Annotated in this window: 52 protein-coding genes and 1 pseudogene (1 of these 53 cut by a window edge); 32 read left to right on the forward strand and 21 right to left on the reverse strand. The window is 63.4% G+C overall.

The window, feature by feature from the left end; genetic code table 11:
* The 22 genes from mshM to ACPDZI_RS01365 form a co-directional block, all read left to right on the forward strand.
* Positions 1-70, forward strand: the end of a protein-coding gene (gene mshM / locus ACPDZI_RS01260) for an MSHA fimbrial biogenesis protein MshM (protein ID WP_268031803.1). Its footprint begins 821 nt before the window's first position; only the last 70 of its 891 coding nucleotides appear in the window; its start codon lies off the left edge, out of view; it ends in the stop codon at positions 68-70.
* Positions 67-1,164, forward strand: a complete 1,098-nt coding sequence (gene mshN / locus ACPDZI_RS01265) for an MSHA fimbrial biogenesis protein MshN (protein ID WP_438833870.1) — start codon at positions 67-69, stop codon at positions 1,162-1,164. The genes mshM and mshN overlap by 4 nt, the downstream gene beginning before the upstream one ends.
* A 32-nt stretch (positions 1,165-1,196) precedes the next feature.
* Positions 1,197-2,906: an MSHA fimbrial ATPase MshE gene (gene mshE / locus ACPDZI_RS01270; RefSeq protein WP_429152906.1), complete on the forward strand. Its 1,710-nt coding sequence runs from the start codon at positions 1,197-1,199 to the stop codon at positions 2,904-2,906.
* 53 nt (positions 2,907-2,959) lie between these two features.
* Positions 2,960-4,180 carry an MSHA fimbrial biogenesis protein MshG gene (gene mshG, locus ACPDZI_RS01275; RefSeq protein WP_438833871.1) on the forward strand — a complete coding sequence of 407 codons (1,221 nt, stop codon included), beginning with the start codon at positions 2,960-2,962 and terminating at the stop codon, positions 4,178-4,180.
* A gap of 169 nt (positions 4,181-4,349) precedes the next feature.
* A complete protein-coding gene (locus ACPDZI_RS01280; protein WP_438833872.1) occupies positions 4,350-4,811 on the forward strand; it encodes a hypothetical protein in 462 nt (153 codons plus the stop codon).
* A gap of 77 nt (positions 4,812-4,888) precedes the next feature.
* Positions 4,889-5,560, forward strand: a complete 672-nt coding sequence (gene mshB / locus ACPDZI_RS01285) for an MSHA fimbrial major subunit MshB (protein ID WP_017408812.1) — start codon at positions 4,889-4,891, stop codon at positions 5,558-5,560.
* Positions 5,561-5,574: 14 nt separating this feature from the next.
* Positions 5,575-6,009 carry a prepilin-type N-terminal cleavage/methylation domain-containing protein gene (locus tag ACPDZI_RS01290; RefSeq protein WP_438833873.1) on the forward strand — a complete coding sequence of 145 codons (435 nt, stop codon included), beginning with the start codon at positions 5,575-5,577 and terminating at the stop codon, positions 6,007-6,009.
* A 47-nt stretch (positions 6,010-6,056) separates the two neighbouring features.
* Positions 6,057-6,548, forward strand: a complete 492-nt coding sequence (locus ACPDZI_RS01295) for a type II secretion system protein (RefSeq protein WP_438833874.1) — start codon at positions 6,057-6,059, stop codon at positions 6,546-6,548.
* The gene (locus ACPDZI_RS01300; RefSeq protein WP_076361684.1) at positions 6,535-7,095 is read left to right on the forward strand and encodes a type IV pilus modification PilV family protein; all 561 of its coding nucleotides are present in this window, start codon (positions 6,535-6,537) and stop codon (positions 7,093-7,095) included. The genes ACPDZI_RS01295 and ACPDZI_RS01300 overlap by 14 nt, the downstream gene beginning before the upstream one ends.
* Positions 7,095-7,916 carry an MSHA fimbrial biogenesis protein MshO gene (gene mshO, locus ACPDZI_RS01305; RefSeq protein WP_438833875.1) on the forward strand — a complete coding sequence of 274 codons (822 nt, stop codon included), beginning with the start codon at positions 7,095-7,097 and terminating at the stop codon, positions 7,914-7,916. Before ACPDZI_RS01300 ends, mshO begins: the two co-directional genes overlap by 1 nt.
* On the forward strand, positions 7,906-8,367 hold the full coding sequence (locus ACPDZI_RS01310) for an MSHA biogenesis protein MshP (RefSeq protein WP_438833876.1): 462 nt from the start codon (positions 7,906-7,908) through the stop codon (positions 8,365-8,367). Before mshO ends, ACPDZI_RS01310 begins: the two co-directional genes overlap by 11 nt.
* 2 nt (positions 8,368-8,369) lie before the next feature.
* Complete coding sequence (locus ACPDZI_RS01315; RefSeq protein WP_438834542.1) at positions 8,370-12,080, forward strand: DUF6701 domain-containing protein; 3,711 nt, start codon at positions 8,370-8,372, stop codon at positions 12,078-12,080.
* Between the two features lie 203 nt (positions 12,081-12,283).
* Positions 12,284-13,324 carry a rod shape-determining protein gene (locus tag ACPDZI_RS01320; RefSeq protein ID WP_005308111.1) on the forward strand — a complete coding sequence of 347 codons (1,041 nt, stop codon included), beginning with the start codon at positions 12,284-12,286 and terminating at the stop codon, positions 13,322-13,324.
* Between the two features lie 42 nt (positions 13,325-13,366).
* A complete protein-coding gene (gene mreC / locus ACPDZI_RS01325; protein ID WP_011704376.1) occupies positions 13,367-14,272 on the forward strand; it encodes a rod shape-determining protein MreC in 906 nt (301 codons plus the stop codon).
* Entirely contained in the window at positions 14,272-14,757 is a 486-nt protein-coding gene (gene mreD / locus ACPDZI_RS01330; protein ID WP_005308115.1) for a rod shape-determining protein MreD, read from the forward strand. The genes mreC and mreD overlap by 1 nt, the downstream gene beginning before the upstream one ends.
* Before the next feature lie 51 nt (positions 14,758-14,808).
* A complete protein-coding gene (locus ACPDZI_RS01335) occupies positions 14,809-15,396 on the forward strand; it encodes a Maf family protein (protein ID WP_429045108.1) in 588 nt (195 codons plus the stop codon).
* 186 nt (positions 15,397-15,582) lie between these two features.
* A complete protein-coding gene (gene rng / locus ACPDZI_RS01340; protein ID WP_011704378.1) occupies positions 15,583-17,052 on the forward strand; it encodes a ribonuclease G in 1,470 nt (489 codons plus the stop codon).
* The gene (locus tag ACPDZI_RS01345) at positions 17,053-20,952 is read left to right on the forward strand and encodes a YhdP family protein (RefSeq protein WP_438833877.1); all 3,900 of its coding nucleotides are present in this window, start codon (positions 17,053-17,055) and stop codon (positions 20,950-20,952) included. It abuts the gene before it with no gap.
* Between the two features lie 34 nt (positions 20,953-20,986).
* Positions 20,987-21,307, forward strand: a complete 321-nt coding sequence (locus ACPDZI_RS01350; RefSeq protein WP_429045104.1) for a Dabb family protein — start codon at positions 20,987-20,989, stop codon at positions 21,305-21,307.
* Between the two features lie 28 nt (positions 21,308-21,335).
* Positions 21,336-22,142, forward strand: coding sequence for a carbon-nitrogen hydrolase family protein (locus ACPDZI_RS01355; RefSeq protein WP_118882065.1), 807 nt, complete (start codon positions 21,336-21,338; stop codon positions 22,140-22,142).
* Positions 22,143-22,292: 150 nt separating this feature from the next.
* Positions 22,293-23,741 carry a metalloprotease TldD gene (gene tldD, locus ACPDZI_RS01360; RefSeq protein WP_429045101.1) on the forward strand — a complete coding sequence of 483 codons (1,449 nt, stop codon included), beginning with the start codon at positions 22,293-22,295 and terminating at the stop codon, positions 23,739-23,741.
* Between the two features lie 32 nt (positions 23,742-23,773).
* On the forward strand, positions 23,774-24,634 hold the full coding sequence (locus ACPDZI_RS01365; RefSeq protein ID WP_011704383.1) for an SIS domain-containing protein: 861 nt from the start codon (positions 23,774-23,776) through the stop codon (positions 24,632-24,634).
* 88 nt (positions 24,635-24,722) lie between these two features.
* Here ACPDZI_RS01365 and ACPDZI_RS01370 read toward each other — a convergent pair whose 3' ends face one another.
* The 9 genes from ACPDZI_RS01370 to ACPDZI_RS01410 form a co-directional block, all read right to left on the reverse strand.
* Complete coding sequence (locus ACPDZI_RS01370) at positions 24,723-25,328, reverse strand: DUF2057 family protein (protein WP_429045099.1); 606 nt, start codon at positions 25,326-25,328, stop codon at positions 24,723-24,725.
* A gap of 49 nt (positions 25,329-25,377) precedes the next feature.
* Complete coding sequence (locus tag ACPDZI_RS01375) at positions 25,378-25,557, reverse strand: hypothetical protein (RefSeq protein WP_438833878.1); 180 nt, start codon at positions 25,555-25,557, stop codon at positions 25,378-25,380.
* On the reverse strand, positions 25,554-26,450 hold the full coding sequence (locus ACPDZI_RS01380) for a porin (protein WP_438833879.1): 897 nt from the start codon (positions 26,448-26,450) through the stop codon (positions 25,554-25,556). The genes ACPDZI_RS01375 and ACPDZI_RS01380 overlap by 4 nt, the downstream gene beginning before the upstream one ends.
* A 100-nt stretch (positions 26,451-26,550) precedes the next feature.
* Positions 26,551-28,005: a PTS N-acetylmuramic acid transporter subunit IIBC gene (gene murP / locus ACPDZI_RS01385; protein ID WP_042066887.1), complete on the reverse strand. Its 1,455-nt coding sequence runs from the start codon at positions 28,003-28,005 to the stop codon at positions 26,551-26,553.
* Positions 28,006-28,104: 99 nt separating this feature from the next.
* Complete coding sequence (gene murQ, locus ACPDZI_RS01390; protein ID WP_011704387.1) at positions 28,105-29,001, reverse strand: N-acetylmuramic acid 6-phosphate etherase; 897 nt, start codon at positions 28,999-29,001, stop codon at positions 28,105-28,107.
* A gap of 267 nt (positions 29,002-29,268) precedes the next feature.
* Positions 29,269-29,472: a hypothetical protein gene (locus ACPDZI_RS01395; protein WP_438833880.1), complete on the reverse strand. Its 204-nt coding sequence runs from the start codon at positions 29,470-29,472 to the stop codon at positions 29,269-29,271.
* Between the two features lie 166 nt (positions 29,473-29,638).
* Positions 29,639-29,842 carry a hypothetical protein gene (locus ACPDZI_RS01400; protein WP_005308127.1) on the reverse strand — a complete coding sequence of 68 codons (204 nt, stop codon included), beginning with the start codon at positions 29,840-29,842 and terminating at the stop codon, positions 29,639-29,641.
* Positions 29,843-30,002: 160 nt separating this feature from the next.
* Entirely contained in the window at positions 30,003-30,719 is a 717-nt protein-coding gene (locus tag ACPDZI_RS01405; RefSeq protein ID WP_162516719.1) for a MarC family NAAT transporter, read from the reverse strand.
* Between the two features lie 135 nt (positions 30,720-30,854).
* Positions 30,855-32,171: an MFS transporter gene (locus ACPDZI_RS01410; protein WP_043160913.1), complete on the reverse strand. Its 1,317-nt coding sequence runs from the start codon at positions 32,169-32,171 to the stop codon at positions 30,855-30,857.
* 245 nt (positions 32,172-32,416) lie between these two features.
* Here ACPDZI_RS01410 and ACPDZI_RS01415 point away from each other — a divergent pair, with 245 nt between their 5' ends.
* Positions 32,417-33,091 carry an adenine nucleotide alpha hydrolase gene (locus tag ACPDZI_RS01415; protein WP_194759581.1) on the forward strand — a complete coding sequence of 225 codons (675 nt, stop codon included), beginning with the start codon at positions 32,417-32,419 and terminating at the stop codon, positions 33,089-33,091.
* Here the strand turns inward: ACPDZI_RS01415 and ACPDZI_RS01420 are convergent.
* The 5 genes from ACPDZI_RS01420 to ACPDZI_RS01440 are packed head-to-tail and all read right to left on the reverse strand — an operon-like array spanning position 33,088 to position 39,576.
* A complete protein-coding gene (locus ACPDZI_RS01420; protein WP_016349182.1) occupies positions 33,088-34,218 on the reverse strand; it encodes an HD-GYP domain-containing protein in 1,131 nt (376 codons plus the stop codon). The two genes, ACPDZI_RS01415 and ACPDZI_RS01420, sit on opposite strands and share 4 nt — an antisense overlap.
* A 9-nt stretch (positions 34,219-34,227) precedes the next feature.
* The gene (locus ACPDZI_RS01425) at positions 34,228-36,894 is read right to left on the reverse strand and encodes a response regulator (RefSeq protein ID WP_438833881.1); all 2,667 of its coding nucleotides are present in this window, start codon (positions 36,892-36,894) and stop codon (positions 34,228-34,230) included.
* Positions 36,895-37,965, reverse strand: a complete 1,071-nt coding sequence (locus tag ACPDZI_RS01430) for a SpoIIE family protein phosphatase (protein ID WP_411637153.1) — start codon at positions 37,963-37,965, stop codon at positions 36,895-36,897.
* A gap of 6 nt (positions 37,966-37,971) precedes the next feature.
* Positions 37,972-38,346 carry an anti-anti-sigma factor gene (locus ACPDZI_RS01435; RefSeq protein ID WP_438833882.1) on the reverse strand — a complete coding sequence of 125 codons (375 nt, stop codon included), beginning with the start codon at positions 38,344-38,346 and terminating at the stop codon, positions 37,972-37,974.
* 9 nt (positions 38,347-38,355) lie between these two features.
* Positions 38,356-39,576, reverse strand: coding sequence for a PAS domain S-box protein (locus ACPDZI_RS01440; RefSeq protein ID WP_438833883.1), 1,221 nt, complete (start codon positions 39,574-39,576; stop codon positions 38,356-38,358).
* Between the two features lie 140 nt (positions 39,577-39,716).
* On the opposite strand from ACPDZI_RS01440, the gene ACPDZI_RS01445 reads away from it, so the two are divergent.
* Positions 39,717-40,409: an AraC family transcriptional regulator gene (locus ACPDZI_RS01445; protein ID WP_236662986.1), complete on the forward strand. Its 693-nt coding sequence runs from the start codon at positions 39,717-39,719 to the stop codon at positions 40,407-40,409.
* Here ACPDZI_RS01445 and ACPDZI_RS01450 read toward each other — a convergent pair.
* Entirely contained in the window at positions 40,375-40,794 is a 420-nt protein-coding gene (locus tag ACPDZI_RS01450; protein ID WP_202011776.1) for a nuclear transport factor 2 family protein, read from the reverse strand. The two genes, ACPDZI_RS01445 and ACPDZI_RS01450, sit on opposite strands and share 35 nt — an antisense overlap.
* Positions 40,795-41,009: 215 nt before the next feature.
* Here ACPDZI_RS01450 and aphA point away from each other — a divergent pair, with 215 nt between their 5' ends.
* Complete coding sequence (aphA, locus tag ACPDZI_RS01455; RefSeq protein ID WP_429045084.1) at positions 41,010-41,720, forward strand: acid phosphatase AphA; 711 nt, start codon at positions 41,010-41,012, stop codon at positions 41,718-41,720.
* A 60-nt stretch (positions 41,721-41,780) separates the two neighbouring features.
* On the opposite strand, the gene ypfJ is transcribed toward aphA, so the two are convergent.
* Complete coding sequence (ypfJ, locus tag ACPDZI_RS01460; protein ID WP_438833884.1) at positions 41,781-42,626, reverse strand: KPN_02809 family neutral zinc metallopeptidase; 846 nt, start codon at positions 42,624-42,626, stop codon at positions 41,781-41,783.
* Between the two features lie 101 nt (positions 42,627-42,727).
* Positions 42,728-42,991 carry a hypothetical protein gene (locus ACPDZI_RS01465; RefSeq protein WP_194760372.1) on the reverse strand — a complete coding sequence of 88 codons (264 nt, stop codon included), beginning with the start codon at positions 42,989-42,991 and terminating at the stop codon, positions 42,728-42,730.
* A gap of 172 nt (positions 42,992-43,163) precedes the next feature.
* Between ACPDZI_RS01465 and ACPDZI_RS01470 the strand changes: the two genes are divergently transcribed.
* Positions 43,164-43,985, forward strand: a complete 822-nt coding sequence (locus ACPDZI_RS01470) for an HDOD domain-containing protein (protein WP_168967906.1) — start codon at positions 43,164-43,166, stop codon at positions 43,983-43,985.
* A 117-nt stretch (positions 43,986-44,102) separates the two neighbouring features.
* Positions 44,103-44,624, forward strand: coding sequence for a GNAT family N-acetyltransferase (locus ACPDZI_RS01475; RefSeq protein ID WP_438834543.1), 522 nt, complete (start codon positions 44,103-44,105; stop codon positions 44,622-44,624).
* Positions 44,625-44,750: 126 nt separating this feature from the next.
* Here ACPDZI_RS01475 and ACPDZI_RS01480 read toward each other — a convergent pair whose 3' ends face one another.
* Positions 44,751-44,927 (reverse strand): hypothetical protein, encoded by a 177-nt coding sequence (locus ACPDZI_RS01480; RefSeq protein WP_005340085.1) that lies wholly within the window; start codon positions 44,925-44,927, stop codon positions 44,751-44,753.
* 456 nt (positions 44,928-45,383) lie between these two features.
* Positions 45,384-46,661, reverse strand: a complete 1,278-nt coding sequence (locus tag ACPDZI_RS01485; protein WP_076361663.1) for a cation:proton antiporter — start codon at positions 46,659-46,661, stop codon at positions 45,384-45,386.
* A gap of 203 nt (positions 46,662-46,864) precedes the next feature.
* On the opposite strand from ACPDZI_RS01485, the pseudogene metH reads away from it, so the two are divergent.
* From metH to brnQ, 3 genes and pseudogenes are all read left to right on the forward strand, one after another.
* Positions 46,865-50,549: pseudogene (gene metH / locus ACPDZI_RS01490) on the forward strand (methionine synthase).
* 239 nt (positions 50,550-50,788) lie between these two features.
* Positions 50,789-51,685, forward strand: a complete 897-nt coding sequence (gene rimK / locus ACPDZI_RS01495; protein WP_005308166.1) for a 30S ribosomal protein S6--L-glutamate ligase — start codon at positions 50,789-50,791, stop codon at positions 51,683-51,685.
* 395 nt (positions 51,686-52,080) lie between these two features.
* Positions 52,081-53,415: a branched-chain amino acid transport system II carrier protein gene (brnQ, locus tag ACPDZI_RS01500; protein ID WP_263680730.1), complete on the forward strand. Its 1,335-nt coding sequence runs from the start codon at positions 52,081-52,083 to the stop codon at positions 53,413-53,415.
* 75 nt (positions 53,416-53,490) lie between these two features.
* On the opposite strand, the gene ACPDZI_RS01505 is transcribed toward brnQ, so the two are convergent.
* Complete coding sequence (locus ACPDZI_RS01505) at positions 53,491-54,702, reverse strand: sensor histidine kinase (RefSeq protein WP_263680731.1); 1,212 nt, start codon at positions 54,700-54,702, stop codon at positions 53,491-53,493.
* A 43-nt stretch (positions 54,703-54,745) separates the two neighbouring features.
* Complete coding sequence (locus ACPDZI_RS01510) at positions 54,746-55,414, reverse strand: response regulator transcription factor (protein ID WP_263680732.1); 669 nt, start codon at positions 55,412-55,414, stop codon at positions 54,746-54,748.
* 90 nt (positions 55,415-55,504) lie between these two features.
* On the opposite strand from ACPDZI_RS01510, the gene ACPDZI_RS01515 reads away from it, so the two are divergent.
* Together ACPDZI_RS01515 and ACPDZI_RS01520 are read left to right on the forward strand one after the other, a co-directional pair.
* The gene (locus ACPDZI_RS01515; RefSeq protein WP_039212931.1) at positions 55,505-55,921 is read left to right on the forward strand and encodes a hypothetical protein; all 417 of its coding nucleotides are present in this window, start codon (positions 55,505-55,507) and stop codon (positions 55,919-55,921) included.
* A gap of 85 nt (positions 55,922-56,006) precedes the next feature.
* On the forward strand, positions 56,007-56,486 hold the full coding sequence (locus ACPDZI_RS01520) for a hypothetical protein (protein ID WP_438833885.1): 480 nt from the start codon (positions 56,007-56,009) through the stop codon (positions 56,484-56,486).
* Positions 56,487-56,566: the final 80 nt, after the last annotated feature.

The following is a 56,566-nucleotide window of genomic DNA, read 5'->3' on the forward strand; positions in this document are numbered from 1 at the left end:
CGTGCCGCGGCGCTGGTGGCCACTCGTGCTGCTGCTGGGTTGTGCCCTCGCCTATGGAGTCTGGCAATGAGCGTGATCAATCAGATGCTCAAGGATCTGGAACAGCGCCAGCAGGGGGGCGAGGGTGCCGTCTATGTGCCGCCCGTGCGCCAGCAGGGCTGGTGGATGCTGCTGCTGACCCTGATCTGCGGGCTGGCCCTTGGCATTCTGGGCTGGCGTACCTGGATCTACTGGCAGCAGAGCCAGCAGGTCGCCGAGGCCCGCCAGCTGCAGGCGGCCGGCGAGCCCAAACCGGACGCCATCGCCCGTGCGGTTCCCGTAGCTGTGCCGGCCAGTGCAGAACAGGAGCCGGTGGGTCAGGTGGTGGCGCTGCCAACCCCGCGCCACCTTGCTGCCCCGCCTACCACCGAGCCGCAGGAGGTGCAGGAGAGCGTAGCCGATGACGCCGAGGTGGCTGCCATCGATGAGGAGGGGCCGAGCGACGAGGAGCTGCAACCCGACCTCTATGCCGAGCTCGCGGCGGAGCAGGAGGCCCCCGCGGCCGCGCCGCGCAAGCCCGGTGTGCTCAAGATAGAGACGGTCAACCTCTCCGAGGCCGAACTGGCCACCCTGGCCGAGCGCAAGGCCACCACCGCCATGGCCAAGGGGCAACTGCGCGATGCCCAGGACAACTACTATCAGGTGCTGGCCCACGATCCCCGCAATCAGGGGGCGCGCGAGCAGCTGGCGGGTCTGCTCTACGGCGAGGGTCGGCTGAGCGAGGCGAGCCAGTTGCTGGAAGAGGGGCTCAGATTCGATCCCGAACAGGCCGATTTCCGGCTGCTGCTGGCGCGGCTCGCCATCAGTAGTGGCGATCAGCTCAAGGCGCTCGGCTGGCTGACCGGCCATCGACCGGATCTGGCCAGCAATCTGGATTATTACGCAACTTGGGCCGGGCTGAGCCAAGAGCTGGGTCAGCATGCCGAGGCGGCGGATCTTTACGTGAAATTGTTGCGCCAGCAGCCGGATCAGGGCCGCTGGTGGCTCGGGCTCGGCGTGGCCGAAGATGGTCAGGGCCACAGCCAGCGTGCGCTGGATGCCTATCGTAATGCCCAGTTGCACGGCAATCTGGGCGAGGCGTCGACCAGCTGGCTCGAACAGCGGATTGCCCAGCTCGCCCCCTGACGGGCGGCCGGGATCACTTTTTTGGAGTTTGCATGGCACAACCCAGACTGAAAATGCGCCTCGGCGACCTGCTGGTACAAGAGCAAATCATCTCGGATGATCAGCTGCAGCTCGCCCTGCAACAGCAGCGTCAGACCGGCCGCAAGCTGGGCACCACCCTGATCGATCTCGGCTTCATCAGCGAGGTGCAACTGCTGCAGTTCCTCGCCCGCCAGCTGGATGTACCCTTCTTCGATCTCAACAACCTCACCATCGATGCGTCGGCGGTGCCGCTGCTGCCGGAAGTGCAGGCGCGCCGCTACCGCGCGCTGGCGGTCAACCTCACCGACAACAAGGTGACGGTAGCCATGTCGGATCCGGCCGATTTGAGCGCCCTCGACGCCATCGCGGCGCTGCTGCGCCCGCGGGAGATGGGGCTGGCGGTGGCGCGGGAAGGCCAGCTGCTGGAGTATTTCGACCGCCTCTATCGCCGCACCCGCGAAATAGAGAGCTTCGCCGAACAGCTGCACGAGGAGTATCAGGACGCCGGCTTCGAGCTGGGTTCCAGCAACCTCGGGGCCGGTGACGAGGGGGAGGCGACGGTGGCCAAGCTGCTGCGCTCCCTGTTCGAGGATGCGGTGCAGGTGGGAGCCTCCGATATTCACATCGAGCCGGACGAGAAGGTGCTGCGCATTCGCCAGCGTATCGACGGCATCCTGCACGAGAACATCCTGAGCGAGGTGCGTATCGCCCAGGCGCTGGTACTGCGCCTCAAGCTGGTGGCCGGCCTCGATATCTCCGAGAAGCGGCTGCCGCAGGATGGCCGCTTCAACATGAAGGTGCGCGGCCGCGACGTGGATGTGCGGATGTCGACCATGCCGGTGCAGTACGGCGAATCCGTGGTGATGCGGCTGCTGGACCAATCTTCCGGCATCCTGTCGCTGACCGAGACCGGCATGCCGCCGGAGATCCTGACCCGCTTCCGGCGTCAGCTCAAGCGACCCCACGGCATGATCCTGGTGACAGGGCCGACCGGCAGCGGCAAGACTACCACCCTCTATGGCGCCCTCTCCGAGCTCAACCAGGCCAGCCAGAAGATCATCACGGTGGAAGATCCGGTGGAATACCGGCTGCCCAGGGTCAATCAGGTACAGGTCAATCCCAAGATCGGACTTACCTTCTCCCACGTGCTGCGCTCCACTTTGCGTCAGGACCCGGACATCCTGCTGGTGGGCGAGATGCGGGATAACGAAACGGTGGAGATCGGCCTGCGCGGCGCCATCACCGGTCACCTGGTGCTGACCACGCTGCACACCAACGATGCGGTCACCAGCGCCCTGCGTCTCATCGACATGGGGGCCCCCGGCTATCTGGTGGCGAGCGCGCTGCGGGCCGTGGTGGCCCAGCGGCTGGTGCGGCGGGTATGCGAGCACTGCGTCGAGGAGAAGGCGCCGGATGAAGGCCAGGCCACCTGGCTGACAGTGCTCTCCGGCGAAGCGCCGGGCCAGCACGTCTATCACAAGGGGCGCGGCTGCCAGAGCTGCAACTTTACCGGCTATGCCGGCCGGATCGGGGTGTACGAGCTGCTGGAGCTGGATCAGTCCATGATGGACTCCCTGCGTCGCAACGACGCCGAAGGGTTTGCCAAGGCGGCCCGCCAGCACCCGCACTACCGGCCGCTGGCACTGACCGCACTCGATTACGCCCGCCAGGGGATCACCTCGGTGGACGAGGTGCTACGGCTGGCGGAGGACCTGGGGTAAGTGATGACCAACTTCATCGGCCATGAACGCGGCCGGCTGGCGCGAGGCGCACCATGAGCAGCTTTGCCTACAAGGGGCGCGACAGCCAGGGCAATGCCGTCAGCGGGGTGGTGGACGCGGCCAACGAGATGGCCGTGGCCGAGCAGCTGATGCGTCGCGGCGTGATGCCGACCGAGCTGAAACCCGGCAAGGCGAAGGCGGCCGCCCTCGACTGGTCCCTCTTGCTGGAGCGGGGCGTGCGGCTGGACGAGCTGGTAGTGTTCAGCCGCCAGATGTATGCCCTGACCCGGGCCGGCATCCCCATCCTGCGCGCCATCGCCGGGCTGGAGGAGAGCGCCCACAGCAAGCCGCTCAAGCGGGCGCTGCACGCGCTGGGAGAGGATCTGGGCAACGGCCGGCCGCTGTCGAGCTCGATGCAGGCCCACCCAAGGGTGTTCAGCAGCCTGTTCGTGGCCATCATCCACGTGGGGGAGAACACGGGTCAGCTGGAAGAGGCGTTCTTGCAGCTTGCCAACTATTTCGAGCTGGAGCTGGAAACCCGCAAGCGGATCAAGACCGCCATGCGCTACCCCAGCTTCGTGCTGATTGCCATCGGCATCGCCATGGTGATCCTCAACATCATGGTGATCCCGGTCTTTGCCGGCATGTTTGCCAAATTTGGCGTCGAGCTGCCGCTGGCGACCCGGATCCTGCTCGCCACCTCTCACTTCTTCGTGCACTACTGGTGGGTGATACTCGGTGTGTTGCTGGCCATGGTGTTCGGCTGGCGGCGCTGGGTGAGTACGGTCAAGGGCAAGCTGACCTGGCACAGATGGCAGCTCAAGTTGCCGATCGTCGGCACCATCATAGAGCGCTCCCTGCTGGCCCGCTTCGCCCGCAGCTTCTCCATGATGCTCAAGGCCGGGGTGCCGCTCAACACGGCGCTGAGCCTGGTGGCCGATGCGGTAGACAACGCCTGGATGGCGGGCCGGATCCGCGACATGCGGGCCGGCATCGAGCGGGGCGAGAGCCTGCTGCGCACCGCTGGCAGCAGCGGCCTGTTCACCCCGCTGGTGATGCAGATGATCGCGGTGGGGGAAGAGACCGGCCAGGTGGATGATCTGCTGCACGAGGCGGCCGAGTATTACGAGCGGGAGGTGGATTATGACCTCAAGAGCCTTACCGCCCGGATCGAGCCGATCCTGATCGGGATCGTGGCGGTCATGGTATTGATCCTGGCGCTGGGCATCTTTACGCCGATGTGGGACATGATGCGTGCGGTACGCGGCAAGTAAGCCGGTATCTTTACCGTCACTGAGGTGGGGCATGATGCGTGCGGTGCGTGGCAAGTAAGCCGGTATCTTTACCGTCACTGAGGCGGGGCATGATGTGGGCCGTGCGCAGCAAGTAACCGGGCAATGAGGTGGGCGGTATGGGTAAGCGGCAGAGCGTGGAGCGAGATGGGTGAGTCGACAGTCACAACAGGATGATCACTGGCTGGGGAGCTATCGGCGGCTGGCCGTGGGGATCCTGTTGCTGATCATGGTGGCGCCCCTGGCCCGAAGCTATCTTGTCCACCGGGAGGACGCGCTGGCCATTAGCCTGACCCTGCTGGGGGAGCAATTTGCCGAGCGTGCACAAAGGTTGCACGGGCTCTGGCTCGATCAGCGGCGTCCCGCCGTGCTGCATGCCGATGGGATGGCCTGGCAGTTTGATGAGCGTGGCTGGCCATTGGGTGCCGGTACAGCGATGACGCCGTCGGAAAACTGCCGCTGGTTGTGGGAGCAACTCATCGGTACCACGGCGTCGACCCAGCCGCCGGTGCAGGTCCTGGCGAGCCTGGATGGCGAAGGGTGCCAGTTCGGCTGGGAGAATAATTGGCTGATTTATCAATTTTCTGACGGCAGAGTGCAGCAAAAGCCCTGAATGAGGCTCATTTTGCGATTCAGTTAAATGATTTTTCTATATCTGCATGAAATAATGCGGGTTATTACGGAGGGTCCATGACAACAACGCGACTGGTACCAAGATATTCCGGTGTGGCGAGTCCCCATCGGGCAGCGGGTTTCTCGTTGATCGAGCTGGTGATCGTCATCGTCATCCTGGGGATCCTGGCGGTCACCGCCTTGCCCCGCTTTCTCGATGTCACGGACGAAGCCAAGAAAGCCAGCGTGGAGGGAGTCTCCGGCGGGTTTGCTACCGGCGTGTCGCTGGTGCGGGCTCAATGGGAGGCCGAAGGGCGCGCCAAGCAGGACAGCCTCAACACCGTGCTCTATGACGGTTCACGCTTCTATCTGACCACGCCGACCGACACCCAGGTCAGCAACGGCGAGCTCTCCCCCGGCTATCCCATGGATACCTCGGCCGGTGGCGGCATCGACGTGGATCCGGCCAACCTGACGGCCCCGCGCTGTCTCAAGATTTGGGAGGGTCTGCTGCAGAACCCGCCCAAGGCTACCGCCAGCTTCAGCGAGGTGCGTGGTAGCGGCAATGACCTGAAATACTATGTCAGTGTGACCAATAACGGCCTGGACTCGGTCTGCCGCTACTATCTGGTCAATAGTTTGAGTAAGGGTAGTGATGGCAAGTATCAGGATCCGCAAGGCAGTACTGATGCATTCATGAGTTTTAGTTACCGTCCGGCTTCCGGTCAGGTGACCACCAATATCAATTGACAGAGGAAAGCAATATGAAAAAACAGGCGGGTTTTACCCTGATCGAACTGGTCATCGTGATCATCATTCTGGGTATCCTGGCAGTGACCGCTGCTCCCAAGTTCCTGAATCTGCAGGATGATGCCAAGAAGTCTGCTGCTCAGGGCGTACAGGCCGCAGTCAGCAGCTCAGCTCAGCTGGTTTACAGCAAGTCAGCACTGGAAGGTAAAGAGCGTGCGAGCAGCGCAGTGGTTACTGGTTCTGACGGTACAGATATTAAAACTGCCTATGGTTATCCGGAAGCAACTGATGATGGGATCAAGAATGCAGTCACAATTGACGGCTCTTGGAGTGGTAAAGTGTCTGGGAACTCCTATGTCTTTTCGACCAGTAGTTCCAAATGTACTGTGAATTACACTGCTGCATCCGAAACTTCCGCAGCAGCGACAACTTTGAACGGTTGTGATTGATAGATAAAAGGCGAGGCCAAGTGCCTCGCCTTTTATAAGAGATTTCAATGCGCAGAGGTTTCACTCTGATTGAACTGGTTATCGTGATCCTGTTGCTGGGGATTCTGGCCGCCTTTGCCGTGCCCAAATTGCTGGGCAAAGGCGGCTTTGAAACCCAAACCCTTCGTGATGAACTGCTGACCAGGCTACGGCTGGTGCAGACCATCAACATGCATGAACCCGCCGATCGCTGTACCCAACTGGTGGTGGAGGCTTCCCGTTTTGCCCATATCACGCTGGCGGCGACCGGCACTGGTTGTCCGGCCCCCGACCCCATGGCCGGCTGGAGCGACAATCAGCGCACCCGTGGCCGCCTTGTGACCCCTTCCGCCGGTCTGGCGGTTTCCCTCAATAACGCCAGCAGTTTCGTGATCCGTTTTGACCAGATGGGAAGACCGCTCGGCAGTTGTGCCACGGGTTGTACCCTGCTGGTGAGCGATGGCCGCGAAACCGGCCGCATCAAGATAGAGTCCGAGGGCTATATCCATGAGAGCCCCTGAGCGCGGTTTTACCCTGATTGAGCTGATCGTCGGCATAGTGCTGCTGGCGGTAGCACTGACCGGCATCCTGGGGCTGTTGATCAACCAGGCTCCCCAGGCGGTGGACCCGGTGCAGCAGGTGCGTGGTGCCCAGCTGGCCCAGCGCCTGGCTGGCGAGATCCAGCAAACATCGTTCGATGAGCGGTCGGATCACAATGGCGGCCGCTATCGCTGCGGTGAGACGGTGGCTGGCGTCACCATCCCCGCCTGCTCGACCAACTATGGTCCAGACGGTGAAGCCACCCCCTACATGTTCAACGACGTGGACGATTTCGATACTGCCGGCAGCTGGAAAGCTGCCAGCTTCTACACCCAGAGCGGCGGCATCATCGCCAGCGACGAGTATCGCAACTATCAAGTCAGGATTGCGGTGAGCCCGGTGGATTTCAGCGATGGCAACTTCAAGAACTGTGCGTCGCCCTGTTCGGTGGGCAAGCGTATCGATCTGCAGGTGCGCCTGCCGGACGAGAGCGTGCTCGACTTCTCCTTCTATCGGGGCAACTACTGATGCGGACGCCGGGCGGTTTTACCCTGATCGAACTGGTGATGGTGATCCTGCTGCTGGGGATCATGGCCACCTTCGCCAGCCAGTTCATCGGCATAGGTACCCAGATCTACGGTGATGCCAGTAGCCGCGAACAGCTGATGAGCGATGCCCGCTTCGCCATGGAGCGGCTCAACCGCGAGGTGCGCGATGCGCTGCCGGGTTCCGAGCGGATTGAAACCCTGGATGGCAGCTGGGATTACAGCGGTCCCTGCCTGCGTTTCTGGCCCATCAGCACCTCCAGCCGCTATCTTGCTCTCAACCGGGCCCAGTCCGGCAGTACATCTACCCTGGAACTGGTGATGGCGACTCCTGCCTCGGCCGTCGATCCCATGAGTCAGGATGCCAATGCGGTCAAGGTAGGGGACCTGATGGTGGTCTTCCCGCTGCCGACGTCAGCAGCCGGCTCGCTGGTCAATGGCTGTGAATATGGCCGCTGTGTCGCCTGGGTCACCGAGGTGCTGGCGCCGGTATCGGGGGCGCAGACCGTTCGCTATACCAGTGGTGAGACCCTGGCCGGGATCTCGCCCGGCAGCCGGGTTTATTTTGCCAATCAGCAGGTACGCTACTGCGTGGAAGGCAGTACGATGACGCGAGCCAGTGCCGCGATCGGAGCCCCTGTTGCAACGGGTGTGCTGATGGCCGAGTCGCTTCGTGCCGGCAACTTCTATCGAGAGGTCTCGGCCTTCAATGCTGAAGGGGCCTTCGGCGTGCGGCTGGTGTTCGAACGAAAGGGCGAAGCGGTCACCTTCAACCACAAGCTAGGGGTCTTCAATGTTCCCTGAGCGGCGCCAGAGCAAGAAGATGGGGGGCACTGCCCTGATGATCGCCCTGTTCGTGATCGTGGTGATGGCCATGTTGGCGGCAGCCATGGGGCGCTTTTTGCTCGACAGCAGCGAGAAGAATACGGTGGAGGTGCGTAGCGTGCGTGCCTTGTTGGCGGCCCAGAGCGGGCTGGAAGTGGCGCTCTATCGACTGTTCCCAAATCGACAGGCAGCCCAGCCACCTGCGATGTGCGAGCTCAGCAAGACGATCAGCTTCACCGGCAATCCGGGGCTGGTCGACTGCCAGGCGGTGGTGCAGTGCCGCACCGTGACCACGACCTACAACGGCGTGACGAGCACCGGCTACCGGCTCGAGAGCGTCGGTAGCTGTGGCGACGACAATCTAGATGGCGCCAGTCCAGACTTCAGGGTGAGCCGTACCCTGATGGTCGAAGCGTATGACGGAGGCTGATGATGAAATGGTTGTGGGCGCTGGCCCTCTTCACTAGCCAGGTCTGGGCGTTCGATCCCATCGATACCGGCTCGCTCTTCCCGGCCGTGGTGCAGGGCCACCATGGTGACAGCAGTACTGCCTGCTACCAAATAAACGGCTACCAACTGGGCCAGCTCAACAACGCCAAGATCAATGGCAGCGGCGGGCTGCCACTCAACTTCTGCTCCATCCAGCCGGATCAGAACAATACGCGGCGCTGCGACGACGGCGTGGGTGGCTACAAGGTCTGTACCGTCACCGGCAGCGACATTCGGGGGCTGGCGCTGAGTGGCAACAACGTGTTCCCCTCCAACAGTGCCAATACGGTCCAGACCTGTTCGTCCGGCTCGCAGAGTGCTTCCAGCGCAGCCTATGACACCATGACGGTGGAAAACTGCACCATGACTTTCCCCAGTCGCAGCACCTATCAGTTCAAAACGCTGACGGTGCGCAACAACGCGACCCTGGTGCTGGGCGAGGGGGATTACTTCATCGACCGCCTCAACCTGGACAACGGCTCCATCCGTCTTTCAGGCAGTGGGACCACCCGGATCTTCGTCAATCAGGACGTGAAGCTGGTCAATACGGTCAACATCAACGCCAACAACCAGGGCAGCCTCATCTGGGTTAACTACAACAACATGGTGATCGACAACAGCACCACGTTTTATGGTTACCTCTATACCGACGGGCTGCTCAGCATGAACAACAATGCCACCGTCTATGGCAAGGTGACGGCCGGCTATCTGAAGATGGATGCCCAGTCCAGCATCAATACGGCGGTGCTGCCACCCATGCTGACCTGCTTCGCCGATGGCTTCGACAGCGCCCAGATCAACCCGGACAGCTGGGTGGTGGCCCAGCGCAACAACAGCACCCTGCCATCGGTACAAAACGGCCGCCTGCGCCTCACCCAGAACGTCACCAATCAGGCTACTTCGGCTACCTTCCAGCGCCTCTTCCCGGGGGCCGGCAACCTGGTGACGGTCGAATTCGATCAATATGCCTACAAGACTTCCGGTACGAGCGGGGCGGACGGCATGGCGGTGGTGCTCTCGGATGCCACCCTGACGCCGCAGCCAGGTGCTTTTGGCGGCCCGCTGGGTTATGGCTACAAGACCGGGATCAGCGGTTTTGCCGGCGGCTGGCTCGGGGTGGGGCTCGACGAGTACGGCAACTATGCCAACGAGGGGGGAAGTACCAACCTGGGGTCGCGGCCGCAGGCGGTCTCCATCCGTGGTTCGGGGTCGGGCACCTCGGGTTATCGTTATCTGACGGGGACGGCCAGCAACCTGAATCCGCCCGTCGACAGCGGTACCAACAGCAATCGCCCCCATCGCTATCGCATCACGGTCGACTCCCGCTCCGCAGGCAACTCGCTGGCCACCGTCGAGCGGGATACCGGCGCGGGCTACAGCACCCTGGTCGGCCCCATCAACATGACGAGCCAGACTGGTCAAGCGGCGGTGCCGACCAACTTCCTGCTCTCCCTGACCGGCTCCACCGGTTCGGTGACCAACTTCCACGAGATCGACAACGTGCGGATCTGCGCCCTGCGCTCCAGCCCGGTGGGTACCCAGATCGATCACTTCGAATTTGACCACAGTGGCAATGCGCTGACCTGCAACCCGGAAACCCTTACCATCCGGGCCTGCGCCAATCCGGATTGCAGCCAGTTGATCACCGATCAGGTCAGCGCCAGTCTGCTTCCTGCCAGCAGTACCAGTGGCGGCTGGATCGGGGGCAATGTGGTCAGTTTCAGCGGCGGCACCACCACGTTGCAGCTCAGAAACAACACTGCCGGGTCGGTTACCGTGGGCGTCAGCGGCTCGACGCCCTCGACCAAACCGCTCAGCACCACCCTCTGCCGGTCGGGCGGCGGGGCGCTCAGCAGCGCCGCCTGCACCCTCAACTTTGCCGACAGCGGCTTCGTCTTTGACGTGCCAGACACCTACTCGAACCAGCCGCAGACGGTGGCCATCAAGGCGGTCAAGAAGAGCGACGTGACCAAGCAGTGCGTGCCGGGTTTTGCCAATCAGAGCAAGAGTGTCAAGTTCTGGAGCAGCTATGTTTCGCCGGCCAGCAATAGCTTCAACAGCGGAATGAGCGTCAACAACACCCTGATCGGCTCCAGCCAGGGTAATGCCACCGCGTTTTCCCTCAACTTCGATGCCCAGGGACAGTCGAGCATCACGGTCAAGTATCCGGATGCCGGCAAGGTCCAGCTGGATGCTCGCTACGACGGCACGGGCAATGAAGCGGGGCTGGTGATGCTCGGTTCGGATCAGTTTGTAGCGCGTCCGGTCGGCTTGTGCATTACACCCCCGCAAGGCGTCTGTGCGGCAGGGGACAGCAGTTGCCCGGTGTTCAAGAAGGCGGGAGACACCTTCCAGGTAGATATCAAGGCGATGGCTTGGGAATCTGCCAACGATGGGGATATCTGTGCCGGAAATCAGACCACTCCCAACTTTGTCCTGCCCAAGATTGCCCTGGGCAGCACCCTGGTCGCGCCAAACCCCGGCACCAATGCCACGGTGGGAACGGCTACCTATAACCATGTTCCCGCGAGCAACAGCCTCAACAGTGTCACCCAGACGGTGAGCGAGGTGGGGGTGTTCAGGATGACGGCGACGCCACCGGTGGCAACGCCGCCAGAGGGAAGCACTGTATCTACGGGTTATTTCGGCTACACCATCCCTCCCGCCAGCAGCGCGCCAGTGGGACGCTTCGTACCCTGGGACTTTAATCTGTTCAGCGGGACCGTGACCCCCGCCTGTGGTGGTTTCAGCTACATGAGTCAGCCGTTTGGCGTGAAGATGCGCCTGCAGGCTCGCAACAAGCAGGGTGGGGTGACTCTTAATTACCGCGACGCCTTTGCCAGAGGGCTGGTCTATCTGGTCGCTGCCGACAACAAGGACGGCGTCGATCGAACCGATAGGATCGGCAGCCTGGTGACCAACTGGCAGGCTGGCGAAGTCATTTTCGATGGCAGCAGCCGGTTTGCCCGCTTGGCAGAGCGGACGCCGTCGCTTACCACGCCGGAAGAGCCCTTTTTCAAGCTGCGATTCGGGTTGCGTGTCATCGATGGTGAAAACCCGTCGATCACGACCCTGACCGGAATGAACATGAACACAGGCGTGTCGGGTGACTGCCAGGTCGGTGTGACCTGCAATGCGAAGCTGCTGAGCATCCCGGCAGTGGTTGATGACACCATGGTTGCCTACTACGGCAGAGTGCTGGCCGGCACGGATCGTGGAGCCGCCAGCGAGCCGCTGTCGCTCTCCTTGCTGATGCAGTACTACCAGAACGGCGCCTGGAGCCGCAATGAGGCAGATGTGTGCAGCACGCTCTCGCTGGCCAATGACGGTGTGCTCTTTACCAATGATACCCAGCACTATGATGCGGCCAGTGGCGATCTGGTGTTGGGAGCGGCGGCCAGGATCAGAGTGGGACTGGGAGCCCCTTCGCCAGGGGCCGTCGTAGGGAAGGCCGACAAGGGTGAGTTGCTATTCCACTTTGCTGCTCCTCAGTTCGCGGTACGCGTGCCATATCGCATCGTGCTGGAAAAACAACCGCAACAGCCGCGTTGGCTGGCCGATCCGGGTGACTCGAACAGCCTGCTGGGTGAGGCCATCTTCGGCTCCAGCCGGGGTAATGACAGAATTATTTATCGGCGCGAAGTGATGCACTGAGCGGGGAGTTGGGGCGGATCAGTCAACTTCGCCCCCTATCCCCTTGTTTATTAGCGTTTGTCGGCTTGTGCGGGTGAGTGATGACTCGCATTTTTGTCGCGCCCGATGGGTTGGCGACAGTTTGAGCGCTTGCCGATTGGGGTGGGCATTGGTAAAGTTAGCCGGTTTTCTGCACCTCCAAATTCTTAGGATTTCCCGTAGCCATGTTCAAAAAGCTCAGAGGCGTCTTTTCCAACGATCTGTCGATCGACTTGGGAACTGCCAACACCCTGATCTATGTAAAAGATCAAGGGATCGTCCTTAACGAACCCTCAGTTGTCGCCATTCGCCAAGAGCGCGGGAACGCCAAATCGGTCGCTGCCGTCGGCCATGCCGCCAAGCAGATGCTGGGTCGTACCCCTGGTAACATCTCCGCCATTCGCCCGATGAAAGACGGCGTGATCGCCGATTTCTACGTGACCGAGAAGATGCTGCAGCACTTCATCAAGCAGGTTCACGACAACAACTATTTCCGCCCCAGCCCGCGTGTGCTGGTGTGTGTACCGTGTGGCTCCACTCAGGTTGAGCGTCGCGCCATCAAGGAATCCGCTCTGGGGGCCGGTGCCCGCGAGGTCTACCTGATCGACGAGCCTATGGCTGCCGCCATCGGTGCCGGCCTGCCGGTCTCCGAAGCGACCGGTTCCATGGTGGTTGATATCGGTGGTGGTACTACCGAAGTGGCCATCATCTCCCTGAACGGTGTGGTTTACTCCCAGTCCGTCCGTATCGGCGGCGACAAGTTCGATGAAGCCATCATCAGCTACGTGCGTCGCAACTACGGCAGCCTGATCGGTGAAGCTACTGCCGAGCGCATCAAGCACGAGATCGGCTCCGCCTATCCGGGCGAAGAGGTGCGCGAGATCGAAGTACGTGGTCGCAACCTGGCTGAAGGTGTGCCGCGCAGCTTCACCCTGAACTCCAACGAGATCCTGGAAGCGCTGCAAGAGCCGCTGTCCGGCATCGTCTCCGCCGTGATGGTGGCGCTGGAGCAGTCTCCGCCCGAGCTGGCCTCCGACATCTCCGAGCGCGGCATGGTGCTGACCGGTGGTGGTGCCCTGCTGAAGGATATCGACCGTCTGCTGATGGAAGAGACCGGCATCCCGGTGGTGGTTGCCGAAGATCCGCTGACTTGCGTGGCCCGTGGTGGCGGCAAGGCACTGGAGCTGATCGATATGCACGGTGGCGATCTGTTCCACTACGAATAAGACCCAAAGCCGGCCAGCGTGCCGGCTCTTTTTTGACGACCCATGAAACCCATTTTTGGTAGAGGCCCTTCGCTTCAGTTACGGTTGTTTCTCGCCGTCATCATCTCCATTGCTGCCATCGTAGCGGACTCCCGCTTCGGTGTGTTCAGCCACGTCCGCGTCTACCTCAGTTCGCTCGTCAGCCCGCTGCAATACATGGCCAATGCGCCGGGTATCATGCTCGATACCATGTCGACCCAGGTGCAGACCCGGGCCGGCCTCATCGAGCAGACCAAGCAGCAGGAACAACAGCTGTTCACCCTGCGCTCGCGCCTGCTCAAGATGGATCATCTGGAGCACGAGAACCAGCGTCTGCGCGAGCTGCTGGGTTCGCCGGTGCACAAGGAGTCCCGCAAGATGGTGGCCGAGCTGCTGTCGGTGGACTCCGACCCCTTCAGCCATCAGGTGCTGATCAACAAGGGGGCGCTGGACGGTGTCTACAACGGCCAGCCGGTGATCAACGATCAGGGGGTGATCGGTCAGGTGCTGCACGTGGGTTCCACCACCAGCCGCGTCCTGCTGATCACCGACTCCAGCCATGGCATCCCGGTGCGGGTGCTGCGCAACGACTTGCGCGCCATTGCCTCCGGCAGCGGCGAGCTCGACAAGCTGGAGCTGCGCAACCTGCCGCGCAATACCGACGTGCAGGTCGGCGATCTGCTGGTCACCTCGGGCCTGGGCGGCCGCTTCCCGGAAGGTTATCCGGTGGCGACCGTGACCCGCTCCGACTACGTGGAGGGCAAGCCCTTCGCCCAGGTCGAGGCCAAGCCGCTGGTGGCGCTGGACCGCTTGCGCTATCTGCTGCTGCTGTGGACCGACAAGAAACCGGAAGTGCATGACGATGAAGAGGCGCCGACCCCTGCGGCAGCCCCGGCTGCGGCACCTTCGGCTGCGGGAGCGACGCGCTGATGTTACAACCCGCCAGCGGCAGGATCTGGATCTGGATCTCGATCCTGCTGGCCCTTAGCCTGTCGATCCTGCCGCTTCCTTTCCAACTCGAACCCTTCCGGCCGGACTGGCTCGCCATGGTGCTCATCTACTGGGCGCTGGCGCTGCCACACCGGACCAACGTCGGCACCGCCTGGGTGGCGGGCCTGCTGCTGGATGTGCTGCTCGGCAGCACCCTCGGCGTGCGGGCCATGGCGATGGCCATCACCACCTATCTGGCGGCGTTCCAGTTCCAGAAGATCCGCAACTTCTCCCTCTGGCAACAGGCGCTGATCATCGGCTGCCTCTCGCTGGTGGGCAAGGTGACCATCTTCTGGGCTGAGCACCTGTTTAGCCGCGCCAGCCTCAATTTCGCCTACTTTTGGTCGACCCTGAGTACGATGCTAATATGGCCCTGGGTTTTCCTGGTCTTGCGCAAGGTGCGCCGGCGCTTCAATATCAAGTGAATATGAGTAAAAACAACGTATTGTAACCGTACCCTGGCTCGCGAAATGATTATGAACAAGCACAACGAACTGCAACTCTATCTTGCCTCGGGCTCACCCCGCCGTCATGAACTGCTGACCCAGCTGGGCTATCGCTTCGAGGTGCTCAAGCTGGATGTGCCGGAACAACGGGAAGAGGGCGAGAAGCCCCAGGACTATGTCTGCCGGCTGGCCCGTGACAAGGCCATGGCAGGTGTGGCCGCTGCCCCCACGGTACTGCCGGTGCTGGGCGCCGACACCATAGTGGTGCTAGGGGAGCGGGTGCTGGAGAAACCGTCCGACCTGCTCGACGCCAAGGACATGCTGGAGGCGCTCTCCGGCAAGGTGCATCAGGTGATGACGGCGGTGGCGCTGGCCACCCCGGAGCGCTGCGACGTGCGACTGGTCACTACCAACGTGGCGTTTCGCAAGCTGGACGAGGCCGAAATCGAGGCTTACTGGCGCACGGGTGAGCCCTGTGACAAGGCCGGTGCCTATGCAATTCAAGGCATTGCCGGCAAGTTCGTCAGCCGCATCGAGGGGAGCTACAGCGCCGTGGTCGGCCTGCCCCTGCTGGAAACCGACCTGCTGATCAAGCATCATCTGGAACAGTCCCGGTAATCCAACCGCTGCCTTGTTGCGCAGGGCCGGTTCCGCGAACCGCTCGCAGCAAGGCGATCAGAATTTGAAGCCATCACAGGCAAGGCATAGGTCGGTGACATGCACCGGCTGTTTCTTACTGCGTTACTCACCGGGCACGTGCCGGTTTGGCTGCCAGAATTTAAAACTAGAAAGGCAAGGTAACTTATGTCGGTAGAACTGCTGGTAAACGTCACCCCCTCCGAAACCCGGGTTGCCCTGGTCGAGAACGGTCTGCTGCAGGAAGTGCACGTGGAGCGTCAGGCCAAGCGCGGCATCGTGGGCAACATCTACAAAGGCAAGATCAGCCGGGTGCTGCCCGGCATGCAGGCGGCTTTCGTCGATATCGGCATGGACAAGGCGGCCTTCCTGCACGCCTCCGACATAGTGCCGCACACCGAGTGCGTGGCGGTGAAGGAGAAGGAGCAGTTCCAGGCCGGCAACATCGCCGAGCTGGTGCGCCAGGGGCAGGACATCATGGTGCAGGTGGTGAAAGACCCGCTGGGCACCAAGGGCGCCCGCCTCACCACCGACATCACCCTGCCGTCCCGCTATCTGGTGTTCATGCCTGGCAGTGCCCACGTCGGCGTCTCCCAGCGCATCGAGTCCGAGGCGGAGCGCGAGCGCCTCAAGCGCACCGTGGCCGGCTATGTGGACGAGCTGGGTGGCTACATCATCCGCACCGCCGCCGAAGGGGTGGGTGAGCAGGAGCTGGAGCAGGATGCCGCTTTCTTGAAGCGCCTGTGGCGCAAGATCCTGGAGCGCAAGCAAAAGTACCCGCCCTGCAAGATCCTCTACGAGGATCCCAGCCTGGCCTTTCGGGTTGTGCGCGACTTCGTCGGGGCCGAGCTCGACAAGATCCGGGTCGACTCGCGCCAGAGCTTCGATCAGCTCAAGCGCTTCACCGAGGAGTACGTGCCTGAGCTGGCCAACAAGCTGGAGTACTACTCCGGCGAGTCGCCGATCTTCGATCTCTACGACGTGGAGAACGAGATCCAGCGGGCGCTGGAGCGCAAGGTGGAGCTCAAATCCGGCGGCTACCTCATCATCGACCAGACCGAAGCCATGACCACGGTGGACATCAACACCGGGGCCTTCGTCGGCCATCGCAACCTGGAAGAGACCATCTTCAACACCAACGTCGAGGCGACGGCGGCCATCGCCCGTCACCTGCGCCTGCGCAACCTCGGCGGCATCATCATCATCGACTTCATCGACATGCAGTCCGAGGATCACCGCCGGCGGGTGCTGCACAGTCTGGAGCAGGCGCTGTCGAAGGACCGCGCCAAGACCAACGTCAACGGCTTCTCCCAGCTCGGCCTGGTGGAGATGACCCGCAAGCGCACCCGCGAGAGCCTGGAGCACGTGCTCTGCTCCGAGTGTCCCGAGTGCAAGGGGCGCGGTCGGGTCAAGACGGTGGAGTCGGTCTGCTTCGAGATCCTGCGGGAGATCATCCGGGTCAACCGGGCCTACGACGCGGATCAGTTCACCGTCTACGCCGCCCCGGCGGTGGCCGACTACCTGCGGGGCGAGGAGTCCCACAGCCTGGCCGAACTGGAAGTGTTCATCGGCAAGCAGGTCAGGGTGGTCAGCGAGCCCCTCTGCGGGCAGGAGCAATTCGACGTGGTGATGATGTAATTGGTCTATCGCTGGCTGAGTCGGGGCTGGTTGGCCCTCGGGGTCTTCTTCGTGCTGCTGGCCATCCTGGTCAGCCTGGTGCGCTTTGGCGGTCCCTTGCTCAATCAGCACCGTCAGGCGCTGCTCAATACCCTGCTGGCCGACAGCAAGCTGGAGGCCAGCGTCGATCGCATCGGGCTGGACTGGACCCAGCGCGGCCCGGCCCTCGAGCTGCAGCAACTGGTGATCGCGCCGAACTCGGGCCGCTTCGCCCTGCGTCTTGGCAAGGTGTGGGCCCACCTCGACTTCTGGCGCTCCCTCAACGAACTCAAGCCGGTATTTGGCCAGCTGATCCTGAGCGATGGCGACATAGCGCTGGATCTGGGCCAGCCCGCGGAGCCGGAAACCGGCAACGGCAGCGACCAGCAGCAGGCCCTGCTGCGCTTTCTGCTGACCCAGCTCTCCACCTTCGATATTCACGACACCCGCCTCAGCCTCACCACGGCGCTGGGGGAGGTGCGTGCCCTCGACATCGCCCAGCTGCGCTGGCAGAACCGTGGCAAGCGCCATCAGGGGGTCGGCAAGGCCTATCTCATCAACGGGGTGGGCGAGAGCACCCTCGATCTCATCGTCGACGTAGATGCCCCCCAAGTGCGGCTCGATCGGCTCAAGGGTCAGCTCTACTTGGGGGCCCGCCAGCTCGACATCAGCCCCATGCTGGCCCGTACCCACTCAGGGAAGCCCAAGGTGAGCGGCCAGCTCGACTTTCAGCTCTGGAGCGAGTTCAAGGCCGGTCAGCTGGGGGATTCGTTGCTGGCGTTCGGCGACAACTATCTGATCTGGCAGGATGAAAAACAGGGTGACCTGCACCGGCTCGGGCTGCAGGGGGGCAAGATCCAGCTGCGCCGGGACGGCAAGGAGTGGCAGTTTGCCAGCCACGACGTCACCTTCAAACTCGACGGCAAGCCCTGGCTGCACAGCCGGTTGCAGCTCGAGCGGGTCGGCGATCGCATTCAGGGTTATGTACCGGCCATCGATTTGGACCAGATCGCCAACCTGAGTCAGCTGGTGTCGGGGATCTATCCCGAGCTGACCGAGACCCTCAAGCGCACCCGCCCGACCGGCAAGATCCAGGATCTGATCCTGCTGGCGGATGCCGGCTGGCAGGGGCTCTCCGTCAGCGGCCAGCTGTCCCACATCCGGGTCAACGCCTGGCACGACGTGCCCGGCGTGCGCGACCTCAACGGTGAGTTCTGGCTCACCCCGACCGGCGGCAGCGCCCGGCTGCAACTGGCAAACGATGCCATAGACCCGGCCCGCCACTTCAAGGAGCCGATCCCCATCGACAGCTTCTCGGCGCGGCTCGACTGGTGGCAGGTGGCGCAGGGCTGGGTGCTCTATGGCCAGGATCTGGTGCTGGACAACCCGGACTTGAGCCTCGCCAGCCGCTTTCGGCTCGATCTGTTCGAGCACCCCTTCCTCGCCCTGACCGGTCGCATCGACGTCAAGAATGCGGGCAATGCGGATCGTTACTATCCGCTGCAGGTGATGGACAAGAGCCTGGTGGATTACCTGAGCGGGGCCATCAAGGGGGGCAAGGCCAAGGGGGCTGACCTGCTCTGGTACGGCGAGTTCCGCGACTTCCCCTACCGCAAGGGCGAGGGCATCTTCCAGGTGGCGGTGCCGTTGGAGCAGGCCTCTTACGAATTCTTCCCCGGTTGGCAACCGCTTACCGACCTGCAGATCGATCTGTTGTTCCAGAATGCCAGCCTCGACATGAACAGCCGCGCCACCCAGCTCGGCAAGGCCAGCTCCGACTCGGTGCACGCCTGGATTCCGGACCTCTATCCGGGGGCTCACCTCTACGTGGACGCCAAGGTTGAGGGCGAGGGCAAGGCCATCAGCGACTACCTGCAGGACTCGCCGCTCGGCGGCTCGGTCGGTCAGGCGCTGCGGGAGGTGGAGATCCGCGGCCCCATGAAGGGCTCGGTGAAGCTGGATATTCCGCTGGATGGCGAGAGCGAGGTCAAGGCCAGCGGCGACGCCCTGTTCAGCAACAACAAGGTACGGGTCACCAGCCTAGATCTGCCGCTGGAGCAGGTGCAGGGGCGGCTCGAGTATGACAACGAGCAGACCCGCTTCAGCAACCTCAAGGCGAGCCTGTGGAACCAGCCGCTCACCCTCGACTATCAGGGCCGCCAGCAGCCCAATCGCTATCAGGTCGATCTCAAGTTCAAGGGGCTGTGGGACAGCCGCCGCCAGCGTCAGGACATCCCGGCGCTGGACATCCTCAAGGGACGCGGCAACTGGGCCGGCAGCCTGGGGCTGACCCTGCCGAGCGATCAGCCGTTCAGCTTCCAGCTGGCGCTCGACTCCAACCTGCAGGGCATGGGGCTGGATCTGCCAGCGCCGCTCGCCAAGGCGGCCGGCAGCCGGCTGCCGCTCAAGGTGACCGCCCGTGGCCGCGACGGCAGTGCCGACATCCGCGCCGTGCTGGGGGCCGACGTGGATATGCAGAGCCGGCTGGTGTACGGCGACGGCGTGCCCTACCTCAGCCGGGTGCGGGTGGACGTGGGGCAGCCCGGCGCCCGGGTGATGCGCGACCGGCCCATGCTGCTTGCCATCAACCAGCAGCAGGCCGACGTGGCCGGCTGGCTGGCCCGTCTCAAGCAGTGGCTGCCGGCCAGCACGGCGCCGAGCGGCAATGCGGTGGTGGGCCCCTCTTTCTTGCCGCAAGAGTGGTGGGTGGACGGCCGCCTGGCCCGCGCCGACATCGGCAGCGCCAACCTCAAGGCGGTGCACTTCACCGTAGGGCCGGTCAATCAGGCCACCGAGGTGATGATCGACAGCCCGGACGTGATGGGGGTGGTGCGCCTGCCGGTGTCCGAGCGTCAGCCCATCGACGCCAAATTTGCCCGCATCCACTGGTCCGGCAAAAGTTCGGATCTGAGCCCGGATCCCGATGCCAGACAGGACAGAGCCATCATGGATGCCATCCCCTGGCTCACCTTCAGCTGCGTGGATTGCCGTTTCGGCGAACTACCGCTGGGCGAGGTGAAGGGGGAGCTGATCCCGGGAGCCGACAAGCTGAGCCTCAAGGGGCTGGAGATGCGGCTGGCGGGCAGCCAGCTGAACGGCAGCGCCGAGTGGCTGGCCGGAGTGGACGGCATGCAGACCCGCGCCCGCGCCCACATCAGCAGCAACAACAGCGAGCTGCTGCTCAAGCGGCTCGGCTACACCTCGCCCATCGGCGATGCGCCCGGCAAGATGGCGCTGGATCTGAACTGGCGCGATGTGCCCTACCGGCCCAACGTGCCGACCCTGACCGGCACCGCTGACTATCAGCTGGAAGGCGGCACCCTGCGCGAAGTCAACGACAAGGGGGCGCGACTGCTCTCCCTGCTCAGCCTGGATTCATTGCTGCGCAAGCTGCGCCTCGATTTTCGTGACGTGTTCGACAAGGGCTTCTACTTCGAGTCCATGTCGGCCTCCGCCAAGATCAAGCAGGGGGTGGTGGACAACCGCGACTTCTACATGAAGGGGGCGGCCGGCAACCTGCGCGGCGAGGGTATCGCCGATCTGGTGCGCTGGCGGCTCGACTACGAGCTGAGCTTCTCCCCCAACCTGGGCGGCACCCTGCCGGTGGTGGCGGCCTTCTCGCTGACCCCGATCACCGGGCTCTACGTGCTGGCGCTCTCCAAACTGCTGGAGCCGGTGGTGGACGTGGTCACCCGCATCGATTTTCGGGTCTCCGGCCCGCTCGACGATCCCAAGCTGATCGAGGCGGGACGGGATCGGGCCCGCATCAAGCTCAACCAGCAGCAGAAGGAGGCGGTCGACGCGGTGGCCCCCAACCTGCCGACGCAGGAGGTGACCCCCTTCCTGCTGACCCCCAAACACGCGGGGCCCGCCCAGCGCTGAACGAGCGGCCCGGCACCATCACAAGGAGTGAGCCATGATCCGACATATCCTGCTGATCGCCTTCAAGCCGGGCACTCAGCCCGCACAGATAGACGCGGTGCGCGTCGCCTTTCTCGCCATCCCCCATCAGGTCAGCGGCGTGCTGGCGGTGGAGTGGGGCCGGGATGACAGCCCGGAGGGGCGGGCCGAGGGCTTCACCCACAGTGTGTTGATGACTTTTGCCGACGAGGCCGCCCGCCAGCACTATCTGCCCCACCCGGATCACGATGCCCTCAAGGCCATCTTCCGCCCAGTGCTGGAACGTATCATAGTGCTGGATTACACCCTGCAGGCCGGCGATGCGGTCAGCATCTGACGGTGGCAACAACGACAAGGAGCGTCTCATGTGGTTAGCCGCAATACAGCTGGTATCGGGCCGCAACTGGCAGGATAACCGGGAGCAGATCGCCGCCGAGCTGGCCCTGCTGCCGAGTGAGCGGCCATTGCTGGTGCTGCTGCCGGAGAATTTCGCCCTGTTTGGCGAGCGGCAGGGTTATCTGGACGGTGCCGAGACCATCGGTGAGGGCCCGATCCAGCAGCAACTGGCCGAATGGGCCCGTGACTACGGCATCTGGCTGGTGGCGGGGGCCATGCCGACCACCATCGCCGGTTCCGACCATATCCACACCAGTACCCTGGTGTTCGACCCCAGCGGCGAGCGCAAGGGCCACTACCACAAGATCCACCTGTTCGATGTGGACGTGGCGGACAATCACGGCCGCTACCGGGAGTCGGAAACCTTCAGCCCCGGCGAGGAGCCTGTGCTGGTGGACTCCCCGTTTGGTCCCCTCGGCCTCTCGATCTGTTATGATCTGCGCTTTCCCGAGCTGTACCGCCGGCTGGCCCGCGCCGGCGCCCGCGTGCTGCTGGTGCCTGCCGCCTTCACCGCCGTGACAGGCGAGGCGCACTGGGAGCCGCTGCTGCGGGCCCGCGCCATCGAGAACCAGTGTTACCTGGTGGCCGCCAATCAGGGCGGCACCCACGAGACGGGGCGCCAGACCTGGGGTCACAGCATGGTGATCGACCCCTGGGGTCGGGTGCTGGCCAGCCTGGACAGCGGGCGCGGCACCGTGCTGGCGCCGCTGGACCCCGGTCTTGTCGACGAACTGCAACGTACCATGCCGGTGCTGGGCCATGCCCGTCTGCTATGAACATGTGCAGGTTCGATTCGCCCTGTGGCGGGGGAGTCGGACGCTTGCAAACCCGATGGTGGGTTGGACGTCCGTTGACGTTTCGCCAAGCGAACCCACGGTCTGGGATTTAACCGTTACGACATCTCGCATCGAGAGTGGAGAGAAAGATTGAGTCTATTGAGCCAGGTTAGTGCTTCCCTGTTGGCCCCCCACGACCTCGACGAAGGGCGACTGCAGCAGTTGCTCGGCAACCTGATGAGCCATCAGGTGGAGTTCGGCGACCTCTATTTCCAGCGCAGCTGGCACGAGTCCTGGATGCTGGAGGACGGCATCGTCAAGGATGGCAGCTACAACATCGATCAGGGTGTCGGGGTGCGCGCCGTCAGCGGCGAGAAGACCGGCTTCGCCTACTCTGACGAGCTGAGCCTGCTGGCGCTGCAGCAGTCGGTGACCGCCGCCCGTGGCATCGCGGCCGCCGGTGCGCAGGGCAAGGTGAAGGCGTGGGCTCGCACCGAAGCAAACCTGCTCTACCCGGCGCTGGATCCGCTGCAGACCCTCGACAAGCAGCAGAAGATCGCCCTGCTGGAGCAGATGGACAAGTTTGCCAGAGGTCTGGATCCCGCCATCAATCAGGTGATGGCCTCCATCAGCGGCGTCTATGAAGAGGTGCTGGTGGCCGCCACCGACGGCACCCTGGCCGCCGACGTGCGTCCGTTGGTGCGCCTCTCGGTGACCGTCATCGCCGAGAAGGGCGATCGTCGCGAACGCGGCAGTGCCGGTGGTGGTGGCCGCTTCGGCTACGACTACTTCCTCGAGCTGGACGGACTGGAGAACCGGGCGTTTGGCTATGTGCGCGAAGCTGTGCGCCAGGCGCTGGTGAACCTCGACGCCATCGACGCCCCGGCCGGCACCATGCCGGTGGTACTCGGTGCCGGCTGGCCCGGCGTGCTGCTGCATGAGGCGGTGGGCCACGGTCTGGAGGGGGACTTCAACCGCAAGGGCTCCTCTGCCTTTGCCGGTCGCATCGGCGAGCAGGTGGCCTCCAAGCACTGCACCATCGTCGATGATGGCACTCTGCCAGGTCGGCGTGGCTCCGTCTCCATCGACGACGAGGGAACACCGGGCGGTTACAACGTGCTGATCGAGAACGGCATCCTCAAGGGTTACCTGCAGGACAAGCAGAATGCCCGTCTGATGGGCGTGCCGCTCACCGGCAATGGCCGCCGCGAATCCTACGCCGCCCTGCCGATGCCGCGCATGACCAACACCTATATGCTGGCGGGTCAGTATGATCCGGCCGAGATCATCGCCTCGGTGAAGAAGGGGATCTACGCCCCCAACTTCGGCGGCGGCCAGGTGGACATCACCTCCGGCAAGTTCGTCTTCTCCGCCTCCGAGGCCTACCTCATCGAGGATGGCAGGATCACCGCGCCCATCAAGGGGGCGACCCTGATCGGCAACGGCCCCGAGGCGATGAGCCAGGTTTCCATGGTGGGCCGTGATCTCGCGCTGGATCGCGGGGTCGGGGTCTGCGGCAAGGAGGGGCAGAGCGTGCCGGTCGGCGTCGGCCAGCCCACCCTCAAGCTGGATCAGCTCACCGTGGGCGGCACCCAGTAAGGGCGCCGCAGAACAAGCAGCAGAGAGAACCCATGCTTACCCTGTCGAAAATTTCCAATATCCGCAGTCAGCTCTCCCCCAGCGAGCTCAAGATCGCCGATTACATCCTGGCGTGCCCGGAGCAGGTGACCCACTTCTCCTCCCAGGAGTTGGCGCAGCAGGCTGACGTCAGCCAGTCGAGCATAGTGAAGTTCACCCAGAAGATCGGGTTCAAGGGCTTCACTGCCTTCAAGCTGGCGGTCAGCGAGGATCTGGGGCGCAAGCATGCCATCAAGACCGACAACGTAGGGGATCTCTACAACGGCATCGGCCGCGACGACGATCTGGAGACCATGGCCAAGAAGCTGGCCCAGGAGAAGATCAACTCCATCGTGGAGACCACCCAGGCCCTCGACAATGCCACTTTGGCGCGGGTGCTGGACGTCATCAACCAGGCTGGTCGGGTCCAGCTGGTGGGGATCGGTGGCTCGGCGCTGACCGCCAAGGATCTCTGGTACAAGCTGCTCAAGATCGGGGTCACTACCCTGTTCGCCCAGGACAGCCACGTGCAGATCTCCATCGCCCAGACCTTGGGCCCGGGGGACGTGCAGCTGGTGGTCTCCTATTCCGGCGCCAGCCGGGACGTGCTGGCGGCGGCCGAGCTGGCCAAGCGCAACGGCGCCACCCTGATCGCGGTCACCTCGTTTCGCAACACCCCTCTGCGGCAGATGGCCGACATGGTGCTGGACACGGTGGCCGACGAGAACGAGCTGCGCATCTCCTCCATCTCGTCGCGTACCGCCCAGAACACCATCACCGACATCCTGTTCCTCGGCCTGGTGCAGCGCCGCGACGAGGCCTGGGCGCTGATCGACGGCACTCGCGGTGCCATCGACCGGCTCAACAAGGAGTGAAGCAGGGCTGGCTGCAACAGACGCCGAGACCTGCCGAGAGAAAAAAACCACCCGCCTGCGGGTGGTTTTTTTATGGGCCAGTGCCGGCTCAGAGGGCGAGGGCCCAGCGCAGGAAGGCCTTGCGTTGGGCCTCGTCGGCGGCGAGGTAGCGCCGTTGCAGTTCGGGGTCGACGGGCACGGCGCCCGGGGTGGCTTCGTGCAGCACGGGTGTGACGGTTGGCAGGGAGGTGGCTGCGCTGGCTGCCCCGTCGTAACTGGCCAGCAGCGCCTGATAGTCGGTCAGCAGACTGTCCTGGCTGCGCGGGAGCGCAGTGGTCAGCAAGGGGCGGGTGCCGTCAGCGGTCGCCAGTTGCAGAGCCGGGCTGGTTGCAAAGCGGCGAATGGCCTGCGGGGTGGGCAGTGGCGGGGTGACCAGCCGCAGGGTGCCGCTGGCCGGCAGGGTCAGGGTCAGCAGCAGCGGGGCGGAGCGGGCGCGCCCCTGGCTCTCGTTGGTGGAGTCGGGATCGAGCGGGCTGTCGAAGCGTACCAGCAGCCGGGTCTCGCCGGCGGGCAGCGTGAGGGCGCGCTCGAAGGGGGAGGCCTTGCCCCGGGATGAGGCCAGCAGGGTGAGGTTGTCTGCCAGCTCCAGCCGGGCGGCCTGGGTCGGCAGGGCCAGCAACAGCAGCAGGGGGGTGAGCAGTGGGAGGCGGATCATGGGGGGCTCCAGCAGAAAGCAAAAAGCCGGCCGACTGGCCGGCAGGGGATCAGAACTCGTAGCGCAGGCCTAGGTGGTAGAAATCCTCGCTGTTGCTGCTGCCGCCAAAACTGGTGACCGTGCTGCCGGCCAGCCCGTCTTCACCGCCTCGGAACACGTAGGCGCTGTAGAGGGAAGAACGCGGAGTGAGCTTGTACTGCAGCTCCAGGGTGGTGTCGCGCAGGCTCATGCCGTCCCCCCGTCGTTGTCGAGGTGGCGGTAGCCGGCGCGAGCGGCCCACTTCTGGTTGATGTCGTAGACGGCGGTCAGCTCCCACACCTTGTCTTCGCTGTCCGCCTGGCCGTTGCGATAGCTCACCTGATCCTTGGCATAGAGAGCGCCCAGCATCAGCGGGCCCAGGGTGTAGCGGGTGCCGATGCCGCTGAAGCGGTACTCGTCGGCGTTGGGGTCGACCTTGCTGGCACCGGTCTGGGCCGCCTTGCTCTGCTGGTAGGCGATGACCGGCGCCAGCTTGCCCGCCGCACCGAGATCGAAGGTGTAGCGCAGGGCGCCGTTGTAGCCGTAGTCGAGATCCGAGGTGCCGTTGCCGAGGATGTAGGCCAGCGACAAGTCCAGATTGCCGAGGGTGTTCTGGTATTGCAGGGTGCCGTCCTGACGGAACACCTGTACCGCGGTGGAGTCCACCTTGCTGGCCTGGCGCGCCATGGAGACATCGGAGGCGGCAAACACGTCGCCGATGTCGGTGAACATGATGAGTCCGGAGGAGACCCGGCCACCGGTCAGCTTGCCCCACTGGCCGCCATCGAGCCCGGCCCAGACGTAACGGGCGGTGAGATCGCTGCTGTTCTTCTGCACGTTGTTGGCGTATTCGGCGGCGTTGACCTGGTACTGGGCCATGCCGATCACGGCTACCTGCTCGTTGACAGTCTGGCGGGCGGTGAAGCCGATGCGGCCGTCGAAGTCGCCCTGATCGTTGCCGCTTTTCTTGTCCGAGATGTTGAAGCCGAGGCGACCGTAGAGATCGACGTTGGAGCCGTCATCGGCCTGATAGATGACGGCGGCCTGCGCCGTACCGGCGGCAAGCAGGGCAGGAATGGCCAGGGCAAGCATGGACTGTTTCATTGTTGTCTTTCCTGTGTGGGCTCTGTGCCAGAGCCGGGGTGAGTTTGGCCGTGACCCCGATTGCTCGGGGCCAGACCTTGGCGATGAATCCGGAGGGGGATTAACTCAGATCGACGTTCTTGCAGCCGAACATCAGGGTGATGAGGTAGCCGCCGAGGTAGGCGACGGCGAGGCCGGCGGCGTAGACCAGCATGCCGGGGAAGATCCCCTGGGCCGAGGTCATCAGCGGCAGCGCGACGATGCCGGAGGGGCCGAACACGGTATTGAGACCGACCGGCAGGCCCAGCCAGGAGATGAGGCCGACCAGGAAGCCGCCGAGGGCGCCGCCGCAGCAGGCGGTGATGAAGGGTTTGACCCGCGGCAGGGTGACGCCGTAGATGAGCGGCTCGCCGACTCCCAGGATGCCGGGAATGATGGTGCCCTTGACCTGGGTGCGCAGCAGGGAGTCTTTGCCGGCGCGGCTGTAGAGCGCCAGGGCGGCGCCGACCTGGCCGGCGCCCGCCAGCGCCAGGATGGGGAACAGGGAGTTGAAGCCCTGGGCATCCATCAGCGCGAAGTAGACGGGCACGAACCCCTGGTGGATGCCGAACATCACCGAGATGAGGAACAGGCCGGCCAGGATGGCGGTGCCGAACGGATTGCCGTTGAGGTGGATGAAGAGCCAGGACATGCCGTTGTAGAGCTGCACGCCGAGGGGCATGATCAGGACGAAGGTGACGGCCCCCATGATCAGCAAGGTGATGCCGGAGGTGAGGATCATGTCGAGGCTGTCGGGTATGAAGCGGCGTACCTGACGCTCCACCGAGGCGCCGATGATGCAGGCGATCAGCACCCCGATGATGTTGCCGCGCGGATCTATCTGGTGGCCGAAGAAGTCGCTGACCCCGGCATAGATGCCGCTGGTGGCCTGTGGGTCATAGCCCATCACGAACAGCGAGGCGAGGATGGCGCCATTGACCCCGGAGCCGCCGAACGCCTTCTGGGCGTTGTAGCCGATGAGGATGCTGAGGAAGCTGAACAAGCCCTTGCTGAACAGCTTCATGTAGCCGACGAACTCGGCCAGCATGCCGCCCGCCTGCTGGCCTTCCAGCAGCAGGGTCTGCTCGATCAGGGTGGCGAAGCCGAGCAGCAGGCCGGCGGCGATGAAGCCGGGGATCAGCGGAGTGAAGATGGTGGCAAACTTGGCCAGGAAGCGGTGGGCCGCACTGGTCTGTTTCTGCTTCAGCGCCTGTTTCTTGGCCGCGGCGATCTCGCCCAGATCGGCGGATTGGGCGGCTGGCGCCTCCAGTGCGCCGAGCCCTGCGCTCAACATGCCGTTCATCAGCTCGCAGGCGGTCTGGGCCTTGCCCGGCCCCAGCACGATCTGGAACTGGTCGTCGCTCTCGATGACCCCCATCACCCCGGCGATGCGTTTGATGGTATCCCGGTCGGCATGCAGGCTGTCGGCCAGGCTTAGCCGCAGCCGGGTCATGCAGTGGCCGCAGTGGGTGATGTTGTCGCGGCCACCGATGGCCTGGATGAGCTGGCCAACCATGGTGTCAGTTATTTTTGCCATAAAGAACCTAGTCAGTCTGTTGTGTCATGAGGGTGCCTGGGCACCCCGTTCTTGTTTTGGTATTGCCGTCCCTGGCCCGGCCAATGTGCGGTTGGCCGCTCAGTGGGTGCACTGGCTGATGAAGCCGTTGCTGCTTTGCAGGCGGGTGCGGGCTTCGTCGGCCGTGAGTCCGGCCAGGATCATCACGATGGCGGTCTTGCAGTGGTTGTCCGCCTGTGCCAGCGCCCGCTCCGCCACGGCGCGCTCGCAGTCGGTGGCCTCCATCACGATGCGCTTTTGCCGCTCCACCAGCTTGGCGTTGGTGGCTTCCACGTCCACCATCAGGTTGCCGTAGACCTTGCCGGTGCGGATCATGGCGCCGGTGGAGAGCATATTGAGGATCAGCTTCTGCGCGGTGCCCGCCTTCATGCGGGAGGAGCCGGTGACGATCTCGGGGCCGACCACCGCCACCATGCTGATGTCGGCCGCCTGGGCCAGCGGACTGCCGGGGTTGCAGCTGATGCTGCAGACCGTGGCGCCTACCGCTCTGGCGTGGGCCATGGCGCCCAGTACGTAGGGAGTTCTGCCGCTGGCGGCGATGCCCACCAGCACGTCGTTGGCACAGAACTGGATGTTTTTCAGATCCTGGGCGCCGAGTTCGGCGTCATCTTCGGCGTTCTCGACCGCCTGCAAGATGGCCTTGTGGCCGCCGGCAATCAGGCCGACCACCTGCTCGGCAGAGACGCCGTAGGTCGGCGGGCACTCGCTGGCATCCAGGATGCCGAGCCGGCCCGAGGTGCCGGCGCCGATGTAGACCAGCCGGCCTCCCTTGCCGAACGCTGCTGCGATGGCATCGACCGCCCGGGTGATCTCGGGCAGCAACTGGCTGACCGCCAGCGCGACCTGCTGATCCTCCTGATTGATGACGCGCAGCATCTCCAGAGTCGGCAACTGGTCGATCTCGACGCTGGCCGGGTTGCGGGTCTCGGTAATCATGCTTGATAGGTCAATGGTCATCGTTTCCTCTGCTTAAGGTCATCGCCACTCCCGGCGTAAAACATCCCTCTTGATGACAGGCATGATTATCGATTTTTGATTTCTATGATGAGATCAATGTCGCATAATTAATTATTCCATTTATTTTTGTTTTTAAGTTATGAAAATTCCTACACGGTGACATCCAGGCGGGGGAGCTGGGTGGTGCTGATTGCGCCGAGGAGGGAGTGAACGCCAGCCAATAAAAAGCCCCGGTGTTGGCCGGGGCTGTATGCGGAGCTGACTGGATCAGTTGACCGAGATGGTGCGGGCGTCGATGTAGTAGCGAGCCTTGCCCTGAGGATCGATCAGGATCCTGGCGACCAGCTGCTCTTGCCGCCGGTGCTCCCACCGTTGCTCTATCCTGGCCAGTACCGGGCCGGGAATGCCGATCATGTTCAGGTACTCTTGAAACAGGCTGTGGCTGCCAATTTCGGTCAGCATTTTGGTCATCTGCATGCTCTTCATGAAGTGGGGGGATTCGCCGACAAGATAGCCGTCGGCGACTGAATGTTAGCTGTATGAAAAATGAACAGTTTGGTGGGGCTGGATGGCGGTGCGGGATGACCGGCAACAAAAAAGCCCCGGCAAGGGCCGGGGCTGCAGATACGGGGCTCGGTCAGTTGACCGAAATGGCGCGGGCGTCGATGAAGAAGCGCGCGTTGCCTTGTTGATCGACCCTGATCTGGGCAACCAGACGATCGCTCTGCTTGTACTCCCACCGGCTCTTGATCCGGGTCAGAGCGGGGCTGGCGGCACCGACCACGTTCAGATATTCATGAAACAGGCTGTAGCTTCCAATCTCGGTCAGCATCTTTTCCATTTGCACATCTCCTGAAGTGAGTGGGTGTCCATCCATAAACCTACCAAGCACTCTCTGAATCGAATCTGTATGAAAAACACACTAACTCATTTATGTGTCAACAACATGATCAGGCGCAAGATCAGCGACGATTCCTGCGCTTTTATGACACCGTTTTCAGTCAGGGCTGGCGCGGGTCCGGCAATTGATCAAGGGCGCCGGATACGTGTGGCAATGCGGGAGCCGTTTGTGCCGCCGGCGCACCGTGGAACACCGGATCCTGCGCCACTTCCTTGATGCCGTTGATGCAGAACTGCATACCCATGCAGACCAGCAAGAAGCCCATGATCCGGGTCATGGCATCGATGCCAGTGGCGCCGAGGATCTTGCAGACCGGATCCGCCAGTTTGAGCACCCCCCAGCTGAGCAGGCTCATCAGTGCGAAGGCGGTGACCATGGCGGCATAGATGGTGAAGCGGCTGTATTCGTCCGGCAGCTCGGCGATCTGGGCGGCGCCGCTGATCACCAGTGCCATGGTGCCCGGTCCGCACATGCTGGGCATGGTGAGCGGCACGAAGGCGATGCTCTGGTTGATGTCGACCCCGGCCGCCTGGCTCGGTGCCGGGAACAGCATGCGAAAGCCGATGAAGGCGATGATGAGGCCGCCGGCCAGGCGCAGGCCGGGAATGGAGATCCCGAACAGATCAAGGATGGAGGAGCCGATGAAGAAGCTGACGCAGAGGGTGCAGAACAGATAGATGGCGGCCAGGTTGATCTGGCGGCGCACGTGCTCGCGCGACATGCCCTTGCTCAGCCCCAGCAACAGGGTGGCCGTGGTGGGCGGGTTGACCATGGGCAGCAGCGCCAGCAAGGCGAGAAATACGACCTGAAAGAACATCATGAACCTCGAATGACTAGGGTGGAGGAGTGTCCCGGGCCGTCGATGGGCCCGAGAGGGAGGCTATCTTATGTCGACCTGGCTGAACACCAGCCATATGAAAAAAGCCCCGCACTGGGCGGGGCTCGGAATGGTTCAGGCCGCCTGCGGCGCGCTCTGGCGCTGGCTGCGTTGTTGTAGCCAGAGCAGCAGGCCGAGCACGAAGCCGAGCGCAGCCAGACTGACCACGTAGTGGGAGGGGGCCAGCACGTCCTCCTTCATCCAGAGCGTGACCAGCATGGGCGTCAGGCCGCCGAAGATGGCGTAGGCCACGTTGTAGGAGAACGACAGCCCGGAGAAGCGCACCACCGCCGGGAAGGCGTTGACCATGACGTAGGGCACGGCACCGACGATTCCTACCGAGAAACCGGCCAGCGCATAGAGCGGCACCAGCTGGCTGGTGTCGGTCGCCAGCCCGTGATAGAAGGCGTAGCTGGCGCCGGCCAGCAGCAATGAGCCCAGCATGAAGGTGGGGCCGCTGCCGAGGGCGTCGATCAGCCGGCCATAGACGATGCAGCCGAAGGTCAGTGCCAGAATGGCCAGCGAGTTGGCGGTCAGCGCATCGGCCGGGCTGATGCCGTGCACTTTCTGCAGATAGGTCGGGGTCATCAGGATCACCACCACTATGCCGGCGGAGAGCAGCCAGGTGAGCAGCATGGAGACCACGACGCTGCCCTTGTGGCTGCGCAGTACCGTCTTGAGCGGCAGCTCTTCCGCCAGCGCCTTGTTGGCCTGCATCTCGGCAAAGACCGGGGTCTCGTGCAGCCAGCGGCGCAGGTACATGGCGACGATGCCGAACGCCCCGCCGAGCACGAAGGCCAGCCGCCAGCCCCAGTCGCTCACCTCGCCCGGGCTCATGCCGCGGTTGATGGCGGTGGCCACCAGGGAGCCGAGCAGGATGCCGGCCGTCAACCCGGCGGTGAGGGTGCCGCAGGCGACACCGACCCTCCGGGCGGGCACGTGTTCTGCCACGAATACCCAGGCTCCGGGCACTTCCCCGCCGATGGCGGCCCCTTGCAGGATCCGCAGCAGCAGCAACAGCAGGGGCGCGGCGATGCCGAGGGTGGCGTAGGTGGGCAGCAGGCCGATCAGCAGGGTCGGCAGTGCCATCAGCAGTATGCTGAGGGTGAACATCCGCTTGCGACCGATGAGATCGCCGAAGTGGGCCATGATGATGCCGCCCAGCGGGCGGGCCAGATAGCCGGCGGCGAAGATGCCGAAGGTCTGGAACTGGCGCAGCCACTCGGGAATGTCGGCCGGGAAGAACAGCTCGCCGATCACCACGGCGAAGAAGACGAAGATGATAAAGTCGTAAAACTCGAGGGCTCCGCCGAGGGCGGCCAGGCTCAGGGTCTTGTAATCCTGTCGGTTGAGGGGACGGCTGTGGTCGTAAGCTGGTGTGACTGTCGTCATATCCTTATGTTTCCCATCGTTTTTTTAGTTATTGTTCCCCCATCCTCGCAGGGGACGCGCTCATTACCGAGGTTATGCTTTTGCATCCCGTGATGTAAATCGCACAATTCGCAACACTGTCTTGCAGCTTTTTGGTGCAGCGAGACGGAGCGGCACGATCAAGCGCCGGGCTCCTCGCCCGGGTGAACAATCAGGATGATGGCCGGCGCCTTGCCGGCTCCAACCTCAAGATAGCGGGAGAAATCATGATGAAGACCAAGGTGCTGCTCTCCTGGAGCAGCGGCAAGGACAGTGCCTGGGCGCTGCACGCATTGCGGCAGGATCCGGCCATCGAGGTGGTGGGGCTGTTCACCACCCTCAACCAGGCGTTCGAACGGGTGGCCATGCACGGAGTGCGCAAGCAGTTGTTGTTGGCGCAGGCTGAGTGCGTGGGCTTGCCGCTGACCACCATCGACCTGCCCTGGCCCTGCAGCAATGAAGATTACGCCCGCATCATGACCGACTTCATCGCGGACGTGGTGGCGCAGGGAATCCGCCACATGGCGTTTGGCGATCTCTTTCTCGAGGACGTGCGCGCCTATCGGGAGCAGCAGCTGGCGGGGACGGGGATCACGCCCTTGTTTCCGCTGTGGGGCAGCAAGACCGACGAGCTGGCTGGCGAGATGATGGCGGCAGGGCTCAGGGCCAGGATCAGCACCCTGGATCCGCGCAAGCTGCCTGCCACCCTCGGCGGGCATGAGTTTGACGCAGCCCTGCTGGCGGCCCTGCCTGACGGAGTGGACCCCTGCGGCGAAAACGGCGAGTTTCATACCCTGGCCTGGGACGGTCCCATGTTCCAGCGGCCGCTGGCCATCCGGGTGGGGGAGACGGTGGAGCGGGACGGCTTCGTCTTTACCGACCTGCTGCCCGCCACCATCTAGTCGCGGTTGGACTCTCGCTCGCCCTTGTCGTCGTTGTAGCGCAGGGCGATCTCGTGGAATTGCTGGTGGATGCGGGCAAAGGCATCCGTGATGTCGGGGTCGAAGTGATTGCCCCGCCCCGCCAGTATGATCGGCACCACCTCCTGGTGGGACATGGCGGCCTTGTAGCAGCGCTTGCTGATGAGGGCATCGTACACGTCGGCCAGCGCCATCAAGCGAGCCGAGAGAGGGATCTCGTCACCGATCAGGCCATAGGGATAGCCGGTGCCGTCCCACTTCTCGTGGTGGTAGCAGGCGATCTCCTTGGCCAGTCGCAGAAACTCCACCTCTACCCCCAGCGCCTCCTCGGCATGGACGATGGCCTCCTTGCCGAGAATGGAGTGATGCTTCATCTGGGCAAACTCGTCCGCATCCAGCTTGCCGGGTTTGAGCAGGATCCGGTCTGGCACGCCGACCTTGCCGATGTCGTGCAGCGGGGCCGATTTGAACAGCAGATCGATGGTCTTGGGGGTCAGCTCGGCACGAAAGCGGGGATGCTCGCAGAGGGTCTCCGCCAGCAGCCGCACATAGTGCTGGGTGCGCAGGATATGGTTGCCGGTCTCGTTGTCGCGGGTTTCGGCAAGGGAGGCGAGGGAGTGGATGGTGATGTTCTGGATCAGTTCGTTCTCCCGGGTTCGCCGCTCCACCTCCTGCTCCAGAAAGGCGTTCTGGTCGTGCAGCAGATCTCGCGCCGCTTTCAGCTCCAGGTGGTTTCTGACCCGGGCCAGCACGATGGCGGGGGTGATGGGCTTGTGGATGTAGTCGACGGCCCCCAGCGCCAGGCCGTGCGCCTCCGCACTCTCCTCCACCTTGGCGGTCAGGAAGATCACCGGGATCTCCCGCGCCTGCGGCATCTCCTGCAGCGCCTGCATTACCTGATAGCCGTCCATCTGGGGCATCACCACGTCGAGCAGGATCAGATCCACCCGGGTGCCGGCCGAGAGGATCTCCAGCGCCCGCTGGCCGCTGATGGCGACCTTGACCCGGTAATGGGGGCTGAGCAGGGCGCTGAGCAGGGAGAGGTTCTCCGGTGTGTCATCGACCACCAGCAGGGTGGGTTTGGTATCGGGATCCAGCAAGTTGAGCATGATGGCGCCTCACTCTTGGTTGAACAGATCGGGTCTGAGGGCCCGGACTTGTTGCAGATATGCCAGGGCATCGGCGAAGTGAAAACGCGTCATGGCATCGTGCATGGCCGGTGCTGCCTCGCCCAGCAGGGGAGCGAGCCTGGCCTGATTGCGCTGGAACAGGATGAAGGCTTCCGCATCGTCTTCCAGCAGCAGCCCGGTCAGCTGGTGCAGCAAGGGGGCCAGCTCGGCGGGGGTAGCCTCCGGCAAGCCGGAGGCGGCAGGGGCCGGCAGCAGTGTCAGCAGGCTGGCGGCCAGTTTCTGCTGTTGTTGCAGCCCCAGTTCGGCCAGCGGCAGCAGGCTGACGGCGTCGTCTCCCCGGGCGAGGGCGCTTTCCAGCCGGGCCGAGACATCCTGCAGCGACCCGGCCCCCAGCGTTGCGGCTATGCCCTTGAGGGTATGGGCCTGTCGATGCGCTTCTTCCCGGTCATTCGCCTGCAGGGCGGCAAGCAGGATTTCCATCGGCTGACTCCCCTGGCGGGCGAAGCGTTGCAGCAGATCCCGATACCACTCCCAGTTGTGCATCAAGCGTTGCAGGGCTGGCTCTGCGTTGAGCCCGATCGCCTGCAGCTGTGGCAACAAGGAGGTGGCGGGGGATGCGCGCGAGGCAGTGAGCGTGCCGTTGACCTCGCGGCTGAAGGAGGTTGCCCAGCGCTGCAGGGCCGCATACAGCCTGTCGGGGTCGATGGGCTTGGCGATGTGATCGTCCATCCCGGCAGCGAGGCAGCGTTCGCGGTCACCGGCCATGACGTTGGCCGTCATCGCCAGGATCGGGGTGTGTTGTCCGACGTCTTCCCGCTCGCGCAATAGCCGAGTGGCGGCCAGGCCATCCATTACCGGCATCTGCATGTCCATCAGGATCAGGTCGTAGTGGGTCTGGGCCACCATCTCCAGCGCGATGGCACCATTGCCGGCGATGCTGACATCGGCGCCGACCGCCCGCAGCAGCTCCAGCGCGACCTGCTGATTGAGCTCGTTGTCTTCCGCCAGCAGGATCCTGAGTCCGTCGAAGCGGTAGCGATGGGTCACCTGCGGTGGTTTGAAGGTGAGTGAACTTGTTTGCTGGCCAAACAGGCCGATGACGGTATCGAACAGCACGGAGGCGCATACCGGCTTGATCAGCACCCGATCAAAGCCGGCGGAATCGGCCTGGCGAAAGACCTCTTCCCGTCCGTAGCCGGTCACCATGACCCGATAGGGTCGCGGGCCCATGCCGCGGGCGATGAGGCGGCGACCGGTCTCGATGCCATCCAGCCCCGGCATGTGCCAGTCCAGCAATACCACTTCGTAAGGCTGCCCCTCCTGCTCGGCGCCGGCGATCATCTGCAGTGCCTGCAGGCCCGATTCGGCGGTGTCCACCACAAAGCTCATGCTGCGCAGCAGGGCGGCCATGATGGTGCGGGCGCTGGCACTGTCGTCGGCCACCAGCATGCGGCGCCCGCGCAGATCCAGGCTCGGCAGATAGCGGGATCTGCGCCTGCCCCTACCGAGTCGGGCGGTAAACCAGAAGGTGCTGCCCTGGCCTGGTTCGCTCTGTACCCCCACCTCGCCGCCCATCAGCTCCGCCAGTTTACGGGAGATGGCGAGGCCGAGGCCGGTGCCGCCGTACTTGCGGGTGGTGGAGCTGTCCGCCTGTTGGAATGACTGGAACAGCCGCTGCTGCTGCTCCTGGCTCATGCCGATCCCGGTGTCCTGTACCGAGCAGTGCAGCAACACCTCCTGGGGTTGTTTCTCCAGACAGCTGACCTTGACCAGGATCTCCCCCTGCTCGGTGAACTTGACCGCATTGTTGGCGTAATTGATCAGGATCTGGCCGAGGCGAAGGGGATCGCCATAGAGCAGGGTGTCGAGCTGGTGGTCGACCTCGAACAGCAACTCTATGCCCTTGGCTTCCGCCTTTTCGCCCACCAGGGTGGCCAGATTCTCCAGCACATGGTCGAGATCGAATTCGATCCGCTCCAGATCCAGCTTGCCGGCCTCGATCTTGGAGAAGTCGAGGATGTCGTTGATGATGCCGAGCAGATGCTGGGCCGAACGCTGGATCTTGCTGACATAGTCGAACTGCTGCGGATCGAGCCGGGTCTGCAGGGCGAGATGGGACATGCCGAGGATGGCGTTCATGGGGGTGCGGATCTCGTGGCTCATGTTGGCGAGAAAATCGCTCTTGGCCCGGGTTGCGCCCTCCGCCAACTCATAGGCTGCTTCCAGCTCCTGGTTCTTGGCCTGCATCACCGCAAACAGCTCATCCCGGGTCGGTTCTGCGAACTGCTGCTGCATCTGTTGCAGCAGCAGTCCATCGGGCCAGCGGGGCAGGCGGTAGACCAGGGCGATGGCGTTGTCCGCGTGCGCGACCAATCGGATGCCACATGAATGGCGGCCGTCCGGCTCGGGGGGGATGGGGGCGTCAGCCGAGAGCGAGAGCCACAACTCCTGTGTGCGAGGCTCCAGCCACAACTGCAGTTGCAGCGGCTCAGCGTTCACCACCAGCTGGCGCACCAGCTCGGAAGTGGCGCCCGCCAGCGGTGCCACGAAGGTGGGACTTCTGTCGAGGCAGGTGAGTACCTGGATCACCTTGCGCCGGGCGGTGAGTGCCGCCGCCGGGCCTGACAGCAGGGTTTCGCCGATCAGTTGCCGCATCTAGTCCTCCTCCCCTGCCAGCACGCGCAGCACGATGCAGCTGGCATCGTCGGTGCTGCGGCCACTGTGGGCGATCACTTGGCGTGCCAGCTGGGCGGGGTCGGCGGCCAGATCCAGTGCCCCGTCGCGCAGGTTGAGGGATTCGCTGATACCGTCCGAATAGAGCATCACCACGTCCCCCGCGACGAGTGGCTGGCGCTGCAGCAGAGGGGTGGGGAAACGCTCCCCAAGTACCCCATCGCGGGAGATGCCGCGCCAGGGATCATGACCGCGCAGGCAGATGCGGGTATTGCCGATGCCGGCATAGCTCAGCTCACCCCGTTCGCCGTTGACCAGGGCCACGCCGGCGGCGGCGCCCCGGGTACCGATGCAGTGCTGGTGCAGCAGTTGCAACAGGCGGGCCGGTTCCTGCTCGCGGGTTTGCTGCAGTGCCGCCTCCAGCACCTGTACCAGCTTGTTGGCCGAGGCGCCGTGGCCGCTCACGTCGATCAGGATCAGCGATACCCCCTCCGGCCCCGGCCGGATGAAGGCCAGATCACCGGAGACCCGTTCCGGATAGCAGGGGCGGTTCTCGCTGGCCCATGCCAGTTGCAGGCCGGCGTGCAGCTGGCCGGCACAGGCGAGGGGGGGGATTGGCCTGGATACCAGAGGGGCCGCGCCCAGCCACTTGCGGGCCTGCACCAGAGTCCCCCCTTCCGGCGGGGTACTGATGGTGAGCTCCGACATCATGCGGCGCACGCCGGGCAGGCCTAGCCCCAGGGTGCCCGAGGTGCTGTAGTGGTCCTGCATGGCTTGATGCACATCCCCAATGCCGGGACCTTGATCGCGGGCGATGATGTCGATGCAGGGACGCCCGCTGGGATGGTGGAGGGTGAGGGTGATCTCCCCCCGCTCGGCGTATTTCAGAATGTTGCTGCCAAGCTCGGAGACCACGGTGGAGAGCATGGCACGGTCCACCTCGGGCAGGTTGGCGATAAAGGGGAGGCGGCGTACCGCCATCACCGTCAGGTGCAGGTCGATGTCGTGGCGCAGCGGATAGCTAGCCTCTTGAACGCTCTGTTCCTGCTGCATCATGCGCTACTCCTCATCCTTGAGCGTCGTGCGAACATGGGCGAAGGCATCATCCATGTCGAGAAAGCAGCGCAGCGGCCCGGGCTCGGCATCGGCCAGCGCCAGGAAGGCGGCGATCCCCGCATTCAGCCCCACCAGCAGGCAGACGGCACCGAGCAGGCGGCACACCTCGGCCAGTTTGCGTACCTGCCTGAATTCGTGGTGATCGAGCAGCATGACCCCGGAGAAGTCGAGCAGTACCGCGTGCTGGCGGCCCAGCATCAGCCGCTGGGAAAGGGCCTGCATCAGTTGCTGCATGCTCTCGTCACCGAGGTCGGGACGCATGCTGACTACGATGCAGTCGGCCACGTCGGCGATGCCCAGATCATTGTTGAGCAGCATGCATCTCTCCTAGAGGGTGGAACCAACCCGCTTGAGGGCGATCTCGAAGGCATCCCGCAGGGTCGCCGTGGTACGGATGTCGCCGACAGAGACCCCCAGCTCCACCATGGTGCGGGCGATGGCTGGCGAGACGCCGGAGATGATGGCCTCGCACCCCATGAACTGGGTTGCCTTGGTGATCTTGATCAGCTGGTTGGCGACGCCGGTATCCACGGTGGCGACCCCGGCGATGTCCAGCACGAAGACCCGGGCCCGGGTCTCGGCAATCTTGGTGAGCGACTTGTTCATCACGTCGGCGGTGCGCATGGAATCGATGATCCCCACCAGCGGCAGCAGCAGGATCCCGTCCCAGATGGGGGTGACAGGGGTCGACATCTCCTGCAGCGACTTGTGCAGCTCCTCGCGCATCCTGGCGGCCTCTTCCGCCTCCTCCATGGCGCGCTTGAGCTGGTGATGCTGCTCTACTTGGGCTGTGATGTCGGTGGCAAACTTGACGATCTTGCTGGGTTTGCCGGTGAGATCCAGCACCGGGTTGTAGGAGCCTTGGATCCAGATCTCTTCCCCCTGTTTGCCGATTCGGCAGAACTCTCCCGCCAGGTATTCACCGCGGCGCAGGGTTTCCCAGAAGGTGCGATAGTCGGCCGACTGGGCGTAGTCAGGATCGACCAGCAGCCGGTGGTGCTGGCCCTTCAGATCTTCCAGCTGATAGCCCACTGTCCCCAGAAAGCGGGCATTGGCATCGAGGATGATGCCATCCAGTGAAAACTCCACCTTGCCCATGACCCGGCTCAGGGCATTGAGCTGCCCCTCAAAGTTGGCGTTCAGCTGCTTCTGTTCGGTCAGGTCCATGCTGTATTCGATGACCTGAACCAGCGTGCCCTGTTCGTCCAGCTGGGGGCTGCAACTGCCTTGCAGCCATATGTCCCGCCCCTGCCGATCCCGGCGGTGAAACTCTCCCTCCTGTGCCTGCCCCGTTCGCAGCGCCTGCCAACGGGCGACCTCGTCGGCGGATTCTTCTGCCTCCGCGGGGAGCAGCATGCTGTAGTGCTGACCCTTGAGCTCGGCCAGCTGATATCCCATGATGGCGAGAAAACGGGGGTTGGCATCCAGGATCAATCCATCTGGCGCGAGCTCGAGCCGTGCCATCAGCTGGTCGATGGCCTCCAGTCTGGCCTGGGGTGAAGCGGGAGTGACTGTGTTCGAATGGGCAGCTGCGGTGTGCACGTCCATGGCATCTCCAATAAATGGTGCAATTGATTTAAATGTCATTAGAAGGCGTACAGCAGTTATAGCCCACCGGGGCGAGAGCGGGGGGCAAGAAGTGCCGAAAGAGCCTGCTGGTGGGGGGCCTTGGACCTGGGGAGTTCGTCATGAATCTCTTGTATCGTGACTACCCGCAAGGCGCGCTCACCGCCCTCCACTGTCACGGTGGCTCACAGTTTTGCTATCTGCATCGGGGTGGCGGCGTGATCAGCAGTGAGGCTGCAGGCGTGCTGCTGGTGGCGGGTCAGCTCTGCCTGATCCCGGCCGGGCTTGCCCATGAGTTCAGGGTGCTGCGTCACTCCCGGCTCACTCTGATCTATCTGGATGACCTGGATGGGGGAAACGAGCTGACGACCCATCAGGTGAGCCCGCTGCTGGCTGGCCTGTTCGAGCGGCTGGCGGACATGGTGGAGCCGGGGCTCAGGGATGCCTATCTGACGGTATTGACGGCCGAGCTGCGACAGGCGCCGGTGACGGCCGGATTCATGCTGAGCGCGGCGCTGGACGTGCGGCTGCTGCGGGTGCTGGAGCGGGTCTGCCATCGCCCTTCCATCGAATACGGGTTGGCGGAGCTGGCTGCCGATTCAGGTGCCTCGGTGCGCACCCTCAACCGGCTATTCAGCCAGCAGCTGGGCTGCAGCTTTCGGCAATGGCGGCAACAGGTGGTGATGGGCCGGGCCCGCCAGTTGCAGCAACAGGGCCAGCCGCTGTCGCGGATAGCCCTCGAACTGGGTTATGGGGATTTCAGCGCTTTTTCTCACGCCTTCAATCGCTTCTTGCGGGAACCGGCGGGGTCGTGAGGCGGGAGCCGAGATCCCGGTCGGTTGGCTCCCCCGCCAGCAGGCAGGTCAGCTCATCGGTGTGGCTCAGGCGTTCGCCCTGAAAGGTGAACAGGGCGCTTACCTTGCACTCGATCCGTGCGCCGTCGTGACGCCAGGCCCGCACCCGATGCAGGGAGTGCACCCGGTTTCCCTCGGCCAGCAGCGAGACAAAGGAGATCTCGCAGCGGGCCAGGCTCTGGCGCAGTGCCAGCAGGTGTTGCTCGAAGGCGGCGCGATCCAGCCGCTGGTCATCCACCAGCTGGACATAGTCCGGGCAGAACCAGTGATCGAGTTCGGCCGGGGTAAAATCAGGGTCGCAGATGACCCGGTTGAGGCAGGCTTGCAGCCGTTGCTTGTAATCCATGATGGGCTCCTGAGTGGATGGGAGTAGCCAGTATGGGGCGCATCGTCGGCGCCGGCCTTGGTGCCCACGCCATCCTGTTTGGCGATTGCGCCAAGATGGGGGCTTGCCGTGGCGATGCGTGCCACTTGGCCCTGTTTTGTGGCGGGATTCACGGTTTCCGGTGCCTGCATGGGGCAGGATCGGCCCCCTGTTTCATTCATGTCACGAGCCGTATCATGTCCTTATCTCCCCGTTTTGCCCTGCTTGCCTCCCTGATTGCCGCCAGCCTGACCCTGCCCGCCGTGGCGGTCGAAGTCCCGGTCAGCCCCGCCGGTGTCACTGCGGTGACCCTGGCCCAGCAGGCCCCCATTCATTGGGTGTCGGTGACGCAGATTGCCAGGAGCCTGGATGGGTTGCCGCCGATGGCGGTAGGTTTTGACATCGACGATACCCTGCTCTTCTCCAGCCCGGGGTTCTATCGCGGCAAGCAGGAGTTCTCCCCCAACGACGAGAGCTATCTGAAGAACCCGGCCTTCTGGGAGAAGATGAACAACGGCTGGGACGCGTTCAGCGTGCCGAAAGAGGTGGGCAAGGCGCTCATCGCCATGCACCTTGAGCGCGGCGATCACATCTATTTCGTCACCGGCCGTTCGGCCACCAAGACCGAAACCGTGAGCAAGACCCTGCAGCAGACCATGAAGATTCCGGCCGACCAGCTCAACCCGGTGATCTTTGCCGGCGATCAGCCGGGCCAGAACACCAAGGTGCAGTGGCTCAAGGAGAAGCAGATGAAGATCTTCTACGGCGATGCCGATGGCGACATCAAGGCGGCGCAGGAGCTCGGCATTCGCGGCATCCGGCTGCTGCGCTCGGCCAACTCCACCTACCGGCCGCTGCCGTTGGCTGGCGCGTTGGGGGAGGAGGTGATCGTCAACTCCCAGTACTGACGTTCCCCATGAATGGAAAAGGGCCGGATCCTGTCAGGATCCGGCCCTTATTTTGGGCGTCTAGCGGGCGGCGAAGGTATTGCAGCTGGCGGGCTTGCCGCTGTCGAAGCCGCGCTTGAGCCAGGCGTAGCGCTGGGCCGAACTACCGTGGGTGAAGCTGTCCGGGATCACCCGGCCCTGGCTCTGCTGCTGCAGTCGATCGTCGCCGATGGCCTGGGCGGCGTTGAGCGCCTCTTCCAGATCGCCATGCTCCAACACCTGTTCCCGCTGCATGTAGTGGCCCCAGACGCCGGCAAAGCAGTCAGCCTGCAACTCGAGTTTGACCGACAGCTTGTTCTGCTCGGCCCGGCTCAACCCCTGCTGTTGCTCACGCATCTTGCGCTCGATGCCGAGCAGGTTCTGCACGTGGTGGCCCACCTCGTGTGCCACCACGTAGCCCTGGGCGAAGTCGCCGTCAGCTCCCAGCTTGTCGCGCATCTCCTGATAGAAGGAGAGATCGATGTAGACGGTGCGATCCGCCGGGCAGTAGAAGGGGCCCATCACCGACTGGCCCTGGCCGCAGCCGGTCCGGGTTGCGCCGCGATAAAGCACCAGTTTGGGGGCCTGATAGCGGCTGCCGCTCTGCTGGAAGATTTCGCCCCAGGCATCCTCGGTGGAGGCAAGCATTACCGAGGTGAATCTGGCGAGGGGATCCTTGGCCGGCTGAGACATCTCCTGACGCTGGGGCTGGTTCTGGGTGGTCGGTTCGCTGAGCAGGGGGGAGAGGTCCACCCCGTAGTAGCCGGCCACCATGACCACTACCAGCAGGATCAGACGCCCCTTGCCGCCGATGGGGATGCCGCCCCCGCCGCCCTGCTGGCGCCTGTCTTCCACATTGTTGCTCTCACGGCGATCTTGCCAGCGCATATGCTTGCTCCCCTGCTGTCCGGTGGTAGTAATGATAATGGCTGGCGGGGTGGCTTGCCTAACGGGAGCAGGCCGGCGACCGGATCGCCGGCGGCGGGCGTTTATTCGGCCCAGGGCATCTCGGGCAGGGAGTCCAGAAACTGGCCGTAGCGATCGAGGTTGAAGGGGCCCTGATCCGCTTCCATCGCCATCAGTTCGGCCCCCAGGGCACAGGCGATATATTGCAGCGCCTCTTCACGGGGAGTGCCCTTCATCACCAGCCGCATCAGGGTCGCCTTGACCTGCAGCGGGTGGCCGTCGCTCAGCTGGTTGTCGACCATCTCCAGCAGGGTTTGTTCGTCGAAGAACTCGGTGGGTTCGCTCATGTGCTGCGCCTCGTCATGTCATAAAGGATGCCAGTATAGCGAGATAGCTATTAACGCATTGAAATATTTCGATAAAAACATTCGGTAGGGGCGGTTTTTGTTACCCATAATTAATGTGGGTTTGCTGTCGGCAAACGACAACCATCATAAAATCGCATGGACGGATATCAATATGCCCACCATAGACTCACTGTTATCCAAGCCCCAGAACCTGCCCAACGTGCCTGAAGTCATGCGCGAACTGGTGCAGACCTTCAACGAGAAAGAGCCGGATATCCTGCTGATTGCCAAGAAGATCAACAAGGATCCGGTGATCTCCGCCAAGCTGCTGCGGCTGGCCAACTCCGCCAAGTTTGGCGGCAGTCGCCAGGTCGCCACCGTCAACGAGGCCGTGGTGCGGCTCGGGGTCGACGTGGTGCGCAACATGGTGCTCGCCTGCGGCCTGACCGGTTCCATCAATGCGGTGCCCGGCATCGATCTCAAACATTTCTGGGGCAAGGTATTCGACGTGGCCGAACTGGCCAGACGGCTGGCCAAGCTCAAGGGCATGAAGGGGGAAGAGGTATTCACCTGCGCCCTGCTCTACGACATGGGGCGGCTCATCATGCACGTGGGGCTGCCGGAGAACATGGTGAACCACATCAAGGATCTGGAGCCCAGCAAGGGGCGCGCCAAGGCCGAGGAGCTGGTGGTCGGCTTCAACTATGCCCAGACCGGGGCCGAGATGGCCAGGCGTTGGCAATTCCCCTTGAGCATCTGCCATGCGGTGGAGTATCACTACAACCCTCTGCTGGCCAAGGAGTTATCTGTCGAGGCCGCCCTCATCCATCTGGCCATCGCCCTGGCAGCGCAGTCCGACGTGGGGGAGGAGGCGCCGCCCGAGTGGCCTACTCAGGTGGCCGAACGGCTCGGTCTCTCCTGGTCCGACTGCGCGGCGGTGTTCGTGGCGCTGCGTGAGCAGGGCAATGGCTACGCCGGGCTGCTGGCGGCCTGACGCGGCTGATATCATTGACCGGGGCCGCGTTGCGGCCCTTTTTCATGGTGACGGCCTTGCCATTGGCTGGTGGCGGGGGCAGTCTTGGGGCCTGTCTCTTCTATGCGAGCCCTTGTCATGATCCTCTCCGAGCGCCTGGAACTGCGCGAACTGACCGTTGCCGATGCCCCCTTCATTGTCGAACTGCTCAACGACCCCGACTTTCACCGCTACATCGGCGATCGGGGCATCCGCACTCTGCAGGATGCCGAAAACTACATCCAGCAGGGGCCGGCGGTCAGCTATGCCCGCCACGGCCATGGTCTCTATCTGGTGGCCCGGCGCAGCGACGGCGCCAAGCTCGGCATCTGCGGGCTCATCAAGCGCGATACCCTGCCTTGTGAAGACATCGGCTACGCCTTCCTGCCCGCCTATCGCGGTCAGGGTTATGGCATCGAAGCGGCGCAGGCAGCGCTGCAGGATGGTCGGGAGCGGCTCGGCATCAAGCGGGTGGTCGCCATCGTCACCCCGGGCAACGAGCGCTCGGTGGCGCTGCTGGCCAAGCTGGGGCTGGTGCAGAGCAGGCTGGTCAAACTGGCGGAGGATGCGGATGAGTGTCTACTGCTGGAGGCGCAAGGTGTGCAGGTCTGCCGGGTCTGAGAGTATGGGGCTTGCCGGCCAAGAGTGCTGGCTAGGCGATGCCTAAAACATTTGCGGGAGTGAGACAAAGAGGCCGCCGTGAGTTGCGGCCTGTCTGCATCGGGCGCTGCCGTTGGGCAGGCAGGATCAGTTGAGGTCTTCGATGGAGAACTCGCCAGCGATACCATCACAGGAGATGGCGAAACCGCCGCTGAAGCGGGTGCTGAACTGGATCAGAAACGCATCATTGTCGTGCTCTTGCACAGGCAGGTTGATGGGTTTGCTGCGACGCAGGGGCTTGTGTGTTTGTACTGCTTTCATCATGGTATTTCTCTATATAAATTAGGTTTTTGCTCCTTGTATTGGCAAATGTCAGGTCAATGGGCGCGGTCGATTGGGTGAACGACAAGCGCGCAGGAATACCCAGCCCGGTTAAGGGGCGTCTGCACTTTCAAGGAATATGCTGATGCATAAATCAAATTGGGTGGGCAGATCGGGTCTGCACCGTGAGAGCCGGGCAACGCAGGCAGACAGCCTGACGGTTCTCAAGGCGAGTAAATCAGAAGAAGGTTATGCGGGTACTGGCAGGATTCATCGTGAGGTGAAGCATTGCAGGGCAAACATAAACAGGGCTGATTAACTAGCCGACGCGCATTCTCGCCTCGACATGAGTAAAAAGCAAACAATAATTTGCAGTTTTTCTTTTATGGCCGTTTGGTGGCCACAAAAAGGGCTCCCAAGGGAGCCCTTTTTCATCACCAGATGACGTCAGCCGGCGACTCAGTAGTCGCCGCTGGCCTTCTTGGCGGCGGTGATCATCGGGGTGATGGTCATGCCTTGTACCACGATGGAGAACATCACCACCGAGTAGGTCATCACCAGGATCACTTCCCGCAGATCGACGCCATACTCCGGCAGCATCATGACGCCGGAGGGGAGCGCCAGCGCCATGGCCATGGCCAGGCCGCCGCGCAGACCGCCCCAGGTGAGGATCCGCACCGAGAACTTGTTGTAGCTGCGATAGCGGCGGAAGGCCATGTAGGGCAACGACACGCTGATGAAGCGGGCGGCGAGGCAGAGCGGCACCGCGATGACCAGCAGGATCCAGTCACGCCAGGCCAGATCCAGCAGCACCAGCGCCAGACCGATCAGCAGGAACAGCAGGGCGTTGAGGAACTGGTCCATCAACTCCCAGAAGTGATCCAGGTGATGGCTGCTCTGCTCGGAGAAGCCGGAATGACGGGTCCAGTTGCCGATCATGATGCCGGTCACCACCATGGCCAGAGCGCCGGAGACACCGATCATGTTGGCGAAGGCGAAGCCGGCGGTGGGGATGCAGAGGGTCAGCAGCAGCTCCAGCGAACCGTCGTCGGTGGCGCTGATCATCACGTGGGCGATGAGACCCAGCACGGCGCCGAACAGGATGCCGCCGAGGGCCTCATGCAGGAACAGGCCGGCCACGCTGCCGAAGGTGGGCTCGACGCCGCCGAACGCCACGGCGAACACGGTGGCGAAGATCACCAGGCCGACACCGTCGTTGAACAGCGACTCCCCTTCGATCTGGATGGCGATCTGGGGCGGCGCCTTCATTTTCTTGACGATGGCCAGTACGGCGATGGGGTCGGTGGGTGAGATCAGGGCACCGAACAGCATGCAATAGACCAGCGGCAGTTCCCAGCCCAGCAGCTTGGCGATGAACCAGAAGCCGTAGCCGACCATGAAGGTGGAGAGCAGGGTCGCCACGATGGAGAGAATGGTGATCTCCCACTTCTGGCTGCGCAGGGCTTTCAGATTGATCCCGAGACCACCGGCGAACAGCAGAAAGCCCAGGATCCCCTTCAGCAGGAAATTCTGGAAGTCGATGCTCTCCATGGTCTTGACGGCCAGGGGTTCCAGATTGAACCAGCCCAGCTTACCGAACAGCACCAGCAGCGCGGAGATCAGCATGGAGCCCGCGGTGATGGCGATGGTGGTCTGGATCTTCACAACATACTGATTGGCAAAGGCGATAAAGATCGCCAACGCTGCCAGGAAGCAGAGTGTGTAGTAGACGCTCATAGTTATTTTTCTCTTTAGTAAACAGCAAGCACGTATCCCTATTGAGGACGGGCATAGGGTACTCTTGGGTCACATGTTACTCATTACCTATTTATGAGTATATAGGTCGCTGATATAGACAGATAGACGGCTAGATTTCCATTTGATTTGTTTGCTGCTAGGATGCTGTTTACGCAGTTGCATGGATGTAAGAGGAACGAGCGGTGTCGAACAAAAAGTCGGATGTGACAAACAAACTGGAAGCCTGTCTCAAGGAGCGGATCCTGATCATCGATGGCGCCATGGGCACCATGATCCAGGGCTACAAGCTCGGTGAGGCCGATTATCGCGGCGCGCGCTTCGCCGACTGGCACACCGACATCAAGGGCAACAATGACCTGCTGGTGCTGACCCGTCCCGCCGTGATTCGCGAGATCCACGAGCAGTACTGCGCCGCCGGCGCCGACATCCTCGAGACCAACACCTTCAACGCGACCCGCATCGCCATGGCCGACTACGAGATGGAAGAGTTCTCGGCCGAGATCAACCGGGAGGCTGCCCGGCTGGCGCGCGCGGTGGCCGACGAGTGGACGGCAAAAGATCCAGCAAAGCCGCGCTTTGTGGCCGGGGTGCTGGGTCCCACCAACCGTACCGCCTCCATCTCGCCGGACGTGAACGATCCGGGCAAGCGCAACGTCACCTATGACCAGCTGGTGGCCGCCTACACCGAATCGACCCACGCCCTGATCGAGGGCGGTGCCGACATCATCCTGATCGAGACCATCTTCGACACCCTCAACGCCAAGGCGGCCGCCTTCGCGGTGGACCTGGTGTTCGAGGAGCTGGGCTACAGCCTGCCGGTGATGATCTCGGGCACCATCACGGATGCCTCCGGCCGTACCCTCTCCGGCCAGACCACCGAAGCCTTCTACCATTCGCTGCGCCACGTCAAACCGGTCTCCTTCGGTCTCAACTGCGCGCTGGGGCCGGATGAGCTGCGCCAGTACGTGGAGGAGCTGTCGCGCATCAGCGAGACCCATGTCAGCGCCCACCCCAACGCGGGCCTGCCCAACGCGTTTGGCGAGTACGACCTCGATGCCATCGAGATGGCCGAGCATATCCGCGAGTGGGCCCAAAGCGGCTTTCTCAATCTGGTCGGCGGCTGCTGCGGCACCACCCCGACCCATATTCGCGCCATGGCGGACGCCGTGGCGGGCATCAAGCCGCGCGTCCTGCCGGATCTGCCGGTAGCCTGCCGCCTGTCGGGCCTCGAGCCCCTCATCATCACCCCCGAATCCATGTTCAGTGAACGTGGGGGAGCGCACCAATGTCACCGGTTCGGCCAAGTTCAAGCGGCTGATCAAGGAGGGGCTCTACGACGAGGCCCTCGACGTCGCCAAGCAGCAGGTAGAGAGCGGCGCCCAGATCATCGACATCAACATGGATGAGGGGATGCTGGATGCCGAGGCGGCCATGGTGCGCTTCCTGAACCTCATCGCCGGGGAACCGGACATCGCCCGGGTGCCGGTGATGATCGACTCCTCCAAGTGGGAGGTGCTGGAAGCCGGCCTCAAGTGTGTGCAGGGCAAGCCGGTGGTCAACTCCATTTCCATGAAGGAGGGGGAGGAGAAATTCATCCAGCAGGCCAGATTGCTGCGCCGCTACGGCGCCGCCGTCATCGTGATGGCGTTCGACGAGGTGGGCCAGGCCGATACCCGTGCCCGCAAGTTCGAGATCTGCAAGCGCGCCTACCGCATTCTGGTGGAGCGGGTGGGCTTCCCGCCGGAAGACATCATCTTCGACCCCAACATCTTCGCGGTGGCGACCGGCATCGACGAGCACAACAACTATGCGGTGGACTTCATCGACGCGGTGAAGGACATCAAGCAGAACCTGCCCCACGCCATGATCTCCGGCGGCGTCTCCAACGTCTCGTTTTCGTTTCGTGGCAACGAGCCGGTGCGCGAGGCGATCCACGCGGTGTTCCTCTATCACGCCATCCAGAACGGTATGGACATGGGCATCGTCAACGCCGGTCAGCTCGCCATCTACGAAGACATCCCGAGCGATCTGAAAGAGAAGGTCGAGGCGGTGGTGCTGAACCTCAATCCGGACGCCACCGAGGCGCTGCTGGCCATCGCCGAGCGCTATCGCGGTGGTGGTGCCCAGGCCGAGGAGCCACGGGATCAGGCGTGGCGCAGCTGGCCGGTGGGCAAGCGGCTGGAGCACGCGCTGGTCAAGGGGATCACCGATTTCATCGAGGAGGATACCGAGGAGGCGCGCAGCCAGGCCGAGAAGCCGCTGCACGTGATCGAAGGGCCGCTGATGGACGGCATGAACGTGGTAGGCGATCTGTTCGGCGCCGGCAAGATGTTCCTGCCCCAGGTGGTGAAGTCGGCGCGGGTGATGAAGCGGGCAGTCGCCTACCTGCAGCCCTATATCGAGGCCGAGAAGTCCGGCGGTTCCAGCAACGGCAAAATCGTGATGGCCACCGTGAAGGGGGACGTGCACGACATCGGCAAGAACATCGTCGGGGTGGTGCTGCAGTGCAACAACTATGAGATCGTCGACCTCGGGGTGATGGTCTCTTGCGAGACGATCCTCAAGACGGCGCGGGAGGTCAATGCCGACATCATCGGCCTGTCGGGCCTGATCACCCCGTCCCTGGACGAGATGGTGCACGTGGCCAAAGAGATGGAGCGCCAAGGCTTCAAACTGCCGCTGCTCATCGGCGGCGCCACCACCTCCAAGGCCCACACCGCGGTGAAGATCGAGCAGAACTACTCCGAACCCGTGGTCTATGTCTCCAACGCGTCGCGCGCGGTGGGGGTGGCCCAGAGTCTGCTGAGCCCGGAGCTCAAGCCCGCCTTTGTGGCCCGCATCGACAAGGAGTATGAGATTGCCCGCGAGCAGCACGCCCGCAAGCAGCCACGCTCCAAGCCGGTCAGTCTGGCCCACGCCCGTGCCAACCGCCATCAGCTGGACTGGGTCGGCTATCAGCCACCCAAGCCCCGGGAACCCGGCGTGCAGACCTTCGATGATGTGCCGGTCTCGGTGCTGCGCCCCTACATCGACTGGACGCCGTTTTTCCTGAGCTGGGAGCTGGCGGGCAAGTTCCCCCGCATCCTGGAAGATGAGGTGGTGGGGGAGGAGGCAACACGCCTCTACGCCGATGCCAACGCCATGCTGGATCAGCTGGAGCAAGATCGGAGCGTGCGCTGCGCCGGTATCATAGGCCTGTTCCCCGCCAACGCAGTGGGCGACAGCATCGAGGTCTACACCGACGAGTCGCGCAGCGAGGTGCGCAAGGTGCTGCACCATCTGCGTCAGCAGAGCGAGAAGCAGGGCTTCCCCAACTACTGTCTGGCAGACTATGTGGCGCCGAAGGAGAGCGGCAAGCCCGACTGGATCGGCGCCTTCGCGGTGACCGGCGGCATCGGCGAGGAGGCTATCGCCAAGGCCTACAAGGCGGATCACGACGACTACAACGCCATCCTCATTCAGGCGGTGTGCGATCGCCTCGCCGAGGCCTTCGCCGAGTACCTGCACGAGCAGGTGCGCAAAGTGCACTGGGGCTATGCCCCGGACGAGGCGCTCAGCAACGAAGAGCTTATTCGTGAAAATTACCAGGGGATACGTCCGGCGCCGGGTTACCCGGCCTGCCCGGAGCACACCGAGAAGGGCAGCATCTGGGAGCTGCTGGACGTGGAGCAGGCCATCGGCATGAAGCTCACCGAGTCCTACGCCATGTGGCCGGGGGCGGCGGTGTCGGGCTGGTACTTCTCTCATCCCGACAGCAAGTACTTCGCGGTGGCGCAGATCCAGCAGGATCAGGTGGAAGACTACGCCATGCGCAAGGGGATGACGCTGGCCGAAGCCGAGCGCTGGCTGGGGCCGAACCTGCATTAAAGGGGTGGCAACCGGGTCAGTCCCGATTGATTCTGGATGAACGACGGCGGCATCCTGTACTGGGGGACAGACCAGTCTGGTGCCGCCGTTTGACAATCTGGTGACAGCGGGATGGCAGCGCAGGTTTCTGTGTGGTTTGTCTTGTTGTCAGGAGAAACAATTGGCGTTGTCTTGGCGCTGTGGCACCTTATACTCTCCCGCCCCATCCTGCCCAGGCACTGCCTTCTAGCGGAATTGTCATGAAGATCGCCATTTTATCCCGTGAGCCGAAAAACTACTCCACCCGCCGTCTGGTCGAGGTGGCGCAGGCGCGCGGTCATCAGGTCGAGGTGCTCGACACCCTGCGCTGTTACATGAACATCGCCTCCCACAACCCCTCCATCCACTACGAAGGACGGGAACTGGAGAGCTATGATGCGGTGATCCCGCGCATCGGGGCCAGCATCACCTTCTACGGCACCGCCGTGCTGCGCCAATTCGAGATGATGAACACTATGGCGCTCAACAGCTCGGTGGCCATCTCCCGCTCCCGCGACAAGTTGCGGGCCATGCAGCTGCTCTCCCGCCACGGCATTGGCCTGCCGGTGACCGGCTATGCCCACAGTACCCACGATGTGCCCGACCTCATCACCATGGTGGGCGGCGCGCCGCTGGTGGTGAAGCTGCTGGAGGGAACCCAGGGGATCGGCGTGGTGTTGTGCGAGACCCAGAAGGCCGCCGAGAGCGTGATCGAGGCCTTCATCCAGACCAACAACAACATCCTAGTGCAGGAGTACATCCGCGAGGCCAACGGCGCCGACATCCGCTGTCTGGTGGTCAACGGCAAAGTGGTGGCCGCCATGCGCCGCCAGGCCCAGCCGGGGGAGTTCCGCTCCAACCTGCATCGGGGCGGCACCGCCGAGGCGATCAAGATAAGCCCGGAAGAGCGGGCCACCGCGGTGCAGGCCGCCAAGATCATGGGGCTGGACGTGGCCGGGGTGGATATCCTGCGCAGTGCCCGCGGTCCGCTGGTGCTGGAGGTCAACTCCTCCCCCGGTCTGCAAGGGGTGGAAGCGGCCTCCGGCAAGGACGTGGCCGGCAAGATCATCGAGTTTCTCGAGCTCAAGGCGAGTCGCAAGCACAAGCCGGCGGAGTGACGCCGGGCTTGCCGCCATTCCATCACACAGGGCGCCTTCGGGCGCCCTGTTGTTTTTGGGCTCATCGCTCGGGTGGGCGGTCAGCAGGGGGCTTGAAGCAACAGGTATGGCGAACGGCAAGGAAGGCAACAAATGACGCCGATCGTGGCATTATCATCTGTTGCAAAATTGCACCGCACCAATATCAAACACCATGGCTTAATTTTTTTCCGGATGAAATGACTGGATTGCCATGCCGCACTTGCCTCCAGGTGGCACAAACGCTCTACTTGTCGCCCTTCGCAGGCCGCGAAACATAAAAATTTAATAAAACTATCTGCGGATTTTTTGCACGAATAAACCATTCGTGCCGACTTCCGCCATGATTTGACATTGTCATAGGCAGATTACGCAGCATGAATAACCAAAAATTAACATCCAGAGACATAGTCGCGTTGGGCTTCATGACCTTCGCGCTCTTCGTCGGTGCCGGCAACATCATCTTCCCGCCCATGGTGGGGTTGCAGGCCGGCGAGCAGGTGTGGGGCGCCGCCGCTGGCTTCCTGCTGACGGCAGTCGGCCTGCCGGTGCTCACCGTGGTGGCGCTGGCCAAGGTCGGGGGCGGTGTGGATGCCCTGAGTGCGCCCATCGGCCGCAAGGCCGGGCTGCTGCTCGCCACCGTCTGCTATCTGGCCGTGGGGCCGCTGTTTGCCACCCCGCGTACGGCGACCGTCTCCTACGAGGTGGGGCTGGCGCCGCTGTTTGGCAACGACGGTTCGGCCCTGCTGATCTACAGCCTGGTCTACTTCAGCCTGGTGATCGGCATCTCCCTCTATCCAGGCCGGCTGCTCGACACCGTGGGTCACGTGCTGGCGCCGATCAAGATCCTGGCGCTGGCGGTGCTGGGCCTCGCCGTTCTGCTGTGGCCCGCCGGTTCTGCCATCCCTGCCGTCGAAAGCTACCAGCATCAGCCTTTCTCCAACGGTTTCGTCAATGGCTACCTCACCATGGATACGCTGGGTGCCATGGTGTTTGGTATCGTCATCGTCAATGCGGCCCGCTCGCGCGGGGTGAGGAGCGCCAAGTTGCTGACCCGTTATACCGTACTGGCCGGCCTTATCGCCGGGATGGGCTTGACGCTGGTCTACCTCAGCCTGTTCCGCTTGGGCTCGGTGAGCGGTGAGCTGGTGCCCCACGCCCAGAATGGCGCCGAGATCCTGCACGCCTACGTCCAGCACACCTTCGGCAGCATGGGCAGCGGCTTCCTGGCGCTGCTCATCTTCATCGCCTGTCTGGTGACGGCCGTCGGCCTGACCTGCGCCTGCGCCGAGTTCTTCGCCCAGTACCTGCCGCTCTCCTACCGCACCCTGGTGTTGCTGCTGGGCGGCTTCTCCATGCTGGTTTCGAACCTGGGGCTGAGCCACCTGATCCAGCTCTCGGTGCCGGTGCTGACCGCCATCTATCCCCCCTGCATCGTGCTGGTAGTGCTGAGCTTCACCCTGCGCTGGTGGTGCAACGGCACCCGGGTAGTGGGGCCTGTCATGCTGATCAGCCTGCTGTTCGGCCTGATCGACGGGCTCAAGGCCTCGGCTCTGGCCGGCCTGCTGCCTGGCTGGAGCCTCGCCCTGCCTCTGAACGAGCAGGGACTGGCCTGGCTGCCGCCCTCGCTGTGTGCCCTGCTGCTGGCGGCCCTCTGGGATCGCCTGCAGGGTCGTCCACAGGTGGTGTCTGTCAGCAAGAGCGCGGCCTGAATGCAAAACCGGCCTCCTGGCCGGTTTTGGTGGCGGAAACAATGAACAAGGCGCCCTCGGGCGCCTTGTTCATTGTTACTCCCGCATCGCCAGTCTGGCGCTGAAGATGCCGTCCTCCAGCCGGGTGTCTATCTGCCAGCCCAGCTTCTCGCAGATGCGCTGGATGATGGTGAGGCCGCAGCCGTAACCGAGGATCTGATCCGGCGCGGCGGCGGTGGGGTTGCTGATGGTGAGCACGGGGCCGGCCAGCTCGATGTCGATGTGCCCCTCGGCGTAGCTGAGGGCGTTCTTCAGCAGGTTGCCGAGCGCAATGGCGAGCAGGGAGAGGGGGGCCAGCGCCTCGCTCTCATCGTCCAGCTGCAACCGGATATCCAGCTCCTCTCGCTGCAGCAGCGGGGCGAGGCGGGCCAGCTCCTGGCGAATGAGCGGCGCTACTTGCTGAGGTGGGCGCTCCACCGGCTCCTTGCGGCCCAGCAGCAGAAAGGTCTCGGTGAGCAGCGCCATCTCGTCGGCGGCGGCGCGAATGCGGGTGGTGGCACGGGCGGCGGGTGCGGGCAGATCGCTCACCTTGCCGAGCAGGGCGGCCGAGCCCTGGATCACCATGTTGGGGGTGCGCAGCTCGTGGCTGGCGAAGCGGCTGAACTCCTGCTCGCGGGCAAACACGGCGGCCACCTCCTGCTTGCCGACCAGCAGCGCCCGCTCGATGTCCCTGAGCTCCTGCCAGGGGGCGTCGGGCACGAAGTCGGCCTGATCCGGGGTGAGGTGGGCGACCCGCTGCTGCAGCCGCTGCAGCGGCCGGGTGATGTGGCGCACCAGCCAGATGCCAAAGCCGATGCAGCCGAGCAGCAGGGCCAGCCCGATCAACCGGGTCGCCAGGTGCAGCTGATCCTCGTAGGGATCCAGGTAGTCATCGGCGTCGTCGTTGAACACCAGGTAGAGCAGCCCCTCACCGGACGGATGGGGCCGCACCAGGAAGTGCTTGTCCTCGTCCCCCAGCACGTGTTCGTAGAAGCCCGGGCTCTGGTAGGGCCTGAGCCAGACCGGCAGGCGGCCGGCCTCGGTCCAGTAGCTGGAAAACTGGCGCGGGCTGGGGGCGGGGGCCGCCATGCCGAGCCGCAGCCAGTCGTCGCTGTAGCGGGTCACCTCGGCCTCCAGCCAGTGGCGCAGGCTGAGCTCCTCCATCTTGTCCTCGGCCACCACCATCAGCAGGCTGATGATAACCAGCAGCAGCAGGCCGGCGCCGCTCAGGGTGAGGATCAGGCGACGGCGCAGGCTGGGCAGGCTCATGACGGCCTCCCTGCGGGCAAAGTCAGGCAGCGCTGGCGGCTCATCATGGGGTCACCAGCCGATAACCCTGGCCGTGCAGGGTTTCCAGCATGGGGGCGTGGAAGGGCTTGTCGAGGGCATTGCGCAGGGCATAGATGTGGCTGCGCAGGGCATCGGAGTCCGGCTCCTCGTCGCCCCAGACGGTGTCGAGCACCTCCTGGCGGGTAACCAGGGCGGGGGCCCGGCGGGCCAGCAGGGTGAGGATCTGGAACGGGATCTTGCCGAGCTTGAGCTCGACCCCGGCCCGGGTAGCGCGGCCGCTGGCGGGATCCAGGGTCAGCTCGCCCACGCACAGCGCTCCCATGTCGCTGCGGGGACCGCGCAGGGCCAGCGCCTGCAGCCGCACTTCCAGCTCCTCCATGGCGAACGGTTTGACCAGATAGTCGTCACCGCCGGCCTTGAAGCCCGCCAGCTTGTCGTCCAGGCTGTCGCGGGCGGTGAGAAACAGCACGGGGGTCGGGATCCCCTGCTCCCGCAGGCGAGCCACCGTGCTGAGGCCGTCGAGGCGCGGCATCATGACATCCATGATGATGACATCGAAGCGCTGCTCGGCCAGCAGCTGCAGGGCGGCCTGGCCGTGATAGGCGCAGTCCAGCCGGTGACCCGCCAGCTCCAGATAATCCATGATGGTTTCCGCGACCTGGGGATTGTCTTCCACCACCAGTATTTTCATGCTTTGATCTCCTGGTCTTGACCGGCATTTCACGGTCATCTCACACCGGATAAGGCATCCTGTGTGGCAGTGTAACCCCGAGGATCCCCGATGAAGAAGTCTCTCTGCACTCTCCTGCTGCTGATCTTGCTGCCACTCGGCGCTGCGCAGTCGGCGGAGTTCAAATTGACCGGCCGCACCACCTGGCAGCTGGGCCAGCTGATGGTCAACGGCATTCCCTTTGTGCTCGACGAGCAGACCCGTTTCAAGGACGGGCTGAGCGAGGATGATCTTGGCGGTACCTGGGTCGACCTGGAAGGGGTGGTCGAGGGCGAGCTGCGGCTTATTCGGGAGGTCGAGAAGCTGGAGGAGGATGACGAGATGGATCTGGAAGGGCCGGTGGAGCAGGGGCGGATCTGGGGTTATGTCACCTCGGACGACAGCCTGGCCCCGTTTGAAGGACGCTGGCTGGAGCTGGAGTGCAAGTTTGACGGCATGCGCCTGAGCCGCTGCCGCGAGGATGACTGAGCCAGGCCAGCGTGGCGCTGACGGAAAAATGGTACCGCTGGGTCCATAGTTAAACCTCGCACGGTTTGACCATGGGCCCTTTGCTATGACACGCACTTCCTTCCTGCTGCTGACACTGCCGCTCTGCGCTCTGGCCGCCGATGGCGAGCTCTGGCTGGTGGAGCTGGAACACAACGATGGCCTGCGTTTGCAGTTTCAGGGCGCCGAACTCGAGCTCGGCAACGCCGCGCTGAGCGGGGTGGCAGGCAACGATGAGCTCAGACCCGGCATGCGTCTGGCCATCCTCAGTCGTGACGGAGTCGCCGAGCGCATTGGCATGGCCGACGCCATCGCCGGATTCTTGCCGACCAGCCAGTGGCGCCGGGCCGAAGCCTCCCTGCTGGCGGTCACGGGCCGCGCCCTGCGGCTGCAGGGGCTCGGCGTGCTGGCCTTCGATGACGACACCCGCTGGTTGAACGGCAGCCCGGCCGACCTGCAACCGGGCCGCAAGCTGGTGCTCAGTCGTAACGAACAGGGCCGCCTGACCGAGATCCTGATCGCCAATCCGGAAGATGAGCCAGAATAAGAGCCGTGTCATCCCATGACTTAATATATATATTTGCTAAATTAGAAATATCTTTTTATCTATATTCAAAAAATGATTAA

This window comes from Aeromonas oralensis (assembly GCF_049665575.1).
Classification (GTDB): domain Bacteria; phylum Pseudomonadota; class Gammaproteobacteria; order Enterobacterales; family Aeromonadaceae; genus Aeromonas; species Aeromonas hydrophila.

Excerpts from the sequence above, each read along its gene's own strand:
- mshN (WP_438833870.1), top strand. The coding sequence starts at position 67 with ATGAGCGTGATCAATCAGATGCTCAAGGATCTGGAACAGCGCCAGCAG.
- mshE (WP_429152906.1), top strand. The coding sequence starts at position 1,197 with ATGGCACAACCCAGACTGAAAATGCGCCTCGGCGACCTGCTGGTACAA.
- mshG (WP_438833871.1), top strand. The coding sequence starts at position 2,960 with ATGAGCAGCTTTGCCTACAAGGGGCGCGACAGCCAGGGCAATGCCGTC.
- mshB (WP_017408812.1), top strand. The coding sequence starts at position 4,889 with ATGACAACAACGCGACTGGTACCAAGATATTCCGGTGTGGCGAGTCCC.
- ACPDZI_RS01290 (WP_438833873.1), top strand. The coding sequence starts at position 5,575 with ATGAAAAAACAGGCGGGTTTTACCCTGATCGAACTGGTCATCGTGATC.
- ACPDZI_RS01295 (WP_438833874.1), top strand. The coding sequence starts at position 6,057 with ATGCGCAGAGGTTTCACTCTGATTGAACTGGTTATCGTGATCCTGTTG.
- ACPDZI_RS01300 (WP_076361684.1), top strand. The coding sequence starts at position 6,535 with ATGAGAGCCCCTGAGCGCGGTTTTACCCTGATTGAGCTGATCGTCGGC.
- mshO (WP_438833875.1), top strand. The coding sequence starts at position 7,095 with ATGCGGACGCCGGGCGGTTTTACCCTGATCGAACTGGTGATGGTGATC.
- ACPDZI_RS01310 (WP_438833876.1), top strand. The coding sequence starts at position 7,906 with ATGTTCCCTGAGCGGCGCCAGAGCAAGAAGATGGGGGGCACTGCCCTG.
- ACPDZI_RS01315 (WP_438834542.1), top strand. The coding sequence starts at position 8,370 with ATGAAATGGTTGTGGGCGCTGGCCCTCTTCACTAGCCAGGTCTGGGCG.
- ACPDZI_RS01320 (WP_005308111.1), top strand. The coding sequence starts at position 12,284 with ATGTTCAAAAAGCTCAGAGGCGTCTTTTCCAACGATCTGTCGATCGAC.
- mreC (WP_011704376.1), top strand. The coding sequence starts at position 13,367 with ATGAAACCCATTTTTGGTAGAGGCCCTTCGCTTCAGTTACGGTTGTTT.
- mreD (WP_005308115.1), top strand. The coding sequence starts at position 14,272 with ATGTTACAACCCGCCAGCGGCAGGATCTGGATCTGGATCTCGATCCTG.
- ACPDZI_RS01335 (WP_429045108.1), top strand. The coding sequence starts at position 14,809 with ATGAACAAGCACAACGAACTGCAACTCTATCTTGCCTCGGGCTCACCC.
- rng (WP_011704378.1), top strand. The coding sequence starts at position 15,583 with ATGTCGGTAGAACTGCTGGTAAACGTCACCCCCTCCGAAACCCGGGTT.
- ACPDZI_RS01350 (WP_429045104.1), top strand. The coding sequence starts at position 20,987 with ATGATCCGACATATCCTGCTGATCGCCTTCAAGCCGGGCACTCAGCCC.
- ACPDZI_RS01355 (WP_118882065.1), top strand. The coding sequence starts at position 21,336 with ATGTGGTTAGCCGCAATACAGCTGGTATCGGGCCGCAACTGGCAGGAT.
- ACPDZI_RS01365 (WP_011704383.1), top strand. The coding sequence starts at position 23,774 with ATGCTTACCCTGTCGAAAATTTCCAATATCCGCAGTCAGCTCTCCCCC.
- ACPDZI_RS01370 (WP_429045099.1), bottom strand. The coding sequence starts at position 25,328 with ATGATCCGCCTCCCACTGCTCACCCCCCTGCTGCTGTTGCTGGCCCTG.
- ACPDZI_RS01375 (WP_438833878.1), bottom strand. The coding sequence starts at position 25,557 with ATGAGCCTGCGCGACACCACCCTGGAGCTGCAGTACAAGCTCACTCCG.
- ACPDZI_RS01380 (WP_438833879.1), bottom strand. The coding sequence starts at position 26,450 with ATGAAACAGTCCATGCTTGCCCTGGCCATTCCTGCCCTGCTTGCCGCC.
- murP (WP_042066887.1), bottom strand. The coding sequence starts at position 28,005 with ATGGCAAAAATAACTGACACCATGGTTGGCCAGCTCATCCAGGCCATC.
- murQ (WP_011704387.1), bottom strand. The coding sequence starts at position 29,001 with ATGACCATTGACCTATCAAGCATGATTACCGAGACCCGCAACCCGGCC.
- ACPDZI_RS01395 (WP_438833880.1), bottom strand. The coding sequence starts at position 29,472 with ATGACCAAAATGCTGACCGAAATTGGCAGCCACAGCCTGTTTCAAGAG.
- ACPDZI_RS01400 (WP_005308127.1), bottom strand. The coding sequence starts at position 29,842 with ATGGAAAAGATGCTGACCGAGATTGGAAGCTACAGCCTGTTTCATGAA.
- ACPDZI_RS01405 (WP_162516719.1), bottom strand. The coding sequence starts at position 30,719 with ATGTTCTTTCAGGTCGTATTTCTCGCCTTGCTGGCGCTGCTGCCCATG.
- ACPDZI_RS01410 (WP_043160913.1), bottom strand. The coding sequence starts at position 32,171 with ATGACGACAGTCACACCAGCTTACGACCACAGCCGTCCCCTCAACCGA.
- ACPDZI_RS01415 (WP_194759581.1), top strand. The coding sequence starts at position 32,417 with ATGATGAAGACCAAGGTGCTGCTCTCCTGGAGCAGCGGCAAGGACAGT.
- ACPDZI_RS01420 (WP_016349182.1), bottom strand. The coding sequence starts at position 34,218 with ATGCTCAACTTGCTGGATCCCGATACCAAACCCACCCTGCTGGTGGTC.
- ACPDZI_RS01425 (WP_438833881.1), bottom strand. The coding sequence starts at position 36,894 with ATGCGGCAACTGATCGGCGAAACCCTGCTGTCAGGCCCGGCGGCGGCA.
- ACPDZI_RS01430 (WP_411637153.1), bottom strand. The coding sequence starts at position 37,965 with ATGCAGCAGGAACAGAGCGTTCAAGAGGCTAGCTATCCGCTGCGCCAC.
- ACPDZI_RS01435 (WP_438833882.1), bottom strand. The coding sequence starts at position 38,346 with ATGCTGCTCAACAATGATCTGGGCATCGCCGACGTGGCCGACTGCATC.
- ACPDZI_RS01440 (WP_438833883.1), bottom strand. The coding sequence starts at position 39,576 with ATGGACGTGCACACCGCAGCTGCCCATTCGAACACAGTCACTCCCGCT.
- ACPDZI_RS01445 (WP_236662986.1), top strand. The coding sequence starts at position 39,717 with ATGAATCTCTTGTATCGTGACTACCCGCAAGGCGCGCTCACCGCCCTC.
- ACPDZI_RS01450 (WP_202011776.1), bottom strand. The coding sequence starts at position 40,794 with ATGGATTACAAGCAACGGCTGCAAGCCTGCCTCAACCGGGTCATCTGC.
- aphA (WP_429045084.1), top strand. The coding sequence starts at position 41,010 with ATGTCCTTATCTCCCCGTTTTGCCCTGCTTGCCTCCCTGATTGCCGCC.
- ypfJ (WP_438833884.1), bottom strand. The coding sequence starts at position 42,626 with ATGCGCTGGCAAGATCGCCGTGAGAGCAACAATGTGGAAGACAGGCGC.
- ACPDZI_RS01465 (WP_194760372.1), bottom strand. The coding sequence starts at position 42,991 with ATGAGCGAACCCACCGAGTTCTTCGACGAACAAACCCTGCTGGAGATG.
- ACPDZI_RS01470 (WP_168967906.1), top strand. The coding sequence starts at position 43,164 with ATGCCCACCATAGACTCACTGTTATCCAAGCCCCAGAACCTGCCCAAC.
- ACPDZI_RS01475 (WP_438834543.1), top strand. The coding sequence starts at position 44,103 with ATGATCCTCTCCGAGCGCCTGGAACTGCGCGAACTGACCGTTGCCGAT.
- ACPDZI_RS01480 (WP_005340085.1), bottom strand. The coding sequence starts at position 44,927 with ATGATGAAAGCAGTACAAACACACAAGCCCCTGCGTCGCAGCAAACCC.
- ACPDZI_RS01485 (WP_076361663.1), bottom strand. The coding sequence starts at position 46,661 with ATGAGCGTCTACTACACACTCTGCTTCCTGGCAGCGTTGGCGATCTTT.
- rimK (WP_005308166.1), top strand. The coding sequence starts at position 50,789 with ATGAAGATCGCCATTTTATCCCGTGAGCCGAAAAACTACTCCACCCGC.
- brnQ (WP_263680730.1), top strand. The coding sequence starts at position 52,081 with ATGAATAACCAAAAATTAACATCCAGAGACATAGTCGCGTTGGGCTTC.
- ACPDZI_RS01505 (WP_263680731.1), bottom strand. The coding sequence starts at position 54,702 with ATGAGCCTGCCCAGCCTGCGCCGTCGCCTGATCCTCACCCTGAGCGGC.
- ACPDZI_RS01510 (WP_263680732.1), bottom strand. The coding sequence starts at position 55,414 with ATGAAAATACTGGTGGTGGAAGACAATCCCCAGGTCGCGGAAACCATC.
- ACPDZI_RS01515 (WP_039212931.1), top strand. The coding sequence starts at position 55,505 with ATGAAGAAGTCTCTCTGCACTCTCCTGCTGCTGATCTTGCTGCCACTC.
- ACPDZI_RS01520 (WP_438833885.1), top strand. The coding sequence starts at position 56,007 with ATGACACGCACTTCCTTCCTGCTGCTGACACTGCCGCTCTGCGCTCTG.